Here is a 55,809-nt window from a genome sequence, read left to right on the forward strand (position 1 = left end):
GCTCATGGACTACCTGCTGCCGACCTCGCTGGAGTGCCCGTCGTGGGAGCTCGGCGAGACGGTCACGCCGTCGCCGCACCACCCGATCGGCGCCAAGGGCGTCGGCGAGTCCGCGACGGTCGGCTCGCCGGCCGCCGTGGTCAACGCGGTCCTCGACGCGCTGAAGCCCCTCGGGGTCCGGCACGCCGACATGCCCCTCACCCCGTCCAACGTGTGGCGCGCCGCGCAGGGCCGCCCGATCCGAACGGACCTCGCCATCTCATGACCGACCTCCTTCATCGCGCCGACCGGTTGCGCGCCGACCGCACCCCGTTCGTCCTCGCGACGGTCGTGCGGGCCGAGCGGCCGACCAGTGCCAAGGCGGGAGACCGCGCCCTCGTGCTGCCGGACGGCACGATGGAGGGGTTCGTCGGTGGCACCTGCGCCGAGTCGACCGTCCGTCTCCAGGGGCTCCGGCTGCTGGAGACGGGCGAGTCGACGCTGCTGCGCATCACGCCCGACGGCTCTGACGTCACGTCCGAGCGGGAAGGTCTGCTCACCGTCTCCAACCCGTGCCTGTCCGGCGGGACCCTCGAGATCTTCCTGGAGACGATGATTCCGGCGCCGCTCGTGTACGTGCAAGGCGAGGCTCCCGTCGCCCGCGCGATGGTGGACGTCGCGCGATCCATCGGCTGGGAAGCGGTCAGCGGGCCCGCTTCGGCGGTGCCGCTGGACGCGTCCGCGGTCGTCGTCGCCTCCCACGGGCGCGACGAGATCGAGTCCCTCACCGCGGCGGTCAAGGCGGACGTGCCGTACATCGCGCTGGTCGCCAGCCGTAAGCGGGCTCTCGCGGTCATCGGCGAACTGCCGCTGACCGACCTGGAGAAGGCGCGCATCCACGCGCCGGCCGGGCTGGACATCGGCGCGCGGACGGCGCCGGAGATCGCGCTGTCCATTCTCGCCGAGGTCATCTCCAAGCGGCCCCGGCAGACCGCCCCGCCGCCCGGTCGTATCGAGCTTCCGCTGCTGCAGGTCCCCGCCGCCTCGAAGGTCGCGGTCGCCAAGGACGTCATCTGCGCGATGGACGTGGCGATCTCGCCGGACGCGCTGCAGTACGAGCACGAGGGCACCATGTACTACTTCTGCGGCTCCGGCTGCCGGCGGGCGTTCATCGACAACCCGGCCCGGTACCTGTGACGGCCTCGGTCGAGGAGCTGGTCGACGGCCTGTCCGAGCAGGGCTACCTCGCCGACCAGGGGCTCGCCACGGCGCTGTTCCTGTCGGTGCGGCTCGGCCAGCCGATCCTGCTGGAGGGCGAGCCCGGGGTCGGCAAGACCGCCGCCGCGGGCGCCCTCGCCGCGTCGCTGGACACCCCGCTCATCCGGTTGCAGTGCTACGAGGGGCTCAGCGCCGCCGAGGCCCTGTACGAGTGGAACTACCCACGCCAGCTGCTGGGGATCCGGCTCGCCGAGGCGCGCGGCGAGGTGCCCCGGGAGGCGGACCTGTTCGCCCCCGAGTACCTGCTGCGCCGGCCCCTGCTCGCCGCGATCGAGCACCCCGGGCCGCGCCCGGCGGTGCTGCTCATCGACGAGGTCGACCGGGCCGACGACGAGTTCGAGGCGTTCCTGTTCGAGCTCCTGGCGGAGGGCTCGGTGACCATCCCCGAGCTGGGGACGCGGACCGCGGTGGTGCCGCCGATCGTCGTGCTGACCAGCAACCGGACCCGCGACCTGCACGACGCGCTGCTGCGGCGCTGCCTGTACCACTGGATCGGCTACCCCGACGCGCACCGGGTCGCGGCGATCATCCGGCAGCGGGTGCCGGGCGCCGACGAGCTCCTCGCCGCCCAGGTCGCCGGCGCGGTGTCGCGGCTGCGCGGGCTGGACCTCACCAAGCCACCCGGCGTCGCCGAGGCGATCAGCTGGGCCAACGCGCTGCGCCTGCTGGGCCTGCCCCTGGACGAGAAGTCCGCCGGCGCGACCCTCGGCGCCGTCCTGAAGTACCGCGAGGACGAGGAGCTGGCCCGCCGGACGGGTCTGGCGGACCTTGCCACGGGGTGATCTCGCCGGGCTCGTCGCCGCCTTCGGCGCGGCGCTGCACGACGCCGGCCTGCCCGTCGGGCCGGACCGCGGCGAGCGCTTCGCCCGCGCCGTCACGCTCCTCGCCCCCACCACCACCGCGGAGCTGCACCGCTGCGCGCGGGCGACGCTGACCTGCCACCCCGAGCAGTTCGAGATCCTCGACCGGGTCTTCGACGCGGTCTTCCGCGGCTACGCCGACGACCCGGCCGACTTCCGCGGCGACCCCAACGCCACCGGCACGTCCACGACCACCAGGTCCGGCGGCTTCTCCAGCGCGGGCCCGTCGTCGGAGTCGCCGTCCTCCTCGCAGGCGCCCGCCCGCGAGGTCGAGATCCCGGTCGCCACCGTCGGCAGCGCGGCGGAGCGGCTCGCCTCCCGCGACTTCGCCACGCTGACGCCCGAGGAGCTCGCGGCGCTGCAGGACCTGATGCGGCGGCTCGCCGTCGCCACCCCGCCGCGCCGGACCCGCCGCATGCGCGCGAGGCCGCTCGGTGCCGCCGTCGACCTCCGGGCCACCCTGCGGCGGGCCAGGCGCTCGGGCGGGCATCCGGTGCGGCTGATGCGCCGGGAGCCCCGGCTGCTGCCGCGGCGGCTCGTCGCGCTGTGCGACATCTCCGGATCCATGGAGCCCTACGCCAGGGCGATGCTGCAGCTGCTGTACTGCGCGGCCGGCACCTCGCGCGCCGAGGTGTTCACGTTCGCCACCCGGCTGACCCGACTCACGAAGGTGCTCGCCCGCACCCGCCCGGCCGTCGCGCTCGCCCGCGCCGGCCAGGCCGCCCCCGACTGGTCCGGCGGCACCCGTATCGGGGCTGCGCTGAAGGCCTTCAACGACGGCTACGGCCGCCGTGGGATGGCCCGCGGCGCGATCGTCCTCATCGTCTCCGACGGCTGGGAGACCGGCGACCCGGCGCAGGTCGGCGTCGAGATGGCCCGGCTGTCCCGCCTCGCCCACCGGATCGTGTGGGTCAACCCCCGGACCCAGAGCCCCCGCTACCGGCCCCTCGTCGGTGGCATGGCCGCCGCGTGGCCCTACTGCGACGCGGTGGTCAGCGCCCACTCCCTCACCGCTCTCGACCCCCTCCTGGCCGCGCTCGAAGGCCAATCTCGAAGGACGTGACCGTCAATGCTGCTCACCAATGAGTTCGTCGTCCACCGGCCCCTCGAAGAGACCTGGGCGGTGCTGACCGACCTGGAGCGGATCGCCCCCTGCATGCCCGGCGCCCAGCTCACGTCGGTGCAGGGGGACGAGTACCACGGCAAGGTCAAGGTGAAGGTCGGCCCGATGACCGCCCAGTTCTCGGGCGTGGCCACCTTCAAGGAGCGCGACGACGCGGCGCACCGGGCGGTGATCGACGCCCGCGGCCGCGACGCGTCCGGCAAGGGCCGCGCGTCGGCGCTCGTCACGGCGGTGCTGACGGCGGAGGGCGAATCGACGAAGGTCGCCGTCGAGACGGATCTGACGATCGCGGGGCCCTTGGCGCAGATGGGCCGCAGCACGATCGGCGACATCAGCACCCGGCTGCTCGGTCAGTTCGTCACCAACCTGGAGGCGCAGCTGGCCGAGACGTCCCCCTCCGCCGAGACGTCCCCCTCCGCCGGGACGTCGCCCTCCGCCGGGACGTCGCCCTCCGCCGGGACGTCGCCCTCCGCCGAGGAGTCGCCTGCCTCGGTCGAGCACGTCGAGCAGGTCGAGGCGATCGTGCCGACCGCTCCCGTCCCCGACGCGAACGGCGTCACGACCGCACCCGCGCAGCAGGCCGTCCGCGTCATCGAGGGGCCCGAGGCGGCACCCGTCAACCTTCTGGAGACCGCCGGGACCACCAACATCGTGAAGATCGCGGTGCCGGTCGTCATCCTCGTCGCGGTGATCGTCGCGCTGGTCGTCTGGCTGGTCTGAACGGGCTGAACAGGGCAAGGGGCACCGGCCGGGTTGCGGCCGGTGCCCCTCCTTTCCTCACCCCATCCGATGCGGCCGCCCAATCAACCGCAGGTGAAGACCGCCGGGGCCGCGTTCGGGCCCCACGCCACCCTGCCGACGAGCAGGATCGTCGTCGACTCGCCCGGCTTCAGCCGGCTCTGCCACGGCTTGACCTTCACCGAGGCGCCGGTCTGCGTCGCGGTGCCGTTGACCGCGAGGTCGACCTTCTGCGTGCCGGTGTAGGCGAAGCCCAGCGCCCAGTCGTTCATCGTCTGGCGGGACGTGTTGCGGACCGTCACGGAGGCGATGTAGACGCCGCCGAGGTCCAGGACCTTGGTGTAGGTGACGGTGCACGGCTGCTTCGCGACCGCGCCGCCCTCACCCTGGTCCGCCAGGAACGACGCCACGAACGACAGCGCCGAGTTCCAGTTGATCGTGATCTCGTTGGTCGACCACGACTCGATGTCGTCGAGGTAGCAGAACTGCGGCTTGCAGCCCGGCAGGATCTTCGACGCGACCGGGTCCTGGATCGAGGAGTTCGGCCCGCCCGACAGCGACCCGGCCGGCGGGTTGGGCAGCGCCGGGTTGAGCTGGTGGGCGTACATCCTCGAGTGCTGGTTGTGCGACGCCCGCTCGCCGTAGCCGGTCACGTAGGACTGGTTGAGCGCGTTGCGGCCGAGGATGTAGTCCATGCCCGTCAGGACGCCGTCGCGGAACGTCGTGTCGCCGCTGATGTCGTACGCCGTGGCGATGACGGCCAGGTTGTTCACGATCAGGCCGTTGGAGCCCCAGTCGAACTTCCCGTTGGACGGGTTGTAGGCGATGTTGTACGCGTTGCCCCGCAGCGTCTGCAGGTAGCCGCGGGCACCGTCCACAACGGACTGCCGCACCCGCGCCCGGTCGGCCAGCGCGTTGGGCACGGTCGCGAGGTCGAGCCGGCCGGCCGTCGCGGTGAACTTCCAGTCGAAGCCCTCCGGGCGGAACACGTCGGCGGTGTGCCACGGCGACGCCACGACCGCGTCCTGGTAGACCTTCTCGCCGGTGCTGATGAACAGCTCCGCCGCGGCCCAGTAGAACTCGTCGGTGACGTTGTCGTCGTCGTACGCGCCGCCGCCGGTGCCGTCCGTGACGAGGGCGTATCGGGCCGGGTTGGCGACCGCGGCCGCGTACGCCGTCTTCGCCGCGGCGAGCAGCTTCGCGGCGAACGCCTTGTCGTAGGGCTGGAAGAGCCGGGCGCCCTGGGCGGCGGTCGCGGCGAGGTTCAGCGTCGCGGCCGTCGACGGGGCGTGCAGCTCCCGCGGCTGCGGGTCGGCGGCGGGGTCGAGCGGCAGGCCGGTCCAGGCGGCGTCGTGCACCTTGTGATGCACCATGCCGGCGAGTGGCTTGCCCGCCGGGACCTGCATCCGCAGCATGAACTCGAGCTCCCAGCGCGCCTCGTCGAGGACGTCGGGCACCTGGTTGCCGTGCTCCGGGACGCGCAGCGAGCCGTCGCCGAGCTTGTCCGCGCGGGCGCCGGCGGCGACCTTGGTCCGCTCGAAGGTGCTCAGCAGCTGATACACCGAGATGCCGCCGTTGACGACGTACTTGCCGTGGTCGCCGGCGTCGTACCAGCCGCCGCGCACGTCGAGCCGGTAGTCGCACAGGCCCGGCTGGCACGGGACGTCCGTGTCGCCCTGGTTGGGCGCGACGCCGAGGTGGCCGGCCGCGCGGCCGTAGCCGGGGGCGATGCTGTCGAGGATCTCGATGCCGCTGCGCTGGGTGTAGTACCAGGACAGCGAGTCGGTGCGCAGCTTCTCGTAGGCGGCGTTGACCCCGATGTCGAAGGGCACGCTGGTCTCGCCGTCGGCGGTCAGCGTGTATCCGGCGCCCTTCACCCTGTACGCGCTGAAGTCGGCCGTCTGGACGTTCTGGCCGGAGGTGGCGTCGACCCCGGCCGGCGTGGTCGTGCCGGTGGCGACGACCGTGCCGGCGGCGTTGCGCAGCTGCCACGGCAGGCCGGTGGTCGCCTCGGTGACGACGGTGGCGGCCTTCGGGCCGTCGGCGAGGTAGCCGACCTGGTTGACCCGCACGCGGGGGCCGGTGTCCGGGACGTACACGGGCGGCGGAGCACCTCCCTGCAACGAGATGTCGTCGAGGCACAGCGTCCAGGCGGTCGCGCTGCCGCCGACCTGGAACGCGACCTGGCCCGCGTCGGTGTCGGCCGCCGCGGTGAACGTGTAACTGTAGGACTGCTGCGCCGCGGTGAGGGCCGGCGCCGCGGAGAGCTCCTGGGTGTAGGGCGGCGCCGCGAGCTGGACGTTGGCCCGGATCGTCACCGGCGTGCTGGCGCTGGCCTTGAAGGCGAGCTTGTACGACTCGCCGGCCTGCAGCTTGACGGCGTTCTGCCCGATGATGGCGTCCCACGGGTTGGTGGTCCCGGCGGGGATGGCCGCGCACAGCTGCCCGCCCACGACGGAGGCCGGCGCGTTGCCGGTCCACCACCACGGGTCGGTGCCGCTGTCGAAGGTGCCGTTGACGAGCTGTTCGGCCGGATCGGCGAATGCGGCGGACGCGGTCATCGGCACGACCAGGACCGCCGCGACTAAGGCGAGCGAGAGTTTGCGCTTCACACAGACACCCCTTGTGGCGGAAGGGAATTGGGAGCGCTCCCACTGTGTCTTACCGCACACAAGGGTGTCAATACTCAAGCTGCCTAGCGTTTCAGGGTGGGAAACACGTACCAAACCAGCACGAACAACACCCCGAGCGTGGCGGCCGCCGCGATCGCCCACGAGACCGCGACGACGACCTCGAACACCAGGAACACGGCGCCGACCACGGAGAGCCACAGGAACACGAGGCCGATCTGCGCGAGCGTGTCGCTCGACTCGACGAGCTGCTCCTTGCGCCCCCGGCGGAACAGGATCCGGTGATGGCTGACCGGGGCGATCAGGCACAGCGTCGCCAGGGCGGTGAGCACCAGCGTCACGATGTACGTTGCACGCTGGACGGCCGTGATCTCCACGAACCGCTGGTTGAACGGGATCGTCAGCAGGAACGCGAACAAGATCTGCACGCCGGTCTGCGCGACCCGCAGCTCCTGCAGCAATTCGTTCCAATTCCGGTCGGAACGCTCAACGGGACTCTCGTCGCGATCGGCCATGCGGGTTCTTTTACCCAACCGGTCGCCAGAACGAAACTGGCGATCGGGTCAAACCCGGCGCGTCGGGGCTGCGACCGGTTGCATGCTGGGCATATGGTCGCGAACGTGAGCGCACCCTTCGATGAGTTGACGTCCGGTCGACGCGCGTGGATCGCCCGGGCCGGGCTGGCCGAGCTCGCCTCCGCCGTCGGGCGTCCCGGCCGTGTGGCGGTCTCCATGCGGCCCGACCTGCTGGCGCGGGTCGACCAGCACGCCGCCGCGGTCCGCGAGTCCCTCGGTGGCACGCTGCTCGACCCGGTGGCCCTCGCCGGTTACGCGGCGGCGATCCGCGACGCCGCCAGGGACGCGGGCGAGACCCTCGACGACTGGTCCCGCCCGACCTGGGCGATGCTCCGCCTGCTGGCGGTCTGCTCGCTGATCCCCTCGTAGGCGCCTACCTGTTGCTCTCCTCAGGCGCTTACTTCAGGAAGCGCTTGTCGGCGTGCAGTGGGTCCGTCAGCCGGATGGTGATGAACTCGTTGTTGTCGGGCTGACCCGGCGTGCGGCCGTTGGAGAACGGGAAGTTGTTGTCGTTGACCACGCCGAGGGTCTTGTCGTCGAGGATGACGACGTCCTCGATGGTCTGGAACGGGAACGTGAAGGTGCCAGTGTCCCCACCGAGGTGGCGCGGGTCGGCGAGGTTCATGAGGTCCGCCACGAGCGTCTTGTCGAGCTTGCCGTCGCGGTTGCGGTCGCGCTTGTCGGCGAGGTAGATCCGCTTGAACTTCGCGGTCGCGCCCTGGCCGTTGTCGCGCTCGATGACGAGGAAGCGGTCGTCGTCGACGGCGATCGCGTCGCCGATCGCGTTGGCCGGGTCCTCCAGCTGGTAGATCCAGCGCTTGCCCGTGTACGCGCGGGACGCGACGTCGAACTCGTTGAGCCGCAGGCCGCCGGGCGCGTCGCCGGCGACGACGCCCTCCAGCAGCGCGTACAGCTTCCGGCCGTCGGGCGACTGGGCGAGGCCCTCGAAGCCCTTGCTGCTGTTCAAATTCGGGTTGCCTGCCGGGTTCTCCGGCGCGCGGACCCCGTCGAGCGGGATCGGCGCCTGCAGCAGCCGCCCGGCGCGGTCGAAGTGCAGCAGGTACGGGCCGAACTCGTCGCCGATCCAGTACGTGCCGTCCTTCGCCCGCTGGATCGACTCGACGTCGAAGTCCGAGCCGGTGAGCACCCGGTCGGGGCGGGTCAGCGCGAACGGCACGAGACCGTTCGGGTCCGTGAGGTTGATGCCACCGACCACGTCCACCGTTTGGTTGCCGTAGTCCGGGGCCACCCGGTGGATGCGCAGCACGAAGTCGGCGCTGTTGGCCTTGTTGCCGTAGCCGTTGTCCGAGAGCACCTCGAACGTGCCGTCCCCAAGCTGGACGATGCCGCTGAAGCCCTGGACCGGCTGGTCGGCGAACGGCGGCGTGATCCCGTTGGACGGCGTGCCGCCCAGCAGCGAGCCCGACGGGTCGCTGGCGGAGACGAACGTGGTCGCCGGCAGCGCGGCGAAGCCGGTCAGGGTGGCGCGGCCGTAGGTGTCGTGCGCTTCAGCGCTCGGCGCGGCGAGGGCCAGCGTCAGCACGCCGATACCCAGGCCGGCACCGGCACGTCGGAGATTCCTCATGGGCCGCGACGCTAAGCGGCCCGGGTGAACCACCCAGGTGCTTCCGGTGATCGGCCTACGTTTTCTTGGTGATCGCTTCCTGGAGCGTGCGCAGCCGGGCGACGACGGCCGGCCCGTCGGTGATGCTGCCGCCGCCCTGGTAGTACACGAACGACACGCGCACGACGAGCTCGCCGCTGGCGGCCTCCACGTACGCCTCGCCGTCGCCGGCGACGGAGAACGTCGACGCGTCGATCGACTTCGCGCCCTGCGCCGCGTTCTTGTCGTAGGCCACCTGCTGCGCGGCGCCCGACGAGGGGCGGACCAGCGTCAGGAACAGGTAGAAGTCGCCGGAGGCGCCGTCGACCGCGCACGCCTTGAGCGAGTCGGTGTCGCGGCGCTCCCTGGTGCCCGGCGCCTCGCCGAGCGCGGCCTTGAGCTGGTCGTCGGTGGCGATGCCGCACATGTCGGCGGTGTCGTAGACGGCGCCGTTGCGCTTCGCGTCCTGCGGACTGCCCTGCCCCGCCGGGTCGTCGCCGCAGCCGGCGAGCGCCAGGACGACGCCCGCCGACAGCACGGCTTTACGAATGGTCACGCAGTGTTTCTACACGGTTTTCAGACGCGGCCGAAGTCCTGGGTCCAGTACGGGGTCCCGTCCGCCTTGTACGCGAGACCGACACCGACCGCGACGCTGCTGCAGTTGAGGATGTTGGCCCGGTGGCCCTCGCTGTTGATCCAGCCGGTGACGACCTCCTGCGGCGACCGGTAGCCCCAGGCGATGTTCTCCGCCGACGCCCCGGTGGTGTACCCGGCGGCGACCTCACGCTGCACGAACGTGCTGCCGTTGGACCCGGTGTGGCTGAAGAAGTTGTTCGTCACCATGTCGGTGCTGTGGTTGCGCGCCGCCGCGACCAGCCGCGAGTCGATGCGCAGGGCGCCGCAGCCGTTGGCCTTGCGGTAGTTGTTGGTCAGCGTCACGACCTCGCTCTCCAGCGAGCTGCTCTCCACCGGCTTGGTGACGGGCGTCGTGGGCGCGGTGGCGGGCGTGGTGACCGGCTTCTTCGCCGGCGTGGTGGTCGGCTTCTTGGCGGTCGGCTTCTTCTTCTTTTTCTTCTTCTTGGACACCGCGGCAGCGACGTCCGCACCCGCGACCGCGTCACCGGCGGCGGTGACGACCTGCGCGGCGGCGGGGGCGGCCGTCGCTGCGGTGGCGGTGAGCGCGAAGCCGAGCGGCGCCGCGAGCAGCACGGCGGCGAGGATGGTGGCACGGCGAGGGAACCGGGTCACGATGGGAAAACCTTCCGTCGGTGAGCTTGACGGAGTTGGTATCGGGTGCCTCACAGCGCTCGTGAGCAGGTCAACTGGCCCGCAACGGTCGGCAACCGACCGGCTACCCGTGCGGGTGGGTCCCTAGTGGACCGGCCGCCGAAGTTCCGTCAAAGGTTGGAGGGCGGCGGCCCCGGGCATTCATACCGTTGAGCTACAGCAACGATCCGCCCGTCGAAGGAGCAGCAATGTCCACTCTGGTCAGGCCCCGGGACAACCGTTGGATCGCCGGCGTCTGCTCCGGCCTCGCCCGCCGGTTCGGCATGTCGCCCAACGTCATGCGGCTCATCTTCCTCATCTCGTGCCTGCTGCCGGGCCCGCAGTTCGTGATCTACATCGTGCTGTGGGTCCTGATGCCCGACGAGTCGAAGTCGCCCAGTTACAACTGAGGTCCGCACGGGTGCGCTCCGGGTTCGCCGGTCAACCGGCCGGCCGACCGGTCGAACTCGGAGGCATGTTCAAAGACCTCGCCGAAGCCACCCGCCACACCGCCGCCCGCGCGACCCTGAACGGCCTGATGACCTGGCTCGGCGAGTCCGGCCTGGCGGCCGCCGCCACCTCGGCCGGCCTCCAGGCCGCGGTCGACCAGCACGCCGCCTCGGTCCGCGACGCCCTCGGCGACCCGGAGCACGGCCCGAACGCCGTCGCCCTCGCCAGCTACGCCACCGGCGTCCGCGACGCCCTCATCGAGGCCCAGTGGCAGCTGCCACCGACCTCCGAGCTCGACTGGTCGAAGGCCGAGTGGCCCACGGTCCGCCTCATCGCCATCTGCGCCCTGGCCCGCTCCGCCGGCCACATCTGACCAAACTCCCCATCCCCCGCCCAGCCCTGCCCGCCGCCACCATCCCGGCCCCCAACCATGATCCGGAAGCCTTCGTGCTGCCCTGCGTGCACGACCTCTTCCGGATCACCGCGAGCCGGCACCCACGCCGGGGCCGGGCGTTCACCGGGCCGGGCGTTCACCGGGCCGGGCGTTCACCGGGCCGGGCGTACACCAGGGCGGTCGCGCTCCACACGCGGCGCCGGACCCTTACGACAGCGCACCCGCCCTGCGGCCGTCGCCCGTCACGATGCTCAGCGCCACGGTCCTCAGCCAACGGCACCGGTCACACCGCGGGGCGTAACCGTGATCCGGAAGACCTTGCGCTGCCCCAGGTGCACAACCTCTTCCGGATCACTGCTGGCCGGGCGGCGGGGTGGAGCGCTCGCGTGGGCCGCCGATGAACGCGGCCGCGACGGCGCCCGCGAGGCAGACGGCCGCGGTGATCAGGAAGATCTCGCGGTACTCGGTGCGCAGGGCGTCCTGGAGCGCGTTCGCGTACGCGGACATCAGCCGTCGTTGCTCCTCGGCAGGCTTGCCGAAGACCAGCGGGAAGTCGAGGTCCGCGGTCAGCTCGTGGAACCGGTGCAGTCCCCACGCCGTCAGGGCGGCGACCCCGATCAGCATGCCCATCGTCCGTGCCACGACCACCGCCGACGAGGCCACCCCGTGCTGCGACGCCGGGGTCGCCCGCAGCGCCGCCGCCGACAGCGGAGCGATCACCAGTCCCAGCCCGAGCCCCGCGAGCGCCAGGTCGGTGTCCAACCGCGGCAGGAACCCCAGGTGCCGCGCGGCGAGCACGTCCTCCGGCCAGCCCGCGATGAGCAGATACGCGACCGCCGCCAGCACGAGCCCACCGACGGCGACCGCCCGCTCGCGCACCCGCCCCGCACCCGACCCACCACCGCTGCCTGCGCCGCCACCACCGCCTGCGCCACCACCACCGCCTGCGCCACCACCACCGCCAGCGCCACCACCACCGCCAGCGCCACCACCACCGCCAGCGCCACCACCACCTGCGCCACCACCGCCAGCGCCACCACTACCGCCACCAGCGCCACCACCACCTGCGCCACCACCGCCAGCGCCACCACTACCGCCACCAGCGCCACCACCACCTGCGCCACCACCGCCAGCGCCACCGGCAGCAGCAGCACCAGCACCAGCATCGGCGGCATCGGGGCTGTCCACGGCCGGAAGTTCGGCAGCGCCGAGCATGGCGGCGCCGGGGCGGGCGGGGCTGTCCCACGCGTCCGGGCCGCCCGGGGTGAGCCGGCCCTCGCCGGCGCGAGTGGCGACCAGGTCGCGGGCTGCCGCGCCGGAAGGGACGTCACGCACGGCGGACCGGCGGGACTGGCGGAGCAGCAGGCCGCCCAGGACCGCCCCCACGGGGAGGGCGACCAGGAAGCGGGTCAGCACCAGGGTGGCCTCGACGCCGGACTTGCGCAGGAGGGTCTGCGCGACCAGCTCCACGTCGACCAGCGTGACCATGAGGGCGACGCCGGCGCACCAGCTCGCCACCAGGACCGCGAAGAACGGCAGCTTGGCGGCGCCGGTCAGGTCCAGCAGGCGGGTGCGGGCCCGGCGCTCCCACAGCACGAACAGCACCGTCACGACCGCGGCGCCGGCGAGGACGGGCCAGCCCCACGAGGGCAGGACGGAGCGCTCGGGGTCGGGGTTGTACAGCGCGGCGACCACCGCGCCGAGCGCCACCGCCAGGAGCAGCCCGCCGACCAGGTCGGTCTTGCGTGGGGCGGACGACCGCGGCGGGCCGCCGGGCACCGTGCGCCAGACGAGGACGATCGCGATCGCGACGAGCGGCAGGTTCAGCCAGAAGATGCCGCGCCAGGTGCCGAGGGCGGCGGCGACCGCCACCCCGTACAGGGGGCCGAGGACACTGCCGAGCTCCTGCGCCGCCCCGATGTTGCCGAGGACCAGGTGGCGGCCGCGGTCGGGCCACAGGTCGCTGACGAGGGCGACGGTGACGGGCAGCAGCGCGCCGCCGGCGATGCCCTGCAGCGTGCGGCCGCCGGTGAGCAGCCAGATCTCGCCACCGGAGGCGGCGGCCGTGAGCACGCCGGACGCGGCGGTGAGCGCGGAGCCGGCGGCGAACCCGAGCAGGCTCGCGACCAGCAGCGCCCGCCGGCCGAACCGGTCGGAGAGCGACCCGAGCAGCGGCATCCCGGCGACGTATCCGAGCAGGAAGCCGGTCACGACCGGGGTGACCCGCTCCAGCCGGGTGTCGGCGATGTGCAGGGAGTCCATGATGTCGGTGAGGACCCCGACGATCACGTAGGCGTCGAGCGCGGCGAGCAGCACCGCCACCCCGCCCACGCTGACGGCGAGCCGCCGCCGCCCGCCCCCGGAGGCGGGCGCAGTCGACGTCATCTGCTTACTTCGGCGGGGCGATGGTGACCGGGGCGTCGAACTCCTTGAACGTGATGGTGACCGTGCCGCCCTTGGCCTCGCCGACGGCGGGCAGAGTGAACGCGGCCTTCAGCAGCTTCTTGCCGTCCTTGGCGACCCAGAACTTGCCGGGCACGGAGCCGGTGACGCCGGGCACCACGTTGGCGAGGGTCTGCGAGGAGTTGTCGGTCGAGACCCGGTAGGCCTCCTGGCCGTCGACGCTCTCGGTGGCCTCGGTCTTGCCGTTGGTGGCGGTGCCCAGGACCTTGGCGATGCCGCGGTCGGGCGAGAGGATCGCCGACGGGTCGTAGACCGACGCCGCGAGGGCGAGCGGCAGCTGCTGGTAGTCGCCGGTGGGACCCTTCAGCCACATGGTCTGCCCTACGATGGTGAAGGCCATGTCGACCGTCGCGCCCATCTGCTCGACCTGGGCGGTCCCCTGCGCGTTGCCCTCCTTGGTCAGCACGCCGTCGGCGCGCTTGAGCGCCACGCCGGCGATGGTGCCGTCGGCGGTGATGAGGAACTTCGCGGACGTGATCCCGCCCATCGCGGTCGCGGACTCCTTGAGCAGCCCGTCTGCGGCCGGCAGGTTGGGATCCGCCTTCCCGGCGTCGTCCTCTTTGGACTTGCTGGTGCAGCCGGTCAGGACGAAGAGCAAGGCCGTGAAACCGGCCAGCAGAGCACGAGTGCGGGGCATACCGGCATGCTAGACCGCGCAACGAAACAACGGGCGAGCCGTGACGCTGGGCAGCGGTGAAGTCACCGAGCGACAGGTCTAGCGCCCCGCGAGCAGCTCCGCGACCGCCCGGCCCGAGGCGGCCGTCGCGCCGAACGTGGCGATGTGCAGGTCGCCCCGCGGTGCGGCGGGCACGCCCATCTCGACCACGACCGCGTCGGGGCGCACGGCGAGGGACGCCTTCAGCGCGTCGGTGATCCACGGGTAGCGGTGCGGGTCCCGTACCACCAGCAGCAACGGACGACCGATGGACGAGCGCAGCGCGTCGGGCAGGCCCTCCTCCGAGGACAGCCGCACCCCGGAGGTGTCGGGCACCAGCTCGGCGAGCGGCGCGATGAGCCCCCACGGCGTCTCCGGGGCGATCGCGAAGTTGAGCTCGGGCTGGAACTCGATCACGTACGCGGGCGCGGCGAGCGGGAACGTGGCGTCGGGCGCGGTGATGCGCAGTGCCCGGCGGGCCGCGGACAGCCCGAGGGCGCCCGCCTGCGGGTCCGGCGGCGTGCGGGACGCGTTCAACGACCAGGCGGCGAGCCGCGCGACCCGGGCGGCGGCGTCGGCGAGCCGCGACTCGGGCAGCTCGCCGGAGCGCACGGCGGCGACGATCGCGTCGCGGAGCAGGTTGGCCGTCTCCTCGTCGGCGTGGTCGCCACCGACGCAGATCGCGTCGGCGCCCGCGGCGAGCGCGAGGACGGTGGCCTGCGCGAAGCCGTAGCGGTCGGAGATCGCCCGCATCTCGATGCCGTCGGTGACGATCAGGCCGTCGAAGCCGAGCTCGCCGCGGAGCAGGTCGGTCATGATCCGCGGGCTGAGGGTGGCCGGCAGGTCCGGGTCGAGCGCGGGGACGCGCAGGTGGGCACTCATGACGGCGCGCACGCCGGCGGCGATCGCCGCGCGGAACGGCACCAGCTCGGTCGCGTCGAGGTCGGTCCGCCCGGCCTTGATGATCGGCACGTCCAGGTGCGAGTCGACGCTGGTGTTGCCGTGCCCGGGGAAGTGCTTCGCGCAGGCGGCGACGCCCGCTTCCTGCAGGCCGGTGATCCACGCGGCGGTGTGCCGGGCGACGCGCTCGGGCTCGGCGCCGAACGCGCGGGAGCCGATGACGGGGTTGTTGGGGTCGGAGTTGACGTCCGCGTCGGGCGCGTAGTCGAAGGTGATGCCGACCGAGGCGAGGTCGCGGCCGATGTGGCAGGCGACCTCGCGGGTCAGCGCGGTGTCGTCGACGGCGCCGAGGGCGAGGTTGCCGGGCCACGGGCTGCCGCTGTGCGCATCGATGCGGGTGACGTCGCCGGCCTCCTCGTCGATGGCGACGATGACGTCCTCGCGCTCGGCGCGCAGCGCCGCGGTCAGCTCCGCGACCTGGTCACGGTCGACGACGTTGCGAGCGAAGAGCACGACGCCGCCGAGCCCCTCGGCGAGGCGGCGGCGGACCCACGGCGGGGGCTCCTTGCCCACGAATCCCGGCTGAAGCACGGCGTTCGCCATGCCGACCAGGTCGTCCCCCGTGCTTGCGTCCATGCGTCAACCACCCTTCGCGCCTGGCGAGAATGGTCACATCACAGCTCCGTAATAGTCAAGAAACCTTCCAGTAGTTAACGGCCCGGTCATCGATGGGGGCGGATGGTCCAGACCACTGTCATCTCGGTCGTGACAGCGCCGTCGGCCCTCGTGACCTCGATCGTGACGGGAAATTCGGGGCGCTCACCGGCGGCCAGCTCCGCCAGCACCTCGCTGACGGGTCGGCCGAGCCGGGCGACGGCCTGGACCGGTCCGGCGGCGAGCTTGCGGTACGCGATGTCGGACCGCACCGCCAGCGGGGTGCCAAGCGCGAGGTGCTCGCCGAACGCCGCCATCACGACGGCGCCGGACGCGGTCTCACCCAGCGTGAAAATAGCGCCGGCGTGCGGCCCGGCGACGTGGTTGTGCAGCCGCTCCTCGTCCGGAAGCGTGGCGGTGGCGCTGATGTCGTCGCCGTCCACGCGCACGTCGGTGATCTCGATTCCGACGGTGCGCGCGAACGGGACTGCGGAGATCAGGTTGGTCGCCAGTACCTTGGCATCAACGGTCATGCGCCGAGGTTACCGACCGGTAGCAAGACTTAGAAGAGCTCGCCGATCGTGTGGATGATGTTGACGTAGAAGTTGCCCTCGATCGGCCGGAACACTTGGAACGGCTCGTGCGGCGCACCGACGAACGGCCGCAGCGTCCACGCGAGCTGGGTGCCGACGAAGCCGAAGAGCAGGATCCACACGTGCAGCAGCGTCATGCTGGCCGGGCGCTCACCGGGCGCCGGCGTGACGCCCCGGTGCGCGGCGTGGGGAGCGGCGGCGCCACCGGGAACGCGTAGCGGCCGTCGGGCAGCAGCAGCGGCTGCTTCGGCGGATACACCACCGGCGACGCCGCCGCGATCTGGACCGCCCCGCTGCCTGCGGAGACGATGCCGCGGCCCCGGCCGACACCGACGCGGCCGGGACAGCCGCCTTGTCATCGTCTGTGGCGTCGGCACCGGCGGGCGCCGGCGACACCGGTGCGTCCTGCGACGCGTCGGCCAGCTCGGCCATCGCCTCCGCCTCGGCCCGCTCCTGCGCCTCCTGCGCCTCCTGCTCCGCGCGCCGTGCCGCCGCGACCGTGGCCGTGTGGGCGTTCAGCGCGTGCATGCCGCTGGTGAGGAACTTCAGCCCGACGAACGCCGCCATGGCCAGGATCGCCACGTTGAGGATCTTGTAGAACGAGTAGCTGAACGCCGTCAGCAGGAAGAACAGGCTGATCGGCGCGAACGCCAGGGACAGCACCGCGGTCACCGTGATCGTGACCATGACCAGCGCGAGTGCCTGCCGGACCTGCAACCTGGCGCCGAACACCAGGTTGAACAGGTACAGCGTCGGCAGGCAGATCGCGAGCGTCATCAGGAACAGCAGCGGCAGCTTCAGCGCCGACAGGCCCGCCTGACCGAAGCTGTGCGAAGCCCCCAGCACCGCGCCGTAGCAGGCGAGCGCCAGCACCGAGCTGGTGAGCATCTGCAACGTCAGCTTGCCGAGGTCCCGTTCCTCACCGATCTGGCGCCAGATCGACTCCCGGTCGCGGAGGATCCGCTCGATGATGAGCAGTCCGCTCCCGGGTTGCTGACCGCCATCGGAGCATCTCCTACGTCGGAGGGGCCAGTTCGCCGCAGGCTAGAGCAGCCGCGTCACTCAGCGCCACCCCACATCGATGCGTTGTCCCCTTTCATCGAAAAAGTGCAGTGCTTCCATGCGCACGGCGACGGTCAACGGGTGACCGTGCGTGACCGCCGGGTACGGCGCGAGGCGCACCGCGAGCTCCGCCGGGCGACGGTGGTGCCGGCCCGGGTCGCTCAGGACGCTGTCGCGCTGGGGCGCGCGCCGCCCGTTGCGGCCGCTGCCGGCGCCGACCAGCTCCAGGTCCTCCGAGCCGCCGCGGCCGGTGAGCTTGCTGACGAAGCGCTTGAGCCCGCCGCCGTTGATCGGGATATCGGTCGGCGGCGCGCCGATCTCGTCGACGATCACCGCGGTCGCGCCGATGTCCAGGAACGCGAGCGACTCGTGGCCGTGGTGCTCCAGGTACCGGATGCGCCCGCGCAGCACGTCGCCGCCGGTCGTGTCCGGCACCGGGGTCAGCGCCTCGGCCCGCACGCCGATGACGATCCGCTCGCCGTGGAAGTGCGCGACCTGGCGCGAGCGCAGATCGTTCCACGGCAGGTGGAGCACCTGGTCACCCATGTGCAGCGCGATGTGGCGGTCGAGGTGCACGTAGACCTCGGCCTCCAGCAGGTTCATCCGGGGGCTGCCCAGGAACGCGGCGACGTAGAGCGTGGCGGGCCGTCCGTACACCTGCGTCGGCGTCCCGACGTCCTGCAGGACGCCCTTGCGCAGGATCGCAACCCGGTCCGCCATCGTGAGCGCCTCGGCCTGGTCGTGGGTGACGTAGATGGTGGTGACACCCAGCTCGCGCACGAGACCGGAGATTTCCGCCCGCAGCTCCGCCCGCAGGCCGCTGTCCAGGTTGGACAGCGGCTCGTCCATGAGGAAGAGCTTCGGGCGGCGCACGATGGCACGGCCCATCGCGACCCGCTGGCGCTGGCCACCGGACAGCTGTCCGGGCTTGCGGGCCAGCACGTCACCGATGCCCAGCGCGCTGGCCACCTCGGCGACCTGCTCGGCGCGCGGCTCCGGCTCCACCCCCGACAGCCGCAGGGGGAAGCCGATGTTCTCCCCGACGGTCATGTGCGGATAGAGCGCGAAGTCCTGGAAGACCATGGCGACCCCACGCTCGCGCGGCGGGAGATCGTTGGCCAGGTCGCCGTCGAGCATGATCGCACCGGAGGTGGGGTCCTCCAGGCCCGCGACCATGCGCAACAAGGTCGACTTGCCGCAGCCGCTGGGACCGAGGAGCACCATGAACTCGCCCTGTCCCACGTCAAGGTTCACTCGGTCGACGGCCACCGTGCCGTCGGCGAAGACCTTCATCACATCTTTGAGTGCGACGGTAGCCACCGTCACCTCCACCCCGAGTCAGCAGTGCAATTCGCGGATAACTCAGTCACCCCGAGTCAAGTACTGTGACGAGGGGCACGCAAGTTGGTCCATCGGGTAAATGACCAGTGTTCAGCGTGTTACCGCGCAACTACTGGTAGGAAAGTTGGCAGTGACGGCCGCCGCTCACGACGCGGGGAAGTTTACGGTCACCGACGTGTACCCGAGAGCCCCGAGGAACTGCTGCAGCATCTTCCTGGTGTTCTCCTCGGCCCGCTTGCTGAGACCGGCCTCCTTGGCGGCCGTGCCGATCTTCTCCTCGGCGAGCTTGTAGACCTCCTGCAGCCGGTTCGGGTCCGACTTGAAGGCGTCCGCCAGCCGGTTGAACAGCCCGCGGTCCTCCTGGTAGACGTAGCTGCGGTCGTTGTTGATCCGCACCGGGCGCAGCTGCGGCGCCGGCAGCGTGATCTCGACCGTCCGCCGGTCGTCGGACTCCTTCACCGCGCCCTGACCGATCCCGGCGAAGTCGACGTAGACCTCCACCGACCCGGCGGCCACGAACAGGATCCGCTCGTTGAGCAGGAAGTCCGGGATGTACTTGCGGTCCTTCTGCACGTCGACGATGACCTCGAAGTTGCCCTCGGCCGCCACGTACTGGCTCAGGTCCTGCACGGACTTGAGCAGCGCGGGGCCGCTGCGGTCGGTCTGCTCCTTCGCGAACGGGTTCTTCAGGTCCGGGAACAGGCCGATCGTCTTCGCGCCCAGCACCAGCGCGACGACCAGCCCGATCGTCGCCACCAGCCAGAACAGGCCCCGCATCGCCCCGCCGCCGGCCTTGACCGGCACGACGATCGGCGCGTCCCGCTCATCGCGCCCACGCGGGTCGACCGGATCGCCGATCTTCGGCGACCAGCCCTTGCCCTTCCCGGTGGTCGGCGCGTCGTCAGCGGGCCCGGACGCGATCGCGGGGTATTCGGAGGTCTTCGGGTCCGACCCACGCCGTTGCGTCGGCACGTCGTCCGAGTCGTCGGGGGTCACGGTTTCGTCGTTGCGGGCCATGCTGACTCCTCCGGGAGGATCTTCTTGCTATCACGGTAGAGGGGTCCGCAAAGGGCCGCGAATCGATCTCAGCCGAACGCCGCCAGCCCGGTCAGCTTCTGCCCGATGACCAGCTGATGGATCTCCGACGTCCCCTCGTACGTGAGGACCGTCTCCAGGTTGGCCGCGTGCCGCATGACCGGATACTCGGCGCTGATGCCGTTGGCGCCGAGCACCGTCCGGCACTGCCGGGCGATCGCGAGCGCCTCCCGCACGTTGTTCAGCTTGCCGACGCTGACCTGCTCCGGCTTGAGCACCCCGGCGTCGGCCCGGCGCCCCAGGTGCACCGCCAGCAGGTACCCCTTCTGCAGCTCGACGGCCGCGTCGGCGAACTTCGCCTGCGTCAGCTGGAACCCGGCGATCGGCCGGCCGAACTGCTCCCGCGCTCCCGCGTAGTCCAGCGCGGTGTGCAGGCAGTCACGGGCCGCCCCGAGCGCGCCCCACACGATGCCGTACCGCGCCTCGGTCAGGCACGACAGCGGCGCCTTCAGGCCCTTCGCGTCCGGCAGCAGCGCCTCCCCGGGCAGCCGCACCCCGTCCAGCACGATCTCGCCCGTACACGAGGCCCGCAGCGACAACTTGTGCTTGACCTCGCGCGCCGTCACCCCCGGCGTGTCCATCGGCACCACGAACCCGCTGATCCCCGCCTCGGTCCGCGCCCACACCACCGCAACGTCGGCGACCGGTGCGTTGGTGATCCACATCTTGGTGCCGTCGAGAATCCAGTCGTCGCCGTCCCGCCGGGCGCGGGTGGTCATCGAGCCCGGGTCGGATCCGTGGTCGGGCTCGGTCAGCCCGAAGCAGCCGATAAGGTCGCCCGCGGCCATGCCGGGCAGCCAGCGGTCCTTGTGCTCGTCGGAGCCGTACTTCCAGATCGCGAACATCGCCAGCGAACCCTGGACGCTGACCAGGCTCCGGACACCCGAGTCGCCGGCCTCCAGCTCCAGACACGCCAGCCCGTACGCGACGGCACTGGCCCCGGCGCACCCGTACCCGCTCAGGTGCATGCCGAGCAGCCCGATGGACGCGAACTCCTTGGCGAGGTCCCGGACGGGCACCTGCCCACGCTCGTACCAGCCGGCCACGTTGGGCCGCACGTGGTCGTCGACGACCCGTCGCACCACGGCCCGGATCGCCAGCTCCTCCTCCGAGTGCAGCGCGTCAACGTCCAGCAGGTCCAGAGGCCGCATCGTCATAACTAACACTGTAAGTCAACCGCCACCCCCTCCCACGCAGACGCCGCCCAACCCCACCCAACATCGACATCGCGCGATCCACCCACACTCCAGAGATCATCTGGTAAGCGGATCGCACACCATCCATGGAACAAGTACCACAAACCCGGTCATTGACCACCGTCTCGGCGACGCGGTGACCCACTCATACAACCCGACCCCGCGCCGGCCCTGCACCAGCCGACAGCACTCGCCCCCCAACTCGCCGGCCGACCCAACGCCCAGTTCCGCCCTTGGATCACAGCACGGACGGCGAGCCACCAGGGCAGGCACGAGACTCGGCGCGGCGGGCATGATCCAAGTCGCCAGGCGCCCGCCCCGACGACCAGTCCCGTCCTTGGATCACAGCACGGGAACCGGACCGCCGGGGAGACGCGGCGCTCGGCGCGACCCGGCGTGATCCAAGTCGCCAGGCGGCCACCCCCGCGACCAGATCCGTCCTTGGATCACGAGGCGGACGGCGGAACACCCCAGGCGGACACGAGGCTCGGCGCGGCGGGCATGATCCAAGTCGTCAGGTGGCTGTTCGGGCGACCGGACTCGTCCTTGGATCACGGGCCTTGCATGCGGGAGGAAGGCAAGCCGGGGGCCGTTCTGCAGCGGTGAACCCCGCGAATCGCCTGCGTCGGCGGGGCGGGCGGACAGCAAGACGCGAACGTGCAGAGGCGGAGACGGCCGCTCGAAGGCGACCGTCTCCGACCCTTGGCACCGAAGGCCCGCCCGCACCGGGGCACGGGCCTCAGGCCTGGAGGACCCGTGCGTGGATCGAGGTGCGTTGCTGCAGCGCCGCGCGTAACGCGCGGTGCAAGCCGTCCTCCAGATACAGCCCGTTCTCCCACTGGACCACGTGCGGGAACAGGTCGCCGTAGAACGTGGAGTCCTCGGCGAGGAGCTTGTCGAGCGCCAGCTCCCGCTTGGTGGTGATGAGCTGGTCGAGCCGCACCGGGCGCGGCGGGATCTCGGACCACTGTTTCAGCGTCAGCCCATGTTCCGGATAAGGCCGACCGTCGCGGACCGCCTTGAAGATCATGAACGTCTCACCCCCCTGACCGTGTCAGGGTACCGACTAGGTGCGACAGAATCGCCGCCGAGCGTGTTCAAGACCCCCAGCGGCCGCGGTGTGTGATGGTGCCGGACTCGCGGCGGCCCCGTTTGAGTGACGGCGACTTCACGTCCGGAGCCCGGTAGCCGATGGTCATGGCGCCGATCGGGGTGTACTCGGCGGGCACCCCGAACGCCGCGCGGTAGGCCGCGTCGGAGGCGGGCGGGATGCCGAAGAAGCACGCGCCCAGGCCCTCGTCGACGGCACCCAGCAGCACCAGCAGGCTCGCCATCCCGGTGTCGATGTGCCAGTAGGGCACCGGCCAGCGGGCCTCGTCGCGGTCGGTCCAGCCCTTGTCGGGCTCGGCGTACCGCGAGAGGTAGGCGTCGCGGTGGCTGTGCGGCACGACGATCACCGGCGCCCGGCTCATCCCGTCCAGCCACGAGGTCGTGGCCGTGTCGGGCGGGGAGGTCGCCGCCCAGAACCTGGCCCGGTCCTCGTCGGAGGTCAGGACCAGGAACTCCCAGCCCTGCGAGAACCCCGCCGAGGGGGCGTGCGTCGCGTACCCCAGCAGCTTGTCGATCACGGCCGGGTCCACCGGCCGCGACGCGTCGTAGTTTCGGACCATCCGCCGCCGGCGGATCGCCTCAGACAGTTCCACGGATCCCCCAAACCCCGTGCCAGGACGCTCCCGGCTCCAGGGTCACCACATCACGCCCGGACCGGAACGCGTCAGGGGGGCAGGTCATCGGCTCGATGGCGAGCGCCTTGCGCAGCCGATCGGCGGGAAGCGTGTCGGAGGAGTACACCTGCCACCAGCCGAACGACGAGTCGGCCCAGACCGTGACGCCACGGCCGTCGGGGGCGGTGACCGTGACCTGCGAGCCGCCGTCGGCGTCGGGGACCACCTCGCCGAACGCCGTGTCCAGGACGGTGCCACCGAGCCGGCGGCCGTCGAGGAAGTCGTACTCGCCGCCGGCGACCCGGGCGGCGCCGATCGGCAGGAGGCGCGCGTCGACGAGCAGGCGGCTGCGGGCCGGGACCTTCAGGGTGAGGTCGTCGACCGCGACGCCCGGCACCAGCACGTACGGGTGGGTGGCCAGCCCGAACGGCGCGTCCTCGGCGCCGACGTTCGTCACCTCGTGCTCGGCCCGCAGGCCACCCTCGCCGACCGACCAGGTCGTGCGCAGGCGCAGCGGCCACTGGTACCCCGGCTGCGGCACCAGGTCGTGCTCGACGGTCACGCTGTCGGGCGCGGCGTCGACGAGGCGCCAGCGGACCCAGTTGACCAGGCCGTGGATGGCGTTGTGGCGCTCGGGCTCGGTCAGCGGCAGCTGCAGGTGGTCGCCGCCGAACGCGTACTGCCCGTCGCGGATGCGGTTGGGCCACGGGGCGAGGACCTGGCCGGCGCAGCCGACCGCGTGCTCCCCCTCGGCGTAACCGGCGACGACATCGGCGCCGTCGACGGTGTAACTGCGCACGCCACCGCCGACCTCGACGATGACGGCCTCGTGGCCGCCCGAGGCGATCGTCCACTGTGTACCGGAAGGGGCGTGCGAGAGCTGCGCGGCGGCGGCGGTGTCCATGGCCGCGACAATATCGTCAGTCCGACCGGTCGGTGTACCGAAGCAGGACGGGAAATGTCAGGCCCAGGAGGACGGCCACCGCGGCGGCCGCGATCCCGCCGCTGACCCAGGAGAAGGTGGCGCCGGTCGCGTCGGCCACCGAGCCGGCCCGAAGGTCACCCAGACGTGGACCTCCTGCGACGACGGCGAAGAACACGCCCTGCAGCCGCCCGCGCATCTCGTCGGGGGCGCTGAGGAGCACCGTCTGCCGGTACACCCCGCTGATCATGTCCGCCGCACCGGCCAGCGCCATGAAAGCTACACACGCCCACAGCCACGGGACCGCGCCGGCGGCCGCGACCGCGAGCCCCCAGCCGACGACGGCGAGCACGAGCGCGACGCCCTGCCGGTGCACGCGGCCGATCCAGCCGGACGTGAGACCGGCGAGCGTCGAACCGATGGCGATCGACGCGTACAGCCAGCCCAGCGACGCCGGGCCGTAGCGCTGATCGGCGACGACGGGGAACAGCGCCTTCGGCATCGCGAGGACCATCGCGGCGATGTCGATCGCGAACGTCAGCAGGATCACTTTCGAGCCGGCGAGGAACCGCAGGCCGTCGCGGATGTCCCGCAGCCCGCCCGTGGTCTTCGCGACCCCGGCCGGCGGCAGGGCCGGCAACCGCAGGGCCGCCCACAGGACGATCGTGAAGAGGACGGCGTCGACGGCGTACGCGACGGCGAAGTCGGCGTTGGCGATGACCAGACCCGCGCCGACCGGGCCGAAGATCGAGGAGACGCTGGAGGCGGTGAAGCTCAGCGTGTTGGCCGAGGCGACCTCGCCCTCGTCGATCAGCGCCGGGATGATCGCCTGCCGGACGGGGCTGTTGACGCCGAACGCCGCGGACTGCGCCGCGATCAGCGCGAGCATCAGGTAGGCGTTGTCCACGTGCAGGACCGCCTGCGCGAGCAGGCCGAGCGTCGTCAGCCACATGAGGGTCGAGCTGGTCAGCAGCACCTTGCGCCGGTCGAACGCGTCCGCGATCGCGCCGCCCCAGATCGAGAACACGATCAGCGGCACCAGGCCGACGAAGCTGGCGATGCCGACCCACAGGGCCGACTTGGTGATCTCGTACACCTGCACCGGCACGGCGACGGCGGTGAACTGGACGCCGAAGAAGGACACCGCGTTGCCCACGAACAGCCGCCGGTAGGCCACGTGCCGCAGCGGCCGGACGTCGATCACGTGCTTGCGCAGGGCCTCCTGCACGCTCAAGGCGCGAGCCGTTCGACCTTGCCGCCGGTGTACCGGAGGCGGTCGTGCAACCGGCTGGGGCGGCCCTGCCAGAACTCGACCTCGTCGGGGCTGACCCGGTAGCCGCCCCAGTGCGGGGGTGCCGTCAGCGGGCCCTCGGCGGCCTCGACCGACGCGACCAACGCCTCCAGCTCGTCGCGGGAGCCGATGACCCGCGATTGTGGACTTGCCCACGCCCCGACCTGGGCACCGTGGGGGCGGATCGCGAAGTACTCCTCGGTCTCCTCGCGCGACACCTTCTCGACCGCACCGATGACGATGACCTGTCGGTGCAGGGGGTACCACGGGAACACCAGGGAGGCCCGCGGGTTGGCCGCGATGTCGTGGCCCTTGCGCGACTCGTAGTTGGTGAAGAAGGTGAATCCGCGCTGGTCATAGCCCTTGAGCAGCACCGTCCGCGCGCTCGGCCGCCCGCTGCCGTCGGCGGTCGCCAGCAGCATCGCGTTGGGCTCTGGAAGGCCCGCCTCGACCGCGTCGGCGAACCACGTGGCGAACTGCTCCAGCCACGTCCCGGCGAGTCCTTGCTCGGTCAGCTCGCCGCTGTACTCGTTTCTCATCCGCGACAAATCTTGCGGCGATGTGCTGGGTCTCACGCTCACATCCTTCCTCCGGAGGTCGCAAATGCGTGAAGATGTGTCACGGAAGACACATTGAGCCCCCGTTCAGTCGGCGCTGGCACCCCACCGGGGCGAAGATGACAAAAGGGAACACCGGCGGGTAACAAACCTAGTCAGACACCCCAGAACCAGCAGGAGTGCGAGATGTCCGATTTCAAGCCGGGACTCGAGGGCGTCATCGCCTTCGAATCCGAGATCGCGGAGCCCGACAAGGAAGGCGGCGCGCTGCGTTACCGCGGCGTCGACATCGAGGATCTCATCGGCCAGGTGTCCTTCGGCAACGTTTGGGCACTCCTGGTCGACGGCAAGTTCGGCCCCGGCCTGCCGCCGGCCGAGCCGTTCCCGGTGCCCGTGCACTCCGGTGACATCCGGGTCGACGTGCAGTCCGCGGTGGCCATGCTCGCCCCCTACTGGGGCCTCGGCCAGCTGCTGGACATCGAGACCACGCAGGCGCGCGAGGACCTCGCCCGGGTCAGCGTCACCGCCCTGTCGTTCGTCGCCCAGGCCGCCCGCGGCCTGGGCCTGCCGGCCGTGCCGCAGAAGGAGATCGACAAGGCCGACACGATCGTCGAGCGGTTCATGCGCCGCTGGCGGGGCGAGCCCGACCCGCGGCACGTCAAGGCCGTCGACGCCTACTTCATCTCCGCCGCCGAGCACGGCATGAACGCCTCCACGTTCACCACCCGGGTCGTCGCCTCCACCGGCGCCGACGCCGCGGCCTGCATCTCCTCCGGCATCGGCGCGCTCTCCGGCCCGCTGCACGGCGGCGCGCCGTCGCGCGTGCTGGGCATGATCGAGGCCGTGGAGCGCAGCGGCGACGCCGAGGGCTACGTGAAGGGCGTCCTCGACCGCGGCGAGCGGCTCATGGGCTTCGGTCACCGCGTCTACCGTGCCGAGGACCCGCGCGCCCGCGTGCTGCGGCGCACCGCCAAGGAGCTCGGCGCGCCGCGCTTCGAGATCGCCGAGGCCCTGGAGAAGGCGGCCCTCGCCGAGCTGCACGCCCGCCGCCCCGACCGGGTCCTCGCCACCAACGTCGAGTTCTGGTCCGCGGTCGTCCTCGACTTCGCCGAGGTCCCCGCGCACATGTTCACGTCGATGTTCACCTGCGCCCGGGTCGCCGGCTGGAGCGCGCACATCCTCGAGCAGAAGGAGCTGGGCCGCCTGGTCCGGCCGTCCGCGACGTACGTCGGCCCCGGCCCGCGCAAGCCGCAGGACGTCGAGGGCTGGTCCAACGTGGCGTGACGCGCCGCGCGTCCGGTGTGACGCGCGTCGCCCTCGACGCTGAATCGACCTGGATCGCGGCGGCGGAGGTGGCAGGATTCGCGGGGTACCCGTACCTGCCCGCCCGCCGCCGCATCCCGGAGTACCCACATGGTCGACATCCGCATTCCCGATGAGCTGAAGCCCGCTGACGGCCGCTTCGGTTCAGGCCCGAGCAAGGTCCGGCCCGAGGCCGTGCAGGCCCTCGCCGGTGTCGCGACCTCGTACCTCGGCACCAGCCACCGGCAGAAGACCGTCCGCGACGAGGTCGCCCGCCTCCGCCGTGGCTTCGCCGAGCTCTTCAGCATTCCCGACGGCTATGAGGTCGTCCTGGGCAACGGTGGCAGCACCGCGTTCTGGGAGATCGCGGTCTTCGGCCTGATCCGCGACCGTGCGCAGTTCGCGAGCTTCGGCGAGTTCGGCGCGAAGTTCGGCAGCGCCGCGAAGAAGGCGCCGTTCATCGGCGACCCGACGATCGTGAAGGCCGACCCGGGCACCGCCGCGTTCCTGCGCGCCGAGGCCGGCGTCGACACGTACTGCTCCCCGCAGAACGAGACCTCGACGGGCGTCTCCGTGCCGGTCCAGCGCGTCGACGGCGCCGACGAGGGCGCGCTGATGCTGACCGACGCCACCTCGGGCGCCGGCGGCCTCGAGGTCAACGTGTCGCAGACCGACGTCTACTACTTCGCCCCGCAGAAGTGCTTCGGCTCCGACGGCGGCCTGTGGATCGCGATCATGTCGCCGGCCGCGATCGCCCGGGTCGCGGAGATCAAGGAGTCCGGCCGGTACATCCCCGACTTCTTCGACCTGCAGACGGCGATCGACAACTCGCGCCTCGAGCAGACCTACAACACGCCGGCGCTGTCGACGATCTTCCTCACCGCCGAGCAGGTCGACTGGATGCTGGCCGGTGGCGGCCTGTCGTTCGCGACCAAGCGCAGCGCCGAGTCGGCGTCCATCCTGTACGGCTGGGCCGAGCGCTCGCCGGTCGCGACGCCGTTCGTCGCCGACGCCTCGGTCCGCTCCAACGTCGTCGGCACCATCGACTTCGACGAGTCCGTCGACGCGACGGCGCTGGCCAAGGTGTTGCGCGCCAACGGGATCGTGGACACCGACCCCTACCGCAAGCTCGGCCGCAACCAGCTTCGGATCGCGATGTTCCCGACCGTCGACCCCGCCGACATCGAGGCGCTGACGGCGTCCATCGATTACGTCATCGAGCGACTTTAGTTTGTGTGTACGAATGCCCGCCGCCTGTTTGCTGAGGTGGCGGGCGTTCCTGTTTGCTTTCTGTCGGCGCGGCACGCTTCGTTCCAGCTAGGGTTACGCGTACTGTGACCGAGTGGTGCCGGGAAAGTCGGCGCCGATGCGGGTGGGACGGAGGCACGCTATGCGGCCTGTGCGATTCGTCGCCCTCTCCGAGGACGGCCAAGCGTTCGTCCTCGCCGATGAGGTCGGCCGACTGCTCGCGCTCCCGATCGACGACCGGGTCCAGAGCGCGCTGCGTCCCGACCAGAGCCATGCGACCGCGACGATGGAGACCGCCGCCTCGCAGCTCGCGCCGCGTGACATCCAGGCCCGCATCCGCTCCGGCGAGTCCGCCGAGGAGGTCGCCCGGGTCGCCGGCGTCCCCGTCGACCGCGTCCTGCGCTACGCCGGCCCCGTCCTGCAGGAGCGGGCGATGCTCGCGCAGCACGCCCGCCGCACCCGGCTGAAGACGTCCGACAAGGGCTCCTCGCTCGCCGAGGTCGTCGACGCGCGCCTCGGCCAGCACGGCATCGACACCGAGAAGATCTCCTGGGACGCGTACCGGCGCGAGGACGGCACCTGGCGGATCACCGCCACGTGGCCGAGCGGCAAGGCGACCGCGCAGGCCGTGTGGGAGCTCGACAAGGCCCGCCAGCAGGTCGCCCCGCACGACGACATGGCGCAGTACCTGTGCACCGAGCGCGCCCCGCACGTGCTGGGCCAGGAGCCGCCGGCGCCGGACCGCGCCCTGCCGAGCCGCGGCGAGACCAGCCGCGGCGACCTCGGCGTGCGCCCCGACCCGCTGCGGCACGGCAGCGGCGGCCACGACCTGATCCGCCCCTCCAACGTCCAGCCGTCGACCGTCCAGCCAGAGCGCCGCGGCCGCGGGCTGGGCGCGCTCACCAACGACCCGATCCGGGCCGGGCGGGACGCGCTGCTCGCGTCGCTCGACCGCCCGCTGGGCGCCGCTCCCGGCTCCTCCGAGGAGCCGGCCGCGCCCGCCCCGGTCGCGCAGGGTGAGAACCGGGCCCGCGGCGCCGCCGCGCTGATCGGCCGCTCCCCGTTCGACGACGACAGCGACCAGAGCAAGGAGATCCCGGCGGTGCCGTCGCTCGCCGTGCTCCGCCCGCGCCGCAACACGCCGTCGGCCGCCTCTCCCGAGCAGCCGGCCACCGCGGAGAAGCCGCGCAAGCGCCTGCCCAGCTGGGACGACGTGCTGTTCGGCGGGGCGCCTTCCGCCGCTCGGGAAACCAGCTGAGGTTTGCGGGATAGGTTGGTGGTCATGGAGTACACCAACCTCGGGCGGACCGGCCTCTCGGTCAGCCGCCTGTGCCTGGGCACCATGAACTTCGGGCCACAGACCACCGAGCCTGACAGCTTCACGATCATGGACCGGGCCCTGGACCACGGCATCAACTTCTTCGACACCGCCAATGTCTACGGGTGGAAGCTCGGCGAGGGCGTCACCGAGCAGATCATCGGCCGCTGGATCGCCCAGGGCGGCGGCCGGCGCGAGAAGGTCGTCCTCGCCACCAAGGTCTACGGCAAGATGCAGGAGTGGCCCAACGGTCAGGGCCTCTCCGCGCGCCACATCATCGCCGAGGCCGATGCGTCGCTCAAGCGTCTCCAGACCGACCACATCGACCTGTACCAGATGCACCACGTCTCGCGCAGCACGCCGTGGGAGGAGATCTGGCAGGCGATGGAGGTGCTCGTCGCCCAGGGCAAGGTCCTCTACGTCGGCTCGTCCAACTTCGCCGGCTGGCACATCGCCCAGGCCCAGGAGTCGGCGCGGCGCAGGCACTTCCTCGGCCTGGTCGCCGAGCAGTGCATCTACAACCTCATGGCCCGCACGGTGGAGCTGGAGGTGCTGCCGGCAGCCCGCCAGTACGGGCTGGGCGTCATCCCCTGGTCGCCGCTGCACGGCGGCCTGCTCAGCGGCGCCATCGCGAAGGCCGCCGCGGGCTCCGCCGGCCGGTCCTCAGAAGGCCGCGCCGCCGAAGGCCTGGAGAAGCACCGCGCCGCGATCGAGGCCTACGAGAAGCTCGCCGCCTCGCTCGGCGTGGACCCGTCCAACCTGGCCCTCGCGTGGCTCCTGGCCCAGGACGGCGTCACCGCCCCGATCATCGGCCCGCGCACCGTCGAGCAGCTCGACTCGACGCTCGGCGCCCTGTCGCTCTCGCTGGACGAGGCGACGCTGCAGCGGCTCGACGAGCTCTTCCCGCCCGTCGGCAACGGCGGCCCCGGCCCGGAAGCCTGGGCCTGGTAAAGCTTCACGTGTCCCGGGCCGTGGCCAGCACCTCGTAGGTGGGCCGCGGCCCGAGTTCGCTCTTCATCAGCCGTACGTCGTCCGCGTGCCACTGCGGCCCCTGATACCCGTGCAGCGTCTCCAGGTCGCTCTCCAGCTCCCCTGCGGGCAACCGGTCCCCGGGCCGGGCGATCGTGACGTGCGGCTGCAGCGGCCGCCGGTCGAACGGCAGCCTGCGCTTCTTCAGCTGCCTGCGCACCGCGTCGCCGAGCGGCTGCACGTCCCCGTCGACCTTCGCGACCAGCGTGGTGAACTTCCCCCGCCCGAACCTGCCACCCCCGGCGATCCGCACCACCGGCCCCGGCCCCTGCTCCCGCAGCCCGTGGACCAGCTCGACCGCGTCGTCCTTGCGCTCGTCCTCGACCTCACCGAGGAACGCGAGGGTCATGTGCCACTGCCCGGCCGGCACGAGCCTCACGGAGCGCCCCTCCGGCATCGGCCTGGCCACGTTGAGCCCGCCGATCATCCCCGCGAAGTGCCGCTCGGCCTCCACCGGCAGGTACGCCGCGATGAACAACCTCACCGCTGCCCGGTTTTCGTGTCACGCAACGCCAGCCCCGCCCGCTGCAGCTCACCCTCGACCCGCAACCGCTCGACCTCCAGATCGACCCCGCTCACCTCGCCAAGGTACTGGTCGACCCCCAACTGTCCGCACGCGACCCGCAACGCTTCGTCATAGGCCCGCTGCACCGCGTTGAACCACACGGGCGACCTGGTCGCCACCCCCATCCGCAGCCTGTTGAGCCGGCGCAGGTCCCCTGCCAGCTGCTCGATCGGCGGCCCCGCCGGCGCCGCGGGGCTCTCCGCGGCCACCGTGTGCAGCACCCGCCCCGCCCAGCTCAGGTGCCACCGCCGCACCCGCCCGTCCTGCCACCCGGCCCTGCCCGCCTTCCGGACGAGCACCTTCCTGATCCCCCGACCGCCCCGCTTGACCGCCCGCACCCCGCGCTCCAGCATCTCGTCCGCGGAGATGAGCAGCAGGCACACCAGACACGGCGCCACGGCGATCAGCCCGATGACACCGACGACCAGCAGGCCGTGCAGCACGCCCACACTCCGAGGCTAAGCCCCCGCAGACAGCGACCGCCACCGATCAACCCAACTTCGGCACCGACTCGCAACCATCCGCGCCCCACAGCGCCGGCCCCGCCCCCGACGCAACCGGGGCGGTCCGGTGGCACCCCTCGTCGCCACCGGACCGCCCCGCCGAGACCGTGCTGCCGTCCGGCCCTCGATCATCCCCACCCACGTCAACCCTCACCCCGGCAGCCCACCCCGCCACCGCGCTGACCCCTCCAGCGCCGCAGTGCCCGGAGGATGGCGGAGGGCACCAGCAGGTCACCTTCGTGCCGCTGCCGGCTTCCTTGTGAGGCATCACTGACCAGCGAATCCGGGCGCCGGGCTCGAAACCGTGGTCCTCGTGGTCCGGCTTCACGAAGTGGTCGCTCCGGGCGCTGCCGTGACCGCATCTCACCTGGACGCCATGCCGCACGACGGCACCTTCGCTGCTCGATCGGCCGCCCCCGTCGGTCGGCCGATCTCGCCCCACCAGCAACCGCAACCTGCTGCCGCCCGCACACTCCCTTCTGAATCAACCGTCCCGACTGCCACGCCCTGCCCCACGACACCAGCGCGCCGGGGTAGTCCAGAACCCCCGCGGCCGGCCGTAGCACGGAAGCCCGCAGTCCGACCTCCGACGCCCGACCTCCGAGTCAAGTGGCCAGATCCCCGTGATCCGCCCCCACGACTCGAACCCGCAGCCCGAACCCGCACGACCCGAACCCGCAGTCCGAGCTCGCACGACCCGAACCCGAAGTCCGAGCCCGCGCGACCCGAACCCGTGAGGCCTGCCGGCCCCACAGGCCGAACCCCGCAGCCCGAGCTTTTGAGGCCCTGCGACCCCACGGCTCTCGCCCACCCGCCCCGGCCTTGCCTGCTCGCCCCCGGCCTTGCCTGGCGACCGTCGCGCCGTACAGCAATCGCCAGGCGCCGCTCTCGCCCAGCCGCGCACCGAGCCCCACCCGGCGACCCGACCTGACAAACCAGCACGGCGGCCAGACCTGCGACCGGCCCACCTGGACAGCGGCAGGCACGAGCGGCGGAATGGCTACTGCGTCGAGGCCACCAACAGCCCGCGCAGCTCCGCCAGGGCGGTGTCGTCGCCCTCGGGCACGACCTCCGAGACGCCCGGGGACTCGCGGGACCAGAGCCAGCGCAGCACGCCCGGCGCCGTCCCGCTCACCGTGGCGTCCAAGAGCATCGTGGCGGACGCCGACGGGTCGGCGTCGGTGACGGTGGCGCCGGTCGAATCGGTGCGGAGCAGCCAGCCCGGCCCGCCGTTGACGCCGACGATCACCGTGCGGCCCTTGGCGTCGGCGAGCACCGACTCGAACTCCTCCCGCCACGCGTGCGACCCGTAGTCGACGAAGAGCTTCAACACCTCGTCGATCCCGTCGATCGCCAGGTCGTCGGGGATCTCGGCGACCGGCACCCCGAGCGCCAGCTCGGCGTCGAGGCGGTGGATGACGGTCTCCTGCGCCATCCGCCGGACCCAGAAGCCGACGGTCTGGTCGGGCTCGTGCCAGGTGCGCGACGGCTCGTCGGAGGCACGGGCCGCGAACTCGGCGACGAGGTCGGCATAGCCCCGGTCGAGCAGCGCGATCGGCCCCTCGGCGTCGAGGCCGGCCGGTGGCCAGGGGTCGGGGAAGGCGTTGAGCCGCATGGACTCGGCCTTGTGCAGGTAAACCTCGGCCACGTGCCTGACCAGGTCGGCGACGGTCCAGCCGGGACAGCTCGGCACCGCCGCGGTCAGGTCCGACGCCGCCACCTCCCGAAGCCGCCCGTAGTCGGCGGCGAGACACTCCAGCAATCGCGATCGCTCCATGCCCGCGACCTAACCACATGGGTACGACAAAAAATCAGCGAACGGCCGGGACCCGCAGCTCAAAGGCGGGGGTGTCCTTGCGGGCCGGCTCGAAGACGTGCAGGTGCGGGCTCGGCCGCAGGTGCACGCGCACCTTCCCGCCGACCCTGCGCAGTTGCATGGCGCCCATCACCAGCGTGGCGAGGACGGACACCAGCCCGCCGACCCAGATGCCGGAGCGCGGCCCGTACCGCTCAGAGCACCAGCCGATGACCAGCGCGCCCAACGGCGTGGTGCCGAGGAAGACCAGGACGTACAGCGCCATCACCCGCCCTCGGAACTCCGGGTCGGTCCCGAGCTGGACGCGCTGGTTGGCGGCCTGTGCGAAGTAGATCATGAAGAAGCCGGTCGGCAGGAGGAGCAGCACGGCCGTGACGAACGTGGGCGCGAACCCGACCAGCGTTTCGAACCCCCCGAAGAGCACCGCGGCGGCGAGCACCACGTAGGCCGAGGGGCGGGCGCGGCGGCGGGAGCTGGCCAGGGCACCGCCGAGCGCGCCGACGGCGAGCGCGGTGGTGAGCAGGCCGAAGTACTCCGCGTCGACCTTGAACTCGACCTTGGCGAGGACCGCGAGGGTGAGCTGGAAGTTGAAGCCGAACAGGCCCACGACGAGGACCAGGAGGATGGCGAGGCTGAGGTCGGGGCGGCGCTTCACGTAGCGGAGTCCGTCGGCGGTACGGGCATCGCTGGCCGACACCGGCGGCCGGTCCACCCGGAACAGCTCGGCGGCGCGCATACGGGAGAGCCCCACCAGCGGCGCGAGGCACAGCCCGGCCGTCAACAGGAAGATCGGGCCGGTGCGCTCGTGCAGCAGCCCGATGACCAGCCCCGCGACCGCCGGCCCGACGACCCGTGCGGCGTTGAACGTGGCGGCGGACAGCGACAGCGCGTTGGGCAGCAGCTCTGGTCCGACGAGCTCGGAGACGAACGCCTGCCGCACCGGCGTCTCGATCGCGCTGATCACGCCGAAAAGGCCGGCCGTCACGAAGACCCACCAGAGGGTCACGACGCCGGTCACGACTAGGACGCCCAGCAGGGTCGCGACCAGAGCCGATCCGGCATTGGCGAAGAGGAGCAGCCGGCGCTTGTCGAACCGGTCGGCGAGCTGCCCTCCGTACAGTGTGAGCAGCAGAACGGGAGTGAACTGCAGCGCGGTAACGACACCCAGCGCAGACGGGGAGTTGTGCGAGAGCTGCAGGACGAGCCAGTCCTGCGCGACGAACATCATCCATGTGCCGAGGAGCTTGACCAACTGTCCGGTGCTGAACAACCGGTAGTTGCGGACCCTCAGCGAACTGAAGACGCTCATTCGCTTCGACCTAATCGGCCGAGGATCTCGGCCGCCTTCGCCAGCGTCTCGCGCTCCTCCGGGGTGAGCGCGGCGAGCCGTCTGGCCAGCCATTCGTCGCGGGCGCGGCGGTGCTCGACGACGACCGCCCGACCGGACTCGGTCGCGGCGAGGATGACCTGCCTGCCGTCGGTCGGGTGCGGGGTGCGCTGGACGAGGCCGCGCTCCTCGAGCTTCGCGACGATCTTGGTGAGTGTCGGCGGCTGTACGCGCTCCGCGTCGGCCAGCTCGCGGGGCGTCAGCGCGCCGTTGAGTTCGAGGCTGGTCAATGCGGACAGCTGGGTGATCGTCAGGTCGCCGATCGGCCGGGCCTGCCGCAGCCTGCGGTTGAGCCGCGTGATGCTGTCCCGCAACGCCGCCGCCAGCTGCGCGCCAGTGATCTTCGGAGTTCGCACCATCACAATCGTTAGCTTACCTAATAAGCTTGGCTAACGACCTGTGTTCGCGATCACGGGAGTACCGTGTCGGGCGTGACCAGCCAGCCGAAGCCGCTCGACCCGCCGATGGTGCCGTTCGCCCTCGCCGGGATCGGCTTGTGGATCCTCGCGGTGCTCGTGATGCTGCCGTTCCGCGACGAGCTGGCCGATGCCGGGCACGGCGATTGGTTCAGCATCGCGGTGGCCGGCGCGCTGTGGGGCATTCCGGGCGGGCTGACCATGGTCGTCCACGACCGGAACCGCAAGCGCCGGCGGGCGGCGTCCGATTCGTTCAAGACCGGGGAGACCGGCGGCGCCTAGCCTCTGGGGTATGGCACCCACACTGAACTACATCGGCATCGTCGTGACGGACATGGCCAGGTCACTGGCCTTCTACCGGCAGCTCGGGCTGGACATCCCGGCCGATCAGGACGCCGCCCCGCACGCCGAGTGCACCCTGGGCGGCGGCATGAGGATCGCGTGGGACACGGAGGAGACGATCCGCTCGTTCGACCCCGAATGGACGTCGCCGGTCGGCACGGGCCGGTCCGCGATCGGCTTCGAGTGCGACACGCCCGCCGAGGTCGACAAGGTCTACGACTCGTTGATCTCCGCAGGGTACGGCGGACACAAGGCACCCTGGGACGCCTTCTGGGGCCAGCGGTACGCGATCCTGCACGACCCTGACGGCAACCCCGTCGACCTCTACAGCGCTATCCGATGACCTCCCGCAGCGGCGCGCCGGCCAGCGCCTTCACCTCCCGCGAGAGGTGCGCCTGGTCGGCGTAGCCGCTGGTGGCAGCCACCAGGCCGAACGGCATGCCGCCGCGGGCCAGGTCCAGCGCCGCGTTGACGCGGAGGATCCGGGCGAGGGTCTTCAGCCCGTACCCGAAACGGCCCAGGCCACGACGGTGCAGCTGGCGCTCGCTGAGGCCCACGTCCGCGGCGATCGCCGCGACCGGCCACCGCGCCCTGAGCCGCTCGACCACCGCCGGCACCCATAGCTCGTCCGGTTTGTCGTTCCTTTCGGATGCCGCCCCTCCGAACGCGTCTTCGAGCGCGCGACCCGGGTCGGCGGCCTCGTCGAGCAGCTCGGTAAGGCGCCTGACGCGCGCCGAGGGCCACAGCGCCGCCAAGGGCACCCGCTGGTCGCGCAGCTCGTCCGCGGGGACTCCGAGCAGGCCCGGAGCGGTCCCCGGATCGAAGCGGATCCCCGTGTACGAGAGGCCGGCCGGGCTCCTCCCGAGCTTGGCGACCGTGTCGGGGCCCGCCACCAGCAGCTCGCCACCACGCTGGTGGATGACGTCCATGCAGCCGTCGGGCAGGATGCGGAACTCGCCGTCCTCGTCACCCGGGTCCGGGCTCAGCCGCCAGACCGTCGCGGCCAGCACCCGCGACGGTCGCTCCTGATAGCCGGACTCAGCCGTGCCCATAGGGCTCGGCGGGCTCGGACTCGTCGACCGAGCCGTGCGCCCGGCTGACCGACACCGACTCGACCTCGCTGTCGTCGAACACCGTTGGCAGCTCGTCGACCGCCTGGACCTGCTCGATCAGCACCTCGGAGTGCGCACCGCAGCCGTGGTCGACGGAGACGACCTGGGCGTCGTCGGGCGCGTACTCGTTGCCGCACACGCCGAACGCCTGCCGCATCGACCCGGCGAGCTGCAGGTAGAAGCCGCACGACCCGCACCGGGCGGAGCTCGGCGCGGCCACCGAGATGGGCGCGTTGGGGCCCCGGTCGCCGTCATACCACCGCTGTGCGGCGTCCAGCCGCCCCTCGCGCGAAAGCACGCGGACCCGGCCGAGACCGAGCTCCCAGTTGACGTCCTCGACCGCCGGGTCGTCGGACTGCACATAGCCGGGCGCCAGCCGTACATCGTCCGGCGGCGTCGGCAGCAGGTCGCCGACACCCAGGTCGCCGGGCTGGAGCCGCTCCTGCCAGGGCACCCACTCGGGGGCGCGCAGCGCCTCGGGCCCGGGCAGCAGCGTCGACTCGCAGATCGTCACCTGCTTGCTGCGCGGGATCCTTGTGACGCTCACCGCCCAGCGCCAGCCGCGGTATCCGGGCAGGCCGCAGGCGAAGAAATGTGTGACGAGTCGCTCACCTTCGGAGACGACGCCGAGATGCTCGCCGATGTGCTCGGGATCGACGACGTCCAGCCCGAGGCGGGCGATCTCCACGGCGTCCGCGCAGACCTGGTCGGGCTTCCCCGCGCGGCCGCTGGAACGGGTCTGGGAAGTCGAGGCTGTCACCCCACCATTGTTCCTCATCGCCACGCCCGGCGAGCACGGTGGCCCCGGCGTGGCCGGAAACTGTCGCACCCATGGTTCAGGATGGGGGCATGTCGGTGATTCGAGGTGTGGCGCAGACCGTGGTGACGACCGCGCGGGCAGCACGGGTCGCCACCGTCGGCGGCGCCAAGGCCGGCCGCTTCGTGGGGCGCAACCTGCTGCGCGTCCGCCAGAAGGGCGCCGGCGGCGAGACCGGCATGCTCCGCCTGCTCGACCTGCACGCGGCCTCCTGCGCCGGCGACACCCTCGTCGCGCTCGGGCTCGCCGGCACCATCTTCTTCTCCGTCCCGGCGGGCCAGGCCCGCGACCGGGTCGCGCTGTATCTGATCGTGACGATGCTGCCGTTCGCGCTGCTGGCGCCGATCGTCGGGCCGGTGCTCGACCGGTTCCGGCACGGCCGCCGCTATGCGCTCGCCGTCACGATGCTCGGGCGGGCCTTCCTCGCGGTCCTGATCTCCGAGCACCTCACCGGCTGGGCGCTCTATCCGGCCGCGTTCGGCATGCTCGTGCTGTCCAGGGCCTATGGCGTGGCCCGCAGCGCCGCGGTCCCCCGCGTGCTGCCCAAGGGGCTCGGCCTGTCCGAGGCCGGCGCCCGCGCCTCCGTCTACGGCACGTTCGCGGGCGCTCTGGTGCTGCCCGTCGGCCTGATCGCGGCCCAGTTCGGCCCGCAGTGGCCGCTGCGACTGTCGATCATCGTGTTCTTCTACGGGATGGTCACGTCCCTGCGGCTGCCGCCGCGCGCCGACTCCGACCCGCCCGAGCAGGTCCCGCGTGTCCTGCAGCGGCCGAGCCACCGCGGCGCGAAGGTGCTCGCCGGCCGGGTCGTCATCGGCGCCCTGATCGGCAGCGCGACCCTGCGCGCGCTCTACGGGTTCCTGACGCTGTTCCTGGCGTTCGCGATCAAGGAGCGTTCGCTGCCGGTGGGCCTCGGCCCGTGGCAGCTGTCCGAGAAGGTGGCGGTCGTGGTCGTGGCCGGCGCACTCGGCGTGGGCTCCTTCCTGGCCACCGCCGTGGGCACCCGGCTGCGCATCCATCGGCCCGCCCTGCTGCAGGCGGTCGGCATCGGCCTGACGGCGTTCGTGGCGCTGATCGCCGCCGACCGGGGCTCGCTCGGCGCGGTCGCGCTGCTGTGTCTGGTCACGGCGATCGCCAGCGGCCTGGCCAAGCTCGCCGTCGACGCCTCGATCCAGGAGCGCGCCGACGAGCAAGTGAGGGCCAGCGCCTTCGCCCACTCCGAGACGCTGCTCATGGTCGCCTGGGTCCTCGGCGGCGCCGTCGGGCTCATCCCGTTCACCGGCGGCTGGGGCATGATCGTGGCCGCCGTGTTCATCACGCTCGGCGCGGTCAAGGCCGTCTGGTCGGCGGTCGCCCTGCGCAAGGAGCGCCTCCGCGGTGCCCCGCTCGACCACGACGAGCAGCCCACTGACCCTGTCGCCGCCGGCAGCTCGGCCAGCGGGCCTGGTGCGCCCGGCGGCGGGTCCGCCGGCTCGGGCGGCTGGTCGGGTGGGCCGGGCGGTTCCGGCGGTGGGTCCGGAAGCGGCGGCGGGTCCGGCCAGCGGGGCGGGTCCGATGCCACCACCGTGCCCCGTCCTGCCGGCTCGGCGTCGGGCGGCGGGGCGGGCGCTGCGACAAGTGGCTCCGGCGGTTCCCGGGCCAGCGCCGGGGCTGGGGCGACCCGGCGGATGCCGTTCCAGTCCCGCACGAGCGACGAGACCCAGACCGTCGATCAGAGTGCCGGGGGCGAGGGCTCCCGCCGCCGGTTCGGGTGGCGCCGCCGCTCCGCCGACCCCGCGAACCCACCGGCCGGCACCGGCCCAGCCGCCGGCACCGGTTCTGGTTCTGGTGCAGGTGCGGGCTCGGGTGGCGGCTCCGGCTCGCCGGCACGGGGTGACTCGCCGGCGGGTGGCCCGGCCGGGCCGCGCCGGCCCACCGACGCGACCCGGCGGATGCCCGCCGTCGACGTGGACGACGAGACGGCGCCGCTGGCACCTCCTGGATACTCGCTGTACCGCCCGTCCGGCATCGACTCGACCAGGTCCCTGGAGGATGACGACCGATGAGACCGTTCCTGGGACATGACCGCGCGCTGATCGTCACCGCTGTCGAGGTCGAGCGGGCCAAGGTGCTCGCCGGCCTCGGCATCACCGACCCGCAGCCCGACGACCTGGAGTCCGGCGCCCCGATCGTCGTCGTCGCCGCCGGGGTCGGCCCCGCCGCCGCGGCGGCCGTGACGGCCCAGTTCGCGACGACCGCCGTTCACGACGGCCGGCCCTTCGGCGTGATCCTCTCCGCCGGGATCGCCGGCGGCTTCGCCGGGCGCGTCGAGATCGGCGGCCTCGTCGTCGCCACCGAGAGCATCGGCGCCGACCTGGGCGCCGCCGGCGCCGAGGGCTTCGAGAGCGTCGACGACCTCGGCTTCGGCACCAGCCGCTACGACGCCGATCCGGCCCTGCTCCGCACCCTGCGCCAGGCACTCCCCGAGGCGGTCGGCGGCCCCGTCCTCACCGTCTCCACGGTCACCGGCACGGCCGAGACCAAGGAGGCCATCCAGAAGCGCCACCCCGACGCCGTCGCCGAGGCGATGGAGGGCTTCGGCGTCGCCGCCGCCGCCCGTCTCTGGCCAGGCACCGCCTTCGGCGAGATCCGCACCATCTCCAATGCCGTCGGCCCTCGCGACCGGGCCGCCTGGCGCATCCCCCAAGCCCTCGAAACCCTCCGCGAAGCCTTCGCCACCCTCGCCGGCCGCTGACCCCCACACCCGAAACTACGCCACTCCGCACCACCACCGACCGGCCGGACCCACTCACGCCCCGCAACCCCCCGCGACGCCTTCACCACCCTCGCCAGCCGCCGACCCCACACCCGAAACCACGCCACTCCGCACCACCACCGACCCGCCGAACCCACTCACGCACCACCACCGACGCAGGCAGGCCGGGTCACGCCACCTCCGCACCACCGACCCGGCCGCGCCCGATCAAGTCGCCCCGCACCACCACCGACTGGCCGGACCGGATCACGCCGCCCTGCACCGGCCGCAAGTCCTCCGGCCTGAGTCGACGGCGGCAGCCTCCGCCGCCACCGCACAGCCGGAGCCCTTGCGGCCAGGGTCTGGCGCGACGACAGCCAGCCTTCGTCGCCACCAGCGCGGCCGAGCATCGCCTCCCGCGCAGCCAGACCCTCCGCCACCAGTACACGACCGGCCCCGCGGCTGCCGGAGAGATCGCCGCTGCCATGACGGCCCACACCCCCTGCTGCCCGGAGCCGCCATCTTCAGATCGCTGCGCACCGTCCGTGACCGTGGGCCGGCCTCGGCGGGGCGCCGGGTGATGTCGCCCACTCGCGGCCCCGGACGATCTGAGGGCGCCGAGCCTTACCGGGCTCCAGCGCGGCGCCGCTTGCCACACCGTCAACCGGGTGACCAACGAGCAGCGCGGCTCTGGCAGAGATCCTCGCCCCGGGCACAGGGCGGGATTCACGGGTGTCGACTGCGTAGTAAGGGTCACACTGGGCGTTTCGCGACTCGTCGTGCGGCTGCGGCGAACGGCGTTAGATTCGGGGTTGTGACGCTCTCGCTCGCATTCTCGCCGTGCCCCAACGACACGTTCGTCTTCCATGCGCTCGCGCATGGGCTGGTGCCGGGGGCGCCCGCGTTCGACGTGACGTTCGCCGATGTCGACGTCACCAACACCGCTGCCGAGCGGGGTGCGTTCGACCTGGTCAAGGTCAGCTATGCGGCGCTGCCGTGGCTGCTCGACAAGTACACGCTGCTGCCGTGCGGCGGGGCGCTCGGCCGGGGGTGCGGGCCGCTGGTGCTGGTGAAGGACCAGGCGATCACCAGCCTGGAGGGCAGGACGGTGGCGGTGCCGGGTGACCGCACCACCGCGTATCTGCTGATGCGCCTGTGGTCGGCCGGGGCGCCGCCGAAGAGCGTGGAGATCGTGCCGTTCGCGGAGATCATGCCGGCGGTGGCCAAGGGGCAGTTCGACGCGGGGCTGGTGATCCACGAGGCGCGGTTCACGTTCCAGCGGCACGGCCTGCACGCGCTCGCCGACCTCGGCGAGTGGTGGGAGGGTGACACGGGGCTGCCGATCCCGCTCGGGGCGATCATCGCGCACCGCGACCGCGTCGACCCGGAGCAGGCGACCGCATGGATCAAGGAGTCGGTCCGGCAGGCGTGGGCCGACCCGTCCCGCAGCCGTGACTACGTGCTGGCACACGCCCAGGAGATGGAGCAGCCGGTCGTCGACCAGCACATCAACCTGTACGTCAACGAGTTCACCTCGTCGCTCGGCCCGGACGGCCACGCAGCGGTCGACGCCCTGCTGACCAGGGCCGCCGCCGAGGGGCTGGTCCCAGCCACACCCCTCGTCGGCGCCTGAACAACGCACTGAGCAAGCAACAGCAACCTAGACTTCCAGCTCCCGCGCCACGAGGTGGACCGCCTCGGCGACGGTCTTCGCGATCTTGCGGTCGGGGTAGCGCCCCCGCCGCAGGTCAGGCTGGATCTTCGCCTCGAGGACCTTGATCATGTCCTCGATCAGGCCGTGCAACTCGTCCGGCTGGCGGCGGCTGGCGACAGCGCGGGCCTCGGTCACGGAGGGCGGCGCATCGACGAACTTGACGTGCATCGCCTGAGCGCCCTTGCGGCTGTCAACCACTCCGAACTCGACCCGCTGGCCGGTCTTCAACTCACCCGCACCAGTCGGCAGCGCCGCCTTGTGCACGAAGACGTCGCCGCCATCGTCGCTGGTGAGGAACCCGAAACCCTTCTCCTGGTCGTACCACTTCACTCGACCCGTCGGCACGCTGTCCTGCTCCCCAGTGATTGACCCGTCCCACCCACAACACCTCAAGGCTAGTCACCGCTTGGCGGACGGCCAACCGAGATCACGCCCTTGAGAAACGAGGGGAACGCGTGCAGGTCGGCGGCCACGGCCGTCGCGCCCGCGGCCTGCAGCTCCGCGGCCGAGCAGGGTCCGGTGGTGACACCCAGGACGGGCACGCCGGCCAGGACCCCGGCCTGCATGTCGGCGACGTGATCCCCGACGTACGCCGTCGCGCCCACCGCCTTCAGTACCGTCGACTTCTCCGCGGCGAAGACGTCGCCATGCACCTCGTCGACCGGAATGTCCAGATGTGCGAGATGCAGTGAAGCGAGCCTGCCGAGCTTCGACGTGATCACCACGATCCGGCCTCCGGCCGCGCGCACCGCCGCAAGAGCGGCGAGGGCACCGGGCAGTTCCAACGCCGGAGCGATCGCGTGATGCTCGTACAAACTCCGATAAATGCTGACAGCCTCCTCAACCGACTCAGGAGGGAACCATTCGGATAGTTCCGTCCTGAGCGGCGGTCCGAGACGGGACACCGCCAGATCGGCGTCGACATGGACGCCAGTACGCGCTGTGAGGGCGCGATACGCAGCCGCGATTCCTGGCCGAGTGTCGAGGAGCGTCATGTCAAGGTCAAAGCCAATGACAACCGGTTGTTGAGACACCCTTAAGGATGCCCAGGTCACGATAGGTAGGCCATCGAAATACCCACCGGTCACCAGTTGACGAGGTGAGACTTCGGCCACTAACGTCTCCAACACTTTTAGGAAAGTTTCCTAAAGGATCATCCAGGAGACGCGATGAAACGATCCGTCCGCAACGGCCTCATCGTCGCCGCCGCGCTGGCAGTGGCCGGGGCCGTCGTCCCAATCGTCACCACCACCGCCAACGCCGCCGGCAACCTCAGCGCAACGTTCACGGTCGACCAGGACTGGGGCAGCGGCTGGGGCGCCACGTACAAGATCACCAACGGCACCTCAAGCGCCATCAACGGATGGACTCTCGAGTTCGACCTGCCCACGGGCGGTCAGATCACCAGCTTCTGGGACGCCGACGTCGTGCGCACCGGCCAGCACTACGTGGCGAAGAACAAGTCGTGGGCCTCGTCGCTCGCCGCCGGCGCCAGCTTCAGCTGGGGCATGAACGGCAGCGGCGCGAAGCCGCCGACCAACTGCAAGATCAACGGCGTGACCTGTAGCGGTGGCACCCCCACCACCAACCCGCCGACCACGACGCCGCCGACCTCCAAGCCGCCGACGTCGAACCCGCCCACCTCGAACCCCCCGACCTCCAACCCGCCGACCACGAACCCCCCGAGCGGCCAGAAGGTCGTCGGCTACTTCGCGGAGTGGGGCGTCTACGGCCGCAACTACCACGTGAAGAACATCGACACGAGCGGCTCGGCGGCGAAGCTGACGCACATCCTGTACGCGTTCGGCAACACCACCGGCGGCCAGTGCTCCATCGGTGACAGCTACGCCGACTACGACAAGGCGTACACGGCGGCCGACTCGGTCGACGGCGTCGCGGACACCTGGGACCAGCCGCTGCGCGGCAGCTTCAACCAGCTCAAGAAACTCAAGGCGAAGTACCCGCACCTGAAGGTGATCTGGTCCTTCGGTGGTTGGACCTGGTCGGCCGGCTTCACCCAGGCCGCCGCCAACCCGACCGCGTTCGCGAACTCCTGCTACAACCTGGTCAACGACCCGCGCTGGGCCGGTGTCTTCGACGGCATCGACATCGACTGGGAGTACCCGAACGCCTGTGGCCTGCAGTGCGACGCGAGCGGCCCGGCGGCGTTCAAGAACGTGATCTCGGCGCTGCGCGCCAAGTTCGGCACCAGCAAGCTGGTCACCGCGGCCATCACGGCTGACGGCAGCAACGGCGGCAAGATCGACGCCGCGGACTACGCCGGTGCGGTCGGCAACCTCGACTGGTTCATGCCGATGACCTACGACTACTTCGGCGCGTTCGCCGCGCAGGGCCCGACCGCCCCGCACTCGCCGCTGAGCTGCTACTCGGGCATCCCGCAGGCCGGCTTCTGCTCCGAGGCCGCGATCGCCAAGCTCAAGGCGAAGGGCGTCCCGTCCAACAAGCTGCTGCTCGGCATCGGCTTCTACGGCCGCGGCTGGACCGGCGTCACCCAGACCGCGCCCGGCGGCACCGCGACCGGCGGCGCGCCCGGCACGTACGAGACGGGCATCGAGGACTACAAGGTCCTCAAGAACACCTGCCCGGCCACCGGCACCGTCGGCGGCACCGCGTACGCCAAGTGCGGCAGCAACTGGTGGAGCTACGACACCCCGGCCACCATCGCCGGCAAGATGAGCTACGCCAAGCAGCAGGGCCTCGGCGGCTCCTTCTTCTGGGAGCTCTCGGGCGACACCACCAACGGTGAACTGATCACCGCGGTGAGCAACGGTCTGAAGTAACAACCCCCTTCGAAAGAGGGCGGGGCCGTCGGCCCCGCCCTCTTTTGTCATACGGGGCGGTTAGCGTATGAGGTGAGATGACTACCTCGCTCGCAGACCACTTCCGCGCCCTGCCCGACGACGGGCTGATGGCGCTCATCCGGTTGCGCCCTGACCTGGTCATCCCCCCTCCGTCGGACTTCTCGGCGCTGGCGCACCGCGCCCAGTCCCGGGTGGCGGTGGCCCGGGCGCTCGACGGGCTCGACACGTTCACCCTCGAGATCCTCGACGCACTGCGGTACACACGCATCGGCCACACCACGTCCACCGAGGCGGTCCTGGCGCTCACCGCGGCATCCGGCGTCGAGGCGGCGAGGGTGCGGGGCGCGATCGACCTGCTCCTGCAGCACGGCATCGTCTTCGGGCACGACAGTGCGCTGCGCATCGTCGGCGCCGTCGACGAGGTCTGTTCGCCCTATCCGGCGGGGCTCGGCCGGCCCGCCGCCGAGCTCGACCCGCTCGCCGGCGCCCTGGTCTCCGACGCCGCGAGGCTGCGCCGCACGCTGCTCGCCGCGCCACCCGCCGCCCGCGCGGTGCTCGACCGGCTCGCCGCCGGTCCGCCCGTCGGCACCGTCACGCCGGCCAGCCTGCGCTCCGACCCCGACTCCCCCGTCCGCTGGCTGGTCGAGCAGCACCTGCTGGTCGCCGTCAGCCGCGACGCCGTCGAGCTGCCCGTCGAGGTGTCGCTCGTGCTGCGCCGCGACGGCGGCCCTCTCGGCCAGCTGCACCCCGACCCGCCACAGGTCGACACGCCGACCCGCGACGCCGCCCAGCTCGACCGCGCCGGCGCGGGCCAGGTCCTGGAGCTGGTGCGCAATCTCGAGACGCTGATCGAGGCGGTCAACGCCGACCCGCCGTCGGTGCTGCGGTCCGGCGGCATGGGCGTGCGCGAGCTGCGCCGCTTCGCCAAGCTCGTCGGCGTCGACGAGCAGGCCGCCGCCCTCATGATCGAGATCGCCGCCGCCGCCGGGCTGCTCGGCGAGGAGATCATCGACAACAAGCGGGTCGAGAGCGTCTTCCTGCCGACCGTCGCCTATGACGTGTGGCGGGCGTGCGGGATCGCCGCCCGCTGGCACCGCGTCGCCGTCACCTGGCTGACGATGACCCGCGCCCCGTCGCTGATCGGCCAGCGGGACGACCGCGACCGCCCGTTCAACGCGCTGGCGCCCGAGCTGTCCCGCCCCGGCGCACCCGCCCAGCGCCGCGCCGCGCTGCAGATCCTGGCCGAGCTGCCGCCCGGCACCACCATCGCCCCGTCCGACGTGGTCGAGCTGCTGTCGTGGCGCACCCCGCGCCGGGTCTCCCGCGGCGCCGCCGCGGTGGTGGAGGCCAATCTCGCCGAGGCCGCCCTCCTCGGCCTGATCGGCTATGACGGCCTCACCGGCTATGGCCGCCTCCTCCTCGACGAGGTCACGTCGGGCAGCGTCGACACCGACGACCCGCTCGGCCTCAACGCCCCCGACGGCACCGCCCTCACCGGCTCCGCCGCCCTGCTCGACACGCTCCTGCCAGCCCCGGTCGACCACGTCCTGCTGCAGGCCGACCTGTCCGTCATCGTCCCCGGCCCACCCGAGCCGACCCTCGCCGGCGAGCTGGAGCTCCTCGGCGTGCAGGAGTCCGCCAGCGTCTTCCGCATCACCGCCGACTCGGTCCGCCGCAGCCTCGACGCCGGTTACAGCGCCGCCGACCTGCACGCCCTCCTCGCCCGCCGGTCCCGCACCCCCGTCCCGCAGACGCTCACCTACCTCATCGACGACATGGCCCGCCGCCACGGCGGCATGCGCATCGGCTCCGCCAACTCCTATGTCCGCAGCGACGACGAGTCCCTGATCGCCGAGGTCCTCGCCGACCGCCGCCTCCAGCCGCTGACGCTGCGCCGCCTCGCACCGACCGTCCTCGCCAGCCGCCACACCCCCGCGAGGCTGCTGGAGGCCCTCCGCGACGCCGGTTACCCGCCCGTCCAGGAAGACTCGACCGGCGCCGCGGTCCTCACCCGCCCGAAGGCCCGCCGCGGCCCACCCCGCCCCAGCTGGGCCCACCGCGGCATCGAGGACCCGGCCGCCGCGGCCTGCCTCTCCAGCCCCCGCCTCGCCGGCGTCATCGAGCAGATCCGCAAGGGCGACGCCGCCGCCAGGGTCGCCCGCCGCGCCCCCGTGACCGTCCGCGCCAACGGCTCCAGCACGTCGTCCCACACCGAGGCGCTGGAGATCCTCCAGCAGGCCCTGCGTGACAAGACCCGCGTCTGGGTCGGCTATGTCGACTCCCACGGCGCCACCGCGTCCCGCCTGGTCAGGCCCGTCTCCATGGGCGGCGGCTACCTGCGCGCCGAGGACGAGCGGACCGAGATGCTGCACACGTTCGCCCTCCACCGAATCACGGCTGCCGCGCCCGAAGAGGGTCCCGCATAGCTGGTCCTTCATGGCCGCCGGCCGGGCCGCCTCCGCGACCCATCCGGCCAAGGCCACGACGCGACCTTGCGGTCGCGACAAAATACCGGTCGGCCGCTGCCATGACCCGCCTACCAGCCCCGCGACGCCGACATTCCCGATCGGTGAGGTCGTCGCCCGGCGCGGCGTGGTGCGTGTGTGAGTACGGCACCTACCGGCGGGTGCGTCCTGTCATTGCGGACAGCGATCAGCTCGCCGGTGGGTGTGGGGCGTCAGCCGCGGCCGGTGGGGTCCGATGCGCGGGCGGCGCCGATGATGGAGACGATCAGCAGGATCGCGGCCAGGCTGCCGACCGTCTCGCCGATCGCGTCGGTGAGCGGGCTGCCGAGCACGAGCCACGAGACGAGGAACCACGTCAGGCCCAGCGCGCTGACCGCGCCGACGCCGAGCAACGCCAACAAGGAGAAGCCGGACCGGGCGGCATCGTCGACGGACGATGCTTGCGTGCCCTCCAGGTCGGTCACCTTCCACAGCGTACCGACTCATCGCCCACTGTCACGATCCGAAATCAGCCGCGACGGATGGACCCGATCACCGAGACGACGAGCAGGAGGACGAGGATCGCGCCGAGTGACTCGCTGACAGCGGTCGCCACGTCGGTGTGCGCCACCTGGGAGGACAGCAGAAACCAGCCGACCGCCACCGCCGCTGCGGCAAACCCGCCGAACATCAGGGCAGCCCTGTCACCCAACCGCCGGCCCACACCGACCAGTCTAGGAGGTGGAGCGGACGCCGCGCCCACCCCCGATCAATGATCGGAAGGCAGCGGTCGCCAGCCCCCGCGACCACACCGCTATCTTCCGATCCGAACGCGGACGTCCGGCTCCACCACCGACTTGCGGGCACTGCAGTGACAAGACAAGCGATGGAGGCGAATCTGATCGCATCCATCGCGTGGCCGTCACAAGCACAGACGCGATCCGACCCCCGGATGGTTGCAGTATTTCCAATCCTCCCACATATCGGGAACTGTCAGAGGTGCATGCGACACTGGTGCCGTGCCCGAAGGTCCACTGATCGTCCAGTCCGACAAGACCCTGCTGCTTGAGGTCGACCACCCCGACGCGCTCGCGTGCCGGATGGCGATCGCGCCGTTCGCCGAGCTGGAGCGCTCGCCGGAGCACGTGCACACCTATCGACTGACGCCGCTCGGCCTGTGGAATGCGCGTGCCGCCGGGCACGACGCCGAGGGGGTCGTCGACGCGCTGCTGCGGTTCTCCCGCTATCCGGTGCCGCACGCGCTGCTCGTCGACATCGCCGAGACGATGGACCGCTATGGCCGGCTCCAGCTGCTCAACGACCCCGTGCACGGCCTCGTCCTGCACGGGCTGGACCGGGCGGTGCTGATCGAGGTCGCAAAGAGCAAGAAGCTCGCCGGCATGCTCGGCGCCAACATCGACGCCGACACGCTCATCGTGCACGCGTCCGAGCGTGGGCGGCTCAAGCAGGCGCTGCTGAAGCTGGGCTGGCCGGCGGAAGACCTCGCGGGCTATGTCGACGGCGAGGCCCACCAGATCGACCTCGCCGAGGACGGCTGGGTCCTGCGTTCCTACCAGCGCGAGGCGGTCGACTCGTTCTGGGCCGGCGGCTCCGGCGTCGTCGTCCTCCCCTGCGGCGCCGGCAAGACGCTCGTCGGCGCGGCCGCGATGGCCGAGGCCAAGGCCACCACCCTGATCCTGGTCACCAACACGGTCGCCGGCCGGCAGTGGAAGCGCGAGCTGATCGCCCGCACCAGCCTGACGGAGGAGGAGATCGGCGAATACTCCGGCGAGCGCAAGGAGATCCGTCCGGTCACGATCGCCACGTATCAGGTGCTGACCACCCGCCGGGGCGGCGTGTTCCCGCACCTGGACCTGTTCGGCGCCCGCGACTGGGGCCTCATCGTCTATGACGAGGTCCACCTGCTGCCCGCCCCGATCTTCCGGTTCACCGCCGACCTGCAGGCCAGGCGCCGCCTCGGCCTGACCGCGACCCTGGTCCGCGAGGACGGCCGGGAGGGCGACGTGTTCTCGCTGATCGGCCCGAAGCGTTACGACGCACCGTGGAAGGACATCGAGGCGCAGGGCTGGATCGCCCCGGCCGAGTGTGTCGAGGTCCGCGTCACGCTGACCGACGCCGAGCGGATGGCCTATGCGGTCGCCGAGCCCGAGGAGCGCTACCGGGTCGCCGCCACCGCCCGCACCAAGCTGCCTGTGGTCCGCGCCCTCGTCGACCGCCACAAGGACGAGCAGATCCTGGTCATCGGCGGTTACATCGACCAGCTGCACCAGCTGGGCGAGTTCCTGGACGCACCGATCGTGCAGGGTTCGACCACCAACAAGGAGCGCGAGCGCCTCTTCGACGCGTTCCGCACCGGCGAGCTCAAGACCCTGGTCATCTCCCGCGTCGGCAACTTCTCGATCGACCTGCCCGAAGCCGCCGTGGCGATCCAGGTCTCGGGCAGCTTCGGCTCCCGCCAGGAAGAAGCCCAACGCCTCGGCCGGGTCCTGCGCCCCAAGGCCGACAGGCGCCAGGCCCACTTCTACACGGTCGTCGCCCGCGACACGATCGACACCGAGTATGCCGCCCACCGGCAGCGCTTCCTGGCCGAGCAGGGCTACGCGTACACCATCACCGACGCCGACGACGTCTTAGCCCCGTAGACCGCAGCCGCTACCGCCCGGAGTCCGACCACTCGCAACTCCGGGCGGTATACCACACGACCCAAGCTCCGCTCCGAATCCGACTCCACCCCACCGGTCTCGCGGCGGCCTAGTCTGCGGGGGCTGGTCTGCGGGGGCCCGGCTCGAACTGGCCTGGCTGGTCGGACCGGGTCGGGCGGCGGTTGCAGGCTGCACCGCTGCACCAGGTCCGCGCCGGCCTGCGTCGGGCACTCGAACTGAGGACGATGCGCTCGAGCTGACACGCCCAACCGGCTCGCCGCCGACGGCAAGGGCCTTGACAGCCGACTCGATCCCGGGCCAGGCCGGTCTGCCCGGACCAGGCCGGACCAACCAGACCAGGCCGGACCAGCCAGACCAGGCCGGACCAGCCAGACCAGGTCGAACCAGGTCGAACCAGGTCGAACCAGCAAGACAGGAGGACCAAAGCCGGACCGAGTCGGATCGACCGGACCGAGTCGGATCGGGCGGACCGAGTCGGCTCGACCAGACCAAGTCGGATCGGGCGGACCAAGTCGAACCGGACGAACCGGGTCGGACCAGCCATCAGAGCCACACGGAGTCGTGAGGAAGCACCCCCAGCCACCGCGGAGGGCGACCACCTGATGCGGCGCGCATGCGCCGCTTGCCCTGCCTCGCGCCTCGGCGCGGGCAGTGCGCCGCGGAGCGGCGCATTGGGGCTGCGGGTGAGAATCCCCGCCGGGCCCCGCCGCGGCAGCGGTGGGGGAGTTACAGCGTCTGGAGTTCTTTGGAGAGGAGCTCGGCGATCTGGGCCGTGTTGAGGGCGGCGCCCTTGCGCAGGTTGTCGCCGGTGACGAACAGGTCCAGGGCGCGCGGGTCGTCGATCGAGCGGCGGATGCGGCCGACCCAGGACGGGTCGGTGCCCACGGCGTCGATCGGCATGGGGAACTCGCCTGCGGCGGGGTCGTCCACGAGGATCACCCCGGGGGCGTGGCGGAGGACCTCGCGGGCGCCCTCGGCGTCCACCTCGACGCCGAAGACGGCGTGGACGGCGACGGAGTGGCCGGTGACGACGGGGACGCGGACGCAGGTGGCGGAGACTTTGAGGTCGGGCAGGCCGAGGATCTTGCGGGACTCGTTGCGCATCTTGAGTTCTTCGGACGACCAGCCGGCGTCGCGGAGGGAGCCGGTCCACGGGACGACGTTGAGCGCGAGCGGGGCCGGGAAGGGGCCCAGGTCGTCACCGACGGCCTGCCGGACGTTGCCGGAGCGGGAGCCGAGCGAAGGGTCGCCGGCAACCCGGGAAAGCTGGCTGAGCAGGGTGTCGACGCCGTCCTTGCCGGCGCCGGAGACCGCCTGGTAGGACGCCAGGACCAGCTCCTTGAGCCCGTATTCGCGGTGCAGGGGGGCGAGCGCCACGATCATCGCGAGGGTGGTGCAGTTGGCGTTGGCGATGATGCCCTTGGGGCGGTTGCGGGACTGTTCGGGGTTGATCTCCGGTACGACCAGCGGGACGTCGGGATCCATGCGGAACGCGCCGGAGTTGTCGACCGCGATCGCGCCGTAGGAGACCGCGACCGGGGCCCATTCGGCGGAGACCTCGTCGGGGACGTCGAACATCGCCACGTCGACGCCGGCGAAGACGTCGCCGGACAGCTCCTGGACCACGACCTCCTCGCCCCGCACGACCAGGGTGCGGCCGGCGGAGCGTTTGGAGGCGATGAGGCGGATCTCCCCCCACATGTTCTTGCGGGAGGAGAGCAGCTCACACATGACGGTGCCGACGGCGCCGGTCGCACCGACGACGGCCAGCGTTGGTAGCGCGCCCATAAAGAGCGAACCTACCGTCCGGTCCCCGCATAAACCACGGCTTCCTCGGACCCGCCCAGCTCGAAGGCGTCGTGAATGGCACGGACGGCCACGTCGAGGTCGGTGTCGCGGCAGACGACGGACACCCGGATCTCCGAGGTGGAGATCATCTCGATGTTGACGCCGGCCTCGGCGAGGGCGGCGAAGAGCTTGGCGGCGACGCCCGGGTTGGAGCGCATGCCGGCGCCGATGAGCGAGACCTTGCCGATATGGTCGTCGAACAGGATGTCGCGGAAGTCGACGGTGGCCTTGACCCGCTCGAGGGCGGCCTTGGCGGTGGCGCCGTCGGTCTTCGGCAGCGTGAACGAGATGTCGGTGCGGCCCGTGCCCTCGGTCGACACGTTCTGCACGATCATGTCGATGTTGGTCTCCGCGGCGGCGACCGTCTGGAAGATCCGCGCGGCGACACCAGGCTGGTCGGGCACGCCGACGATGGTGATCTTCGCTTCGCTGCGGTCATGTGCGACGCCGGTGATGAGCGCTTGCTCCACGGAAAGGTCCTCCATCGATCCGGTGACCATGGTGCCGTTGGCGGTTGAGTACGACGAACGCACGTGGATCGGCAGGTTGAACCGCCGGGCGTACTCGACGCTGCGCAGGTGCAGCACCTTCGCGCCACAGGCGGCCAGCTCGAGCATCTCCTCGTACGTGATCTGCTTGATGTGTCTTGCGTTCTTCGCCACCCGCGGGTCGGCGGTGAAGATCCCGTCGACGTCGGTGTAGATCTCGCACACGTCCGAGCGCAGCGCCGCGGCGAGCGCGACCGCGGTGGTGTCCGAGCCGCCCCGGCCGAGCGTGGTGATGTCCTTGGTGTCCTGCGACACACCTTGGAACCCGGCGACGATGGCGATCGCACCCTCGTCGAGCGCGCCGCGGAGGCGACCCGGCGTCACGTCGATGATCCGGGCCCGGCCGTGCGTCGACGTGGTGATCACGCCCGCCTGGCTGCCGGTGTACGACCTTGCCTCGTATCCGAGGTTGTTGATGGCCATCGCGAGCAGCGCCATGGAGATCCGCTCACCGGCGGTGAGCAGCATGTCCAGCTCCCGCCCGGCGGGGACCGGGCTGACCTGCGACGCGAGGTCGAGCAGCTCGTCGGTCGTGTCGCCCATGGCCGAGACGACCACGACGACCTCGTTGCCGGCTTTCCGCGTGTCGACAATCCGCTCGGCGACGCGCTTGATGCGCTCGGCGTTGGCGACGGACGACCCGCCATACTTCTGCACGATCAGCGCCACGCCGTCGAGCTCCTTTCCACCCGTACGGGCGATGTTGACGCAGCCGAGCGTACCGGCGCCGGGTATCCCCCGGGAGTGGCGTTCCCACGATCCGGCCGCACGACAGGCGAGAATACGCACGTGCGCGCACGTAGAGGCCGGGTATCCGCGATCACTGTGACCACCGGCACGGCGCTCGCCGCGGTCACCGGGCTGCTGCTGACCGCCTGCGGCGGCGGCGCGCCGGTCGATACGCCGTCGGATCCGGCGACCGGGGTGCCCGCGCAGCCGGACCCCCGCGGCATGCTCGCCGCCCGGGTCGCGGTCGCCAAGGACCAGCGGTACGTCGCCGCGTACACCCTCGTCGTGCAGGGCAAGGCGCCCCGGTCGGTGCTGGTCACGGTCGCCAAGGACCGCACCTGGCGGGTCGACGTCCAGGGTGGCGCGCTCGGCGGGACGGCGGACGTCGCGATCGCCAACCGGCCCGAGGGCGTCTACCAGTGCGCGATCAACCCCCCGACCGGCTGTGTGAGGGTCGGCGCCACCAACAAGAAGCTGCCCGCCTCGATCGACCCGAGGCTGCAGTACGTCTTCATCGCCTGGTTGGACGTGCTCCTGGACCGGCAGGTCCCGCTCGCGGTGTCGCCGGCCGAGCCGCTGGCCGGCACGTCGGCGCCGTGCTTCGCCGTCGAGCCGGGCGTCACCGCCGTACAGCCGCCGATCGACGCAGGGGTGTTCTGTTACAACGACAAGGGCATCCTCGCGGCCGCCAGGATCCCGCTCGGCCAGCTCATGCTGACCGGGGAGCCCGCGCCGGCCCCCGACACGATCACCCTGCCCGGACCGGTCGTCACGGTCCCTCCGCTGGGCACGTCGGCGCCGCCCCCGCCGAAGCCGTCGTCTTCGTCACCATCCGCCGCACCGTCGATCTCGCGCTCCCGTTGAGTGGTACGCTGGCGCCCGACATGTGGCAGACGGTTCTCCTTCTTCGTCGCCGCGACGAGGCCCGACAGGCCGGCACCTCGTCGCGGGGTTGAGTCGCGTCTGCGCTCCTGCCGGTCGACCCTTCTTGGTCCCGACCACCTTTCCAGGAGCATTGAGCCATGTCCGAGATCGCCAATCAGACCAGCAGCCGGATGCCCGTCGAGCGCTACCGGCCGTTCAGTGAACAGTTCCCGGTCCCGCTGACCGATCGTCAGTGGCCCTCCCGTGAGGTCACCGTGGCGCCCCGCTGGTGCGCGGTCGACCTGCGCGACGGCAACCAGGCGCTGATCGACCCGATGTCCGTGGAGCGCAAGCGCCGCATGTTCGCGCTGCTGGTCCGCATGGGCTACAAGGAGATCGAGGTAGGTTTCCCCGCGGCGTCGCAGACCGACTTCGACTTCGTGCGGACGCTGATCGAGCAGGACCTGATCCCCGAGGACGTCACGATCCAGGTCCTGACCCAGTGCCGCGACACGCTGATCGAGCGGACGTTCGAGTCGCTGCGCGGCGCGAAGCGGGCGATCGTGCACTTCTACAACTCGACCTCGACGCTGCAGCGGCGGGTCGTGTTCGGCCTGGACAAGGCCGGGATCACCGACATCGCGACGAGCGCGGCGCGGCTGTGCCAGAAGTACGCCGAGGCGATCACACCCGACACCGAGATCTACTACGAGTACTCGCCGGAGTCGTACACCGGGACCGAGCTGGACTACGCGCTGGAGGTCTGCAGCGCCGTCATCGACGTGCTGCAGCCGACCCCCGACCGGCCGCTGATCGTCAACCTGCCGGCGACGGTGGAGATGGCGACCCCCAACGTCTACGCGGACTCCATCGAGTGGATGTCGCGCAACCTGCCGCGGCGCGAGTCGGTCGTGCTGTCGCTGCACCCGCACAACGACCGCGGCACCGCCGTCGCCGCCGCCGAGCTGGGCCTGCTGGCCGGCGCCGACCGGGTCGAGGGCTGCCTCTTCGGCAACGGTGAGCGCACCGGCAACGTCGACCTGGTCACCCTGGGGCTGAACCTGTTCTCCCAGGGCATCGACCCGCAGATCGACTTCTCGAACATCGACGAGATCAAGCGGACCGTCGAGTACTGCAACCAGCTGCCCGTGCACGAGCGCCACCCGTACGCCGGCGACCTGGTGTACACGGCCTTCTCCGGCTCCCACCAGGACGCGATCAAGAAGGGCTTCGACGCGCTGCACCGCGACGCCGCGGCCGCGGGCGTCGAGGTCGACCGCTTCACGTGGGGCGTTCCCTACCTGCCCATCGACCCGAAGGACGTCGGCCGCTCCTACGAGGCCGTCATCCGGGTCAACTCGCAGTCCGGCAAGGGCGGCGTCGCCTACGTCATGAAGACCGAGCACCACCTGGACCTGCCGCGCCGTCTGCAGATCGAGTTCTCCGGCGTCGTGCAGCGGCACACCGACGACGAGGGCGGCGAGGTCAGCCCGCAGGCGATGTGGGACTTCTTCTCCGGTGAGTACTTCTCCGACAAGAGGTTCGCGCTGCAGGGGTACGAGGCGGCGACGGTCGACGGCAAGGTCACCCTCACCGCCGACGTCTCGGTCGACGGCGCCGTCCGGTCGGTCACGGCCACGGGTAACGGCCCGATCGACGCGTTCGTGCACGCGCTGGGCGACTTCGGCGTCGACGTGCGGGTCCTGGACTACGCCGAGCACGCCCTGACCGCGGGTGAGAGCGCACAGGCCGCGGCGTACGTCGAGTGCTCCGTCGACGGGCAGACCTTCTGGGGTGTCGGGATCGACGCCAACATCGTGACCGCATCGTTGCGAGCCGTGCTGAGCGCCGCGAACCGCGGCTGATCCACCGCCGCGTCCCGGAGATCCTCCGGGCTGTTCAGGCTGCCAGGGTTGCTCTGGGTGAAAGGCCGGCCCCCGCAATGGGCCGGCCTTTCCGTTTATGTGGGTCCTGCCCAGGTCTTCGTCGTCATGCCACTGATCCTGCGGGACCCGGTGTCCCGGGCGACAGGGACACCGGTCCCGTTCTGTGGTCCCGCCCGTTTCGTGGGGATATGCGACTGTTCGTGTCGGGAATCGCACCGTGGCGCTGCGAGCGCGGCGTGCGCCGATGCCGCACAGTGGTGGGCGTGCGCCCCTCCAACGGCAAAGCCGTCCTCCTCGCCCTCGCGCTAGCAACGGTGCTCACCGGCGCCGCCAGC

54 protein-coding genes and 1 pseudogene (2 of these 55 running past the window's edge) are annotated in these 55,809 nt (G+C 71.5%); 23 read left to right on the top strand and 32 right to left on the bottom strand.

Annotated features, from left to right (window positions below; translation table 11 throughout):
* The 5 genes in view from AB0I21_RS09765 to AB0I21_RS09785 are tightly spaced (at most 6 nt apart) and all read left to right on the top strand, a layout consistent with a single transcriptional unit that may run on beyond the window.
* Positions 1–265 carry the 3' portion of an aerobic carbon-monoxide dehydrogenase large subunit gene (locus AB0I21_RS09765; protein ID WP_360559937.1) on the top strand. It extends 2,105 nt beyond the left edge of the window, so only the last 265 of its 2,370 coding nucleotides appear in the window; its start codon lies beyond the left edge, outside the window; the stop codon is at positions 263–265.
* On the top strand, positions 262–1,176 hold the full coding sequence (locus tag AB0I21_RS09770; protein ID WP_360559938.1) for an XdhC family protein: 915 nt from the start codon (positions 262–264) through the stop codon (positions 1,174–1,176). Before AB0I21_RS09765 ends, AB0I21_RS09770 begins: the two co-directional genes overlap by 4 nt.
* Positions 1,173–2,039, top strand: coding sequence for a MoxR family ATPase (locus AB0I21_RS09775; protein ID WP_344501355.1), 867 nt, complete (start codon positions 1,173–1,175; stop codon positions 2,037–2,039). The genes AB0I21_RS09770 and AB0I21_RS09775 overlap by 4 nt, the downstream gene beginning before the upstream one ends.
* Complete coding sequence (locus AB0I21_RS09780; protein ID WP_360559939.1) at positions 2,026–3,180, top strand: VWA domain-containing protein; 1,155 nt, start codon at positions 2,026–2,028, stop codon at positions 3,178–3,180. The genes AB0I21_RS09775 and AB0I21_RS09780 overlap by 14 nt, the downstream gene beginning before the upstream one ends.
* A 6-nt stretch (positions 3,181–3,186) precedes the next feature.
* Positions 3,187–3,960, top strand: a complete 774-nt coding sequence (locus tag AB0I21_RS09785; RefSeq protein ID WP_360559940.1) for an SRPBCC domain-containing protein — start codon at positions 3,187–3,189, stop codon at positions 3,958–3,960.
* Between the two features lie 83 nt (positions 3,961–4,043).
* On the opposite strand, the gene AB0I21_RS09790 is transcribed toward AB0I21_RS09785, so the two are convergent.
* Both AB0I21_RS09790 and AB0I21_RS09795 read right to left on the bottom strand, forming a co-directional pair.
* Positions 4,044–6,539, bottom strand: a complete 2,496-nt coding sequence (locus tag AB0I21_RS09790; protein ID WP_360559975.1) for a glycoside hydrolase family 9 protein — start codon at positions 6,537–6,539, stop codon at positions 4,044–4,046.
* 134 nt (positions 6,540–6,673) lie between these two features.
* Positions 6,674–7,123 (bottom strand): DUF6328 family protein, encoded by a 450-nt coding sequence (locus AB0I21_RS09795; protein WP_360559941.1) that lies wholly within the window; start codon positions 7,121–7,123, stop codon positions 6,674–6,676.
* A gap of 105 nt (positions 7,124–7,228) precedes the next feature.
* Here AB0I21_RS09795 and AB0I21_RS09800 point away from each other — a divergent pair, with 105 nt between their 5' ends.
* The gene (locus AB0I21_RS09800) at positions 7,229–7,552 is read left to right on the top strand and encodes a DUF6401 family natural product biosynthesis protein (protein ID WP_344501351.1); all 324 of its coding nucleotides are present in this window, start codon (positions 7,229–7,231) and stop codon (positions 7,550–7,552) included.
* A 28-nt stretch (positions 7,553–7,580) separates the two neighbouring features.
* Here AB0I21_RS09800 and AB0I21_RS09805 read toward each other — a convergent pair whose 3' ends face one another.
* Genes AB0I21_RS09805 through AB0I21_RS09815 form a run of 3 tightly spaced genes read right to left on the bottom strand, consistent with a single transcriptional unit; the run spans position 7,581 to position 10,034 of the window.
* Positions 7,581–8,768 carry an esterase-like activity of phytase family protein gene (locus AB0I21_RS09805; protein WP_360559942.1) on the bottom strand — a complete coding sequence of 396 codons (1,188 nt, stop codon included), beginning with the start codon at positions 8,766–8,768 and terminating at the stop codon, positions 7,581–7,583.
* A 55-nt stretch (positions 8,769–8,823) separates the two neighbouring features.
* A complete protein-coding gene (locus tag AB0I21_RS09810; protein WP_360559943.1) occupies positions 8,824–9,342 on the bottom strand; it encodes a hypothetical protein in 519 nt (172 codons plus the stop codon).
* Between the two features lie 20 nt (positions 9,343–9,362).
* Positions 9,363–10,034 (bottom strand): CAP domain-containing protein, encoded by a 672-nt coding sequence (locus tag AB0I21_RS09815; protein WP_360559944.1) that lies wholly within the window; start codon positions 10,032–10,034, stop codon positions 9,363–9,365.
* 227 nt (positions 10,035–10,261) lie between these two features.
* Here AB0I21_RS09815 and AB0I21_RS09820 point away from each other — a divergent pair, with 227 nt between their 5' ends.
* Both AB0I21_RS09820 and AB0I21_RS09825 read left to right on the top strand, forming a co-directional pair.
* Positions 10,262–10,462, top strand: a complete 201-nt coding sequence (locus AB0I21_RS09820; RefSeq protein WP_344501347.1) for a PspC domain-containing protein — start codon at positions 10,262–10,264, stop codon at positions 10,460–10,462.
* Between the two features lie 65 nt (positions 10,463–10,527).
* The gene (locus tag AB0I21_RS09825) at positions 10,528–10,875 is read left to right on the top strand and encodes a DUF6401 family natural product biosynthesis protein (RefSeq protein ID WP_360559945.1); all 348 of its coding nucleotides are present in this window, start codon (positions 10,528–10,530) and stop codon (positions 10,873–10,875) included.
* Positions 10,876–11,247: 372 nt separating this feature from the next.
* Here AB0I21_RS09825 and AB0I21_RS09830 read toward each other — a convergent pair whose 3' ends face one another.
* From AB0I21_RS09830 to pdxH, 14 genes are all read right to left on the bottom strand, one after another.
* Positions 11,248–13,281 (bottom strand): MFS transporter, encoded by a 2,034-nt coding sequence (locus AB0I21_RS09830; RefSeq protein ID WP_360559946.1) that lies wholly within the window; start codon positions 13,279–13,281, stop codon positions 11,248–11,250.
* Positions 13,282–13,285: 4 nt separating this feature from the next.
* Complete coding sequence (locus AB0I21_RS09835; protein WP_360559947.1) at positions 13,286–13,996, bottom strand: LppX_LprAFG lipoprotein; 711 nt, start codon at positions 13,994–13,996, stop codon at positions 13,286–13,288.
* 78 nt (positions 13,997–14,074) lie between these two features.
* Positions 14,075–15,550 (bottom strand): glycoside hydrolase family 3 protein, encoded by a 1,476-nt coding sequence (locus AB0I21_RS09840; RefSeq protein ID WP_360559948.1) that lies wholly within the window; start codon positions 15,548–15,550, stop codon positions 14,075–14,077.
* An 86-nt stretch (positions 15,551–15,636) separates the two neighbouring features.
* On the bottom strand, positions 15,637–16,101 hold the full coding sequence (locus AB0I21_RS09845; protein ID WP_360559949.1) for a DUF4442 domain-containing protein: 465 nt from the start codon (positions 16,099–16,101) through the stop codon (positions 15,637–15,639).
* A 29-nt stretch (positions 16,102–16,130) separates the two neighbouring features.
* The gene (locus AB0I21_RS09850; protein ID WP_360559950.1) at positions 16,131–16,298 is read right to left on the bottom strand and encodes a hypothetical protein; all 168 of its coding nucleotides are present in this window, start codon (positions 16,296–16,298) and stop codon (positions 16,131–16,133) included.
* Positions 16,299–16,311: 13 nt separating this feature from the next.
* Positions 16,312–17,049, bottom strand: a complete 738-nt coding sequence (locus tag AB0I21_RS09855) for a hypothetical protein (RefSeq protein WP_360559951.1) — start codon at positions 17,047–17,049, stop codon at positions 16,312–16,314.
* A 174-nt stretch (positions 17,050–17,223) separates the two neighbouring features.
* Positions 17,224–18,543, bottom strand: coding sequence for an ABC transporter ATP-binding protein (locus tag AB0I21_RS09860; RefSeq protein WP_360559952.1), 1,320 nt, complete (start codon positions 18,541–18,543; stop codon positions 17,224–17,226).
* Between the two features lie 165 nt (positions 18,544–18,708).
* Positions 18,709–19,581 (bottom strand): DUF4230 domain-containing protein, encoded by an 873-nt coding sequence (locus tag AB0I21_RS09865; RefSeq protein ID WP_354899833.1) that lies wholly within the window; start codon positions 19,579–19,581, stop codon positions 18,709–18,711.
* Positions 19,582–19,649: 68 nt separating this feature from the next.
* Positions 19,650–20,810, bottom strand: a complete 1,161-nt coding sequence (locus AB0I21_RS09870; RefSeq protein ID WP_360559976.1) for an acyl-CoA dehydrogenase family protein — start codon at positions 20,808–20,810, stop codon at positions 19,650–19,652.
* Positions 20,811–21,594: 784 nt separating this feature from the next.
* Entirely contained in the window at positions 21,595–21,885 is a 291-nt protein-coding gene (locus AB0I21_RS09875) for a type II toxin-antitoxin system VapB family antitoxin (RefSeq protein WP_033364898.1), read from the bottom strand.
* A gap of 67 nt (positions 21,886–21,952) precedes the next feature.
* On the bottom strand, positions 21,953–22,558 hold the full coding sequence (locus AB0I21_RS09880; protein ID WP_360559953.1) for a nitroreductase family protein: 606 nt from the start codon (positions 22,556–22,558) through the stop codon (positions 21,953–21,955).
* Entirely contained in the window at positions 22,545–23,483 is a 939-nt protein-coding gene (locus AB0I21_RS09885; protein WP_360559954.1) for an aldose 1-epimerase family protein, read from the bottom strand. Before AB0I21_RS09885 ends, AB0I21_RS09880 begins: the two co-directional genes overlap by 14 nt.
* 16 nt (positions 23,484–23,499) lie before the next feature.
* The gene (locus AB0I21_RS09890; RefSeq protein ID WP_360559955.1) at positions 23,500–24,735 is read right to left on the bottom strand and encodes an MFS transporter; all 1,236 of its coding nucleotides are present in this window, start codon (positions 24,733–24,735) and stop codon (positions 23,500–23,502) included.
* On the bottom strand, positions 24,732–25,331 hold the full coding sequence (pdxH, locus tag AB0I21_RS09895) for a pyridoxamine 5'-phosphate oxidase (protein WP_344501335.1): 600 nt from the start codon (positions 25,329–25,331) through the stop codon (positions 24,732–24,734). The genes AB0I21_RS09890 and pdxH overlap by 4 nt, the downstream gene beginning before the upstream one ends.
* Positions 25,332–25,535: 204 nt before the next feature.
* Between pdxH and AB0I21_RS09900 the strand changes: the two genes are divergently transcribed.
* The 4 genes from AB0I21_RS09900 (at position 25,536) to AB0I21_RS09915 (ending at position 30,168) form a co-directional block, all read left to right on the top strand.
* A complete protein-coding gene (locus tag AB0I21_RS09900) occupies positions 25,536–26,633 on the top strand; it encodes a citrate synthase 2 (RefSeq protein WP_344501334.1) in 1,098 nt (365 codons plus the stop codon).
* Positions 26,634–26,762: 129 nt separating this feature from the next.
* A complete protein-coding gene (serC, locus tag AB0I21_RS09905; RefSeq protein ID WP_360559956.1) occupies positions 26,763–27,881 on the top strand; it encodes a phosphoserine transaminase in 1,119 nt (372 codons plus the stop codon).
* A 160-nt stretch (positions 27,882–28,041) separates the two neighbouring features.
* Positions 28,042–29,157, top strand: a complete 1,116-nt coding sequence (gene sepH / locus AB0I21_RS09910) for a septation protein SepH (protein WP_344501332.1) — start codon at positions 28,042–28,044, stop codon at positions 29,155–29,157.
* 24 nt (positions 29,158–29,181) lie between these two features.
* Entirely contained in the window at positions 29,182–30,168 is a 987-nt protein-coding gene (locus AB0I21_RS09915) for an aldo/keto reductase (RefSeq protein WP_360559957.1), read from the top strand.
* A gap of 4 nt (positions 30,169–30,172) precedes the next feature.
* Here the strand turns inward: AB0I21_RS09915 and thpR are convergent, their stop codons facing one another.
* The 5 genes from thpR to AB0I21_RS09940 all read right to left on the bottom strand — a co-directional run bounded on the left by thpR (position 30,173) and on the right by AB0I21_RS09940 (position 34,876).
* On the bottom strand, positions 30,173–30,730 hold the full coding sequence (gene thpR / locus AB0I21_RS09920; RefSeq protein WP_360559958.1) for an RNA 2',3'-cyclic phosphodiesterase: 558 nt from the start codon (positions 30,728–30,730) through the stop codon (positions 30,173–30,175).
* Positions 30,727–31,260, bottom strand: coding sequence for a hypothetical protein (locus AB0I21_RS09925; protein ID WP_360559959.1), 534 nt, complete (start codon positions 31,258–31,260; stop codon positions 30,727–30,729). Before AB0I21_RS09925 ends, thpR begins: the two co-directional genes overlap by 4 nt.
* A gap of 1,054 nt (positions 31,261–32,314) precedes the next feature.
* Positions 32,315–33,091 (bottom strand): maleylpyruvate isomerase family mycothiol-dependent enzyme, encoded by a 777-nt coding sequence (locus AB0I21_RS09930; RefSeq protein WP_344501328.1) that lies wholly within the window; start codon positions 33,089–33,091, stop codon positions 32,315–32,317.
* Positions 33,092–33,125: 34 nt separating this feature from the next.
* Complete coding sequence (locus AB0I21_RS09935; protein WP_360559977.1) at positions 33,126–34,454, bottom strand: MFS transporter; 1,329 nt, start codon at positions 34,452–34,454, stop codon at positions 33,126–33,128.
* Complete coding sequence (locus AB0I21_RS09940; protein ID WP_360559978.1) at positions 34,436–34,876, bottom strand: MarR family transcriptional regulator; 441 nt, start codon at positions 34,874–34,876, stop codon at positions 34,436–34,438. The genes AB0I21_RS09935 and AB0I21_RS09940 overlap by 19 nt, the downstream gene beginning before the upstream one ends.
* A gap of 105 nt (positions 34,877–34,981) precedes the next feature.
* Here AB0I21_RS09940 and AB0I21_RS09945 point away from each other — a divergent pair, with 105 nt between their 5' ends.
* Entirely contained in the window at positions 34,982–35,215 is a 234-nt protein-coding gene (locus tag AB0I21_RS09945; RefSeq protein ID WP_360559979.1) for a DUF2530 domain-containing protein, read from the top strand.
* A 10-nt stretch (positions 35,216–35,225) separates the two neighbouring features.
* A complete protein-coding gene (locus AB0I21_RS09950; protein WP_360559960.1) occupies positions 35,226–35,618 on the top strand; it encodes a VOC family protein in 393 nt (130 codons plus the stop codon).
* Here the strand turns inward: AB0I21_RS09950 and AB0I21_RS09955 are convergent.
* On the bottom strand, positions 35,608–36,327 hold the full coding sequence (locus AB0I21_RS09955; protein WP_360559961.1) for a DUF6597 domain-containing transcriptional factor: 720 nt from the start codon (positions 36,325–36,327) through the stop codon (positions 35,608–35,610). The genes AB0I21_RS09950 and AB0I21_RS09955 overlap by 11 nt on opposite strands.
* A complete protein-coding gene (locus tag AB0I21_RS09960) occupies positions 36,314–37,165 on the bottom strand; it encodes a DUF3027 domain-containing protein (protein WP_360559962.1) in 852 nt (283 codons plus the stop codon). Before AB0I21_RS09960 ends, AB0I21_RS09955 begins: the two co-directional genes overlap by 14 nt.
* A gap of 71 nt (positions 37,166–37,236) precedes the next feature.
* On the opposite strand from AB0I21_RS09960, the pseudogene AB0I21_RS09965 reads away from it, so the two are divergent.
* The 3 genes and pseudogenes from AB0I21_RS09965 to AB0I21_RS09975 all read left to right on the top strand — a co-directional run.
* A pseudogene (locus AB0I21_RS09965) lies at positions 37,237–38,508 on the top strand (MFS transporter); the annotation flags it as partial.
* Between the two features lie 734 nt (positions 38,509–39,242).
* Complete coding sequence (locus tag AB0I21_RS09970) at positions 39,243–39,935, top strand: futalosine hydrolase (protein WP_360559963.1); 693 nt, start codon at positions 39,243–39,245, stop codon at positions 39,933–39,935.
* A gap of 814 nt (positions 39,936–40,749) precedes the next feature.
* Positions 40,750–41,568 carry a 1,4-dihydroxy-6-naphthoate synthase gene (locus AB0I21_RS09975; RefSeq protein WP_344501323.1) on the top strand — a complete coding sequence of 273 codons (819 nt, stop codon included), beginning with the start codon at positions 40,750–40,752 and terminating at the stop codon, positions 41,566–41,568.
* A gap of 27 nt (positions 41,569–41,595) precedes the next feature.
* Here the strand turns inward: AB0I21_RS09975 and AB0I21_RS09980 are convergent, their stop codons facing one another.
* Positions 41,596–41,994 carry a cold-shock protein gene (locus tag AB0I21_RS09980; RefSeq protein WP_344501322.1) on the bottom strand — a complete coding sequence of 133 codons (399 nt, stop codon included), beginning with the start codon at positions 41,992–41,994 and terminating at the stop codon, positions 41,596–41,598.
* A 50-nt stretch (positions 41,995–42,044) separates the two neighbouring features.
* Positions 42,045–42,644, bottom strand: a complete 600-nt coding sequence (locus AB0I21_RS09985) for a haloacid dehalogenase-like hydrolase (RefSeq protein ID WP_360559964.1) — start codon at positions 42,642–42,644, stop codon at positions 42,045–42,047.
* 174 nt (positions 42,645–42,818) lie between these two features.
* Between AB0I21_RS09985 and AB0I21_RS09990 the strand changes: the two genes are divergently transcribed.
* Both AB0I21_RS09990 and AB0I21_RS09995 read left to right on the top strand, forming a co-directional pair.
* On the top strand, positions 42,819–44,450 hold the full coding sequence (locus AB0I21_RS09990; RefSeq protein WP_344501320.1) for a glycosyl hydrolase family 18 protein: 1,632 nt from the start codon (positions 42,819–42,821) through the stop codon (positions 44,448–44,450).
* Between the two features lie 77 nt (positions 44,451–44,527).
* On the top strand, positions 44,528–46,897 hold the full coding sequence (locus tag AB0I21_RS09995; RefSeq protein ID WP_360559965.1) for a helicase-associated domain-containing protein: 2,370 nt from the start codon (positions 44,528–44,530) through the stop codon (positions 46,895–46,897).
* A gap of 251 nt (positions 46,898–47,148) precedes the next feature.
* Here AB0I21_RS09995 and AB0I21_RS10000 read toward each other — a convergent pair whose 3' ends face one another.
* Both AB0I21_RS10000 and AB0I21_RS10005 read right to left on the bottom strand, forming a co-directional pair.
* Positions 47,149–47,400, bottom strand: coding sequence for a hypothetical protein (locus AB0I21_RS10000; RefSeq protein ID WP_360559966.1), 252 nt, complete (start codon positions 47,398–47,400; stop codon positions 47,149–47,151).
* Positions 47,401–47,444: 44 nt separating this feature from the next.
* The gene (locus AB0I21_RS10005) at positions 47,445–47,639 is read right to left on the bottom strand and encodes a hypothetical protein (protein ID WP_360559967.1); all 195 of its coding nucleotides are present in this window, start codon (positions 47,637–47,639) and stop codon (positions 47,445–47,447) included.
* Between the two features lie 295 nt (positions 47,640–47,934).
* On the opposite strand from AB0I21_RS10005, the gene AB0I21_RS10010 reads away from it, so the two are divergent.
* A complete protein-coding gene (locus AB0I21_RS10010; protein ID WP_360559968.1) occupies positions 47,935–49,578 on the top strand; it encodes a DNA repair helicase XPB in 1,644 nt (547 codons plus the stop codon).
* 747 nt (positions 49,579–50,325) lie between these two features.
* Here the strand turns inward: AB0I21_RS10010 and AB0I21_RS10015 are convergent.
* Both AB0I21_RS10015 and AB0I21_RS10020 read right to left on the bottom strand, forming a co-directional pair.
* Positions 50,326–51,387: an aspartate-semialdehyde dehydrogenase gene (locus AB0I21_RS10015; protein ID WP_360559969.1), complete on the bottom strand. Its 1,062-nt coding sequence runs from the start codon at positions 51,385–51,387 to the stop codon at positions 50,326–50,328.
* Between the two features lie 11 nt (positions 51,388–51,398).
* Positions 51,399–52,664 (bottom strand): aspartate kinase, encoded by a 1,266-nt coding sequence (locus tag AB0I21_RS10020; protein ID WP_360559970.1) that lies wholly within the window; start codon positions 52,662–52,664, stop codon positions 51,399–51,401.
* Positions 52,665–52,784: 120 nt separating this feature from the next.
* On the opposite strand from AB0I21_RS10020, the gene AB0I21_RS10025 reads away from it, so the two are divergent.
* The 3 genes from AB0I21_RS10025 to AB0I21_RS10035 form a co-directional block, all read left to right on the top strand.
* The gene (locus AB0I21_RS10025; protein ID WP_360559971.1) at positions 52,785–53,588 is read left to right on the top strand and encodes a hypothetical protein; all 804 of its coding nucleotides are present in this window, start codon (positions 52,785–52,787) and stop codon (positions 53,586–53,588) included.
* 158 nt (positions 53,589–53,746) lie between these two features.
* Complete coding sequence (gene leuA / locus AB0I21_RS10030) at positions 53,747–55,453, top strand: 2-isopropylmalate synthase (RefSeq protein WP_354889741.1); 1,707 nt, start codon at positions 53,747–53,749, stop codon at positions 55,451–55,453.
* A gap of 284 nt (positions 55,454–55,737) precedes the next feature.
* A protein-coding gene (locus AB0I21_RS10035; RefSeq protein ID WP_360559972.1) for an HNH endonuclease family protein crosses the window boundary here: on the top strand, positions 55,738–55,809 show its 5' portion. The gene runs 630 nt beyond the window's last position; the window shows 72 of its 702 coding nt (coding positions 1–72); it begins with the start codon at positions 55,738–55,740; its stop codon lies beyond the right edge, outside the window.

This window comes from Dactylosporangium sp. NPDC050588 (assembly GCF_040654975.1).
Taxonomy (GTDB): domain Bacteria; phylum Actinomycetota; class Actinomycetes; order Mycobacteriales; family Micromonosporaceae; genus Dactylosporangium; species Dactylosporangium maewongense.

Bases quoted from the DNA above. Each gene is read 5' to 3' on its own strand.
- AB0I21_RS09770 (WP_360559938.1), top strand. From the start codon at position 262: ATGACCGACCTCCTTCATCGCGCCGACCGGTTGCGCGCCGACCGCACC.
- AB0I21_RS09785 (WP_360559940.1), top strand. From the start codon at position 3,187: ATGCTGCTCACCAATGAGTTCGTCGTCCACCGGCCCCTCGAAGAGACC.
- AB0I21_RS09790 (WP_360559975.1), bottom strand. From the start codon at position 6,539: ATGACCGCGTCCGCCGCATTCGCCGATCCGGCCGAACAGCTCGTCAAC.
- AB0I21_RS09795 (WP_360559941.1), bottom strand. From the start codon at position 7,123: ATGGCCGATCGCGACGAGAGTCCCGTTGAGCGTTCCGACCGGAATTGG.
- AB0I21_RS09805 (WP_360559942.1), bottom strand. From the start codon at position 8,768: ATGAGGAATCTCCGACGTGCCGGTGCCGGCCTGGGTATCGGCGTGCTG.
- AB0I21_RS09820 (WP_344501347.1), top strand. From the start codon at position 10,262: ATGTCCACTCTGGTCAGGCCCCGGGACAACCGTTGGATCGCCGGCGTC.
- AB0I21_RS09825 (WP_360559945.1), top strand. From the start codon at position 10,528: ATGTTCAAAGACCTCGCCGAAGCCACCCGCCACACCGCCGCCCGCGCG.
- AB0I21_RS09830 (WP_360559946.1), bottom strand. From the start codon at position 13,281: ATGACGTCGACTGCGCCCGCCTCCGGGGGCGGGCGGCGGCGGCTCGCC.
- AB0I21_RS09835 (WP_360559947.1), bottom strand. From the start codon at position 13,996: ATGCCCCGCACTCGTGCTCTGCTGGCCGGTTTCACGGCCTTGCTCTTC.
- AB0I21_RS09840 (WP_360559948.1), bottom strand. From the start codon at position 15,550: ATGGACGCAAGCACGGGGGACGACCTGGTCGGCATGGCGAACGCCGTG.
- AB0I21_RS09845 (WP_360559949.1), bottom strand. From the start codon at position 16,101: ATGACCGTTGATGCCAAGGTACTGGCGACCAACCTGATCTCCGCAGTC.
- AB0I21_RS09850 (WP_360559950.1), bottom strand. From the start codon at position 16,298: ATGACGCTGCTGCACGTGTGGATCCTGCTCTTCGGCTTCGTCGGCACC.
- AB0I21_RS09855 (WP_360559951.1), bottom strand. From the start codon at position 17,049: ATGCTCACCAGCTCGGTGCTGGCGCTCGCCTGCTACGGCGCGGTGCTG.
- AB0I21_RS09865 (WP_354899833.1), bottom strand. From the start codon at position 19,581: ATGGCCCGCAACGACGAAACCGTGACCCCCGACGACTCGGACGACGTG.
- AB0I21_RS09870 (WP_360559976.1), bottom strand. From the start codon at position 20,810: ATGCGGCCTCTGGACCTGCTGGACGTTGACGCGCTGCACTCGGAGGAG.
- AB0I21_RS09875 (WP_033364898.1), bottom strand. From the start codon at position 21,885: ATGATCTTCAAGGCGGTCCGCGACGGTCGGCCTTATCCGGAACATGGG.
- AB0I21_RS09885 (WP_360559954.1), bottom strand. From the start codon at position 23,483: ATGGACACCGCCGCCGCCGCGCAGCTCTCGCACGCCCCTTCCGGTACA.
- pdxH (WP_344501335.1), bottom strand. From the start codon at position 25,331: ATGAGAAACGAGTACAGCGGCGAGCTGACCGAGCAAGGACTCGCCGGG.
- AB0I21_RS09900 (WP_344501334.1), top strand. From the start codon at position 25,536: ATGTCCGATTTCAAGCCGGGACTCGAGGGCGTCATCGCCTTCGAATCC.
- serC (WP_360559956.1), top strand. From the start codon at position 26,763: ATGGTCGACATCCGCATTCCCGATGAGCTGAAGCCCGCTGACGGCCGC.
- sepH (WP_344501332.1), top strand. From the start codon at position 28,042: ATGCGGCCTGTGCGATTCGTCGCCCTCTCCGAGGACGGCCAAGCGTTC.
- AB0I21_RS09915 (WP_360559957.1), top strand. From the start codon at position 29,182: ATGGAGTACACCAACCTCGGGCGGACCGGCCTCTCGGTCAGCCGCCTG.
- AB0I21_RS09930 (WP_344501328.1), bottom strand. From the start codon at position 33,091: ATGGAGCGATCGCGATTGCTGGAGTGTCTCGCCGCCGACTACGGGCGG.
- AB0I21_RS09940 (WP_360559978.1), bottom strand. From the start codon at position 34,876: ATGGTGCGAACTCCGAAGATCACTGGCGCGCAGCTGGCGGCGGCGTTG.
- AB0I21_RS09945 (WP_360559979.1), top strand. From the start codon at position 34,982: ATGGTGCCGTTCGCCCTCGCCGGGATCGGCTTGTGGATCCTCGCGGTG.
- AB0I21_RS09950 (WP_360559960.1), top strand. From the start codon at position 35,226: ATGGCACCCACACTGAACTACATCGGCATCGTCGTGACGGACATGGCC.
- AB0I21_RS09955 (WP_360559961.1), bottom strand. From the start codon at position 36,327: ATGGGCACGGCTGAGTCCGGCTATCAGGAGCGACCGTCGCGGGTGCTG.
- AB0I21_RS09960 (WP_360559962.1), bottom strand. From the start codon at position 37,165: ATGAGGAACAATGGTGGGGTGACAGCCTCGACTTCCCAGACCCGTTCC.
- AB0I21_RS09970 (WP_360559963.1), top strand. From the start codon at position 39,243: ATGAGACCGTTCCTGGGACATGACCGCGCGCTGATCGTCACCGCTGTC.
- AB0I21_RS09985 (WP_360559964.1), bottom strand. From the start codon at position 42,644: ATGACGCTCCTCGACACTCGGCCAGGAATCGCGGCTGCGTATCGCGCC.
- AB0I21_RS09990 (WP_344501320.1), top strand. From the start codon at position 42,819: ATGAAACGATCCGTCCGCAACGGCCTCATCGTCGCCGCCGCGCTGGCA.
- AB0I21_RS09995 (WP_360559965.1), top strand. From the start codon at position 44,528: ATGACTACCTCGCTCGCAGACCACTTCCGCGCCCTGCCCGACGACGGG.
- AB0I21_RS10015 (WP_360559969.1), bottom strand. From the start codon at position 51,387: ATGGGCGCGCTACCAACGCTGGCCGTCGTCGGTGCGACCGGCGCCGTC.
- leuA (WP_354889741.1), top strand. From the start codon at position 53,747: ATGTCCGAGATCGCCAATCAGACCAGCAGCCGGATGCCCGTCGAGCGC.